Raw genomic sequence first — 55832 nt, 5'->3', positions numbered from 1 at the left:
AGATCGGACGGCCGACCGACACCGCGCCATCGGCAAAGGCGATCGAGGTCGCGGCGCGGACCGACGTGCGCTGCTCACGCGACGCGCCGAAATTGGTGTCGAACGTGCCGAAATGGCTGAAGCCCAGTTCGGCGCGGTTGGTGAAGTAATTGGCGTTGACGCTGGCGCCGCTGCCCAGGTCGCTGCGTTCGACATCGGCGGTCAGATTATAGCTGCCGACGCCCTGGCCGTTGAGGGTCTGGTACGAAAGGCGCGCGCGGTTGTCGCGCGTGTCGTAATCGGCGCGCGCCGACGAAAATTTGCCGAGCCGCGCAGTGATCGAGAACAATCCGGCGACGCGGCTGCCGCGTTCGTCCTTTTCATAGCGCGCGTCGGCGCTGAGGCTGAGGCGCTGGCTGAGGCGCAGACCGGCGGAGGCGCGATAGGTCTGGCTGTTGGTAAAGCCGAAGCGCGCGCGGGAATAGCGCGCATCGAGCCCGGCAAAGAAATCGTCGGTAAAGGCATGCGAGTAATTGCCGCCGATTTCGTAGCGATAGGGATTGGACGGGATCAACGTGCCCATCGGCCCGAAATTGCGGCTGCGCGTCTCGAGGCTCAGCGTCAGGCTGTCGGTGCGGCCGCCCGAACGCTGAATCAACCGCTGGAAACTGGTGACGGTGGCGAGGCCCGCGCCATAGCCGCGCACATGACTGACGGCGGCATTGGTGGCGATGGTGCCGAAGCTGGAGGCGATCACCGCTTCGACACCGGCAAGCTGGCCGAACTTGTCGGCCTGGGTGTTGAAGCCCAGGGTCAGGCTGTCGCTGATGCCGCGACGGTAAAAGCCGCTGAGGGCGGGGTTGTTGGTGTAGTTCGGGCCGTTGAGGCCGAGCGGCGCGAGCACGCCGGCGTAGAGTCCGAACTCGCTCAGCCCTGGGCCGAGCTGCGACTGGTCGAGAAACAGGTTGAAGCGCAGGCTTTGCGTCCGTCCGGTATCGTCGAGGATCGCGAGGCGGATATCGTTGGCCCCCTGCGTGAACGGGAAGTCGCGGAGATTGTAGGTGCCGGGCTGCAGCGCGAGGCGGCGGACGATCTGGCCGTTGACCTGAACTTCGACGGTGGCCGGGCGGTCGAGCTGAAAACTCCGGTCGCCGCGCGGGCGCACGACCTGTTGCGGCTGCAGCACCGAATAGGAGCGGAAGATCGACACGCCGGCAATGTCGGGCGCCGATTGAAAGCCGCGCGACACGGTCTGCAGATCGCCGGCGGTGAACCGCGCGACCAGCGTCTGGCTGTCGTACACCGCGCGCGTGCCCAGCCGCTGAAAATCCCTGGTCGCCGCGCCGGGTTGGTAGACCCCTTCGCCCTCCACCACGACCTGGCCGACGCGCGTGGCACCGTCGAGGAAGAACACGGGCTTGCCGAAGCCGTCGCTGAAATTGCCGGTATAGTTGTAATCCTGCGACCCGCGGATGTTGAGATAGGCGCTCCACGCCGCGGGCTTGGCAAAGCCGCCGACGCGCGCGCGGTCGATCGGGCTGATCGCCAGATTGCGCGCGGCGCGGCGGCCGGAATCGATGGTCACCAGCAGCTGCAGCCGCTGCGGATCGTATTTGAGCGCGACGCCCGATGCGGAGAAATCGGCCGGGGTCAGGGTGTCCTTGCCCGCGAACGCGCCCTGCAACGCCTTGAACGCGTCCGGATCGAGCAGCGGCTGGAGCAGATCGAGCAGGCGTTGCGCCGGAAGCTGGATACTATCGTCGACACCGAGCGTCAGCGGCACATCGCCGAGATACGCCGCACCGTCGATCGCGCCGACGGTCAGGATGATCGCGCGGCCGGTGGGGTTCAGCCGTGTCGCCGACGCCGACGGACCGACCGCGGGATCGATCCGCACGGTCTTGATCGCCGGGGTCTGCGCCGCGCCCGACGCGGCCCAGCCGATCGCCACCGCGCTACAGGCAAATGCCCTATTTTTCGGGCGTGAATTGCGCATCGACGGTGGTTGCAGTGGGCGGCAGTTCCGCCGGGATGGTCAGCCGTCGCGTCTGTCCCGCGCCGACCAGTCCGAACCCGACAGTTTGTTGAATTTCAGGGCCGGTGAAGGTGCGGCGATAGACTTCCTTGCCCGCCGCATCGCTGGCGGTGATGCGCACCCGCCCGGCGGAGAGATAGGCATGCGCGTTGCTCGGATCCGACAATGTCAGCAGCGGGATCGGCTTGCCGTTGGTGTCCTTGGCGATCGTCGCGGAATCGATCTTGAGCGCGGGCACGGCCCCCTGCGGCGTGACCGAGACGAGCACCTGGAAATTGTAGAGGATCTGGATCGCCGACTGGTTGGACGGCAGCTTGACCGGCAATTGCGCCACGGTGACGTAAAAGTGCCGCGACTTGGCCAGCGCCGGATCGCCGACATATTGGACGCGGAACGACTGGGTCTGACCGGGCGCGATCAGGGCTTGCGGCGGGAAGACCAGCAAGTCGTCGGCGTCCTTCTGATCCGCCTTCGCCTTCAGCCCGTCGGGATCGTAATCGAGCGCGGCGATGCGCATTTCGACCGGCAGCGGCGTCGCAAAGCTGTTTTCGACGGTGATGATCTGCGACATCGCCTGACCGGCGGTCTTCAGGTCGAGCACGACCGGCTGCACGGTCATCGCCGACAGCGGCGCACCGACCAGCAGCGCGGCCATTGCCGCCAGGAAACCTGTCCGCTTCACCCCTTATCTCCCCACCCGACGTACGCTAATCCGCTGCGCCGAGTTCCACGATGATCGTATCGCCATATCGCCCCGCGACCAAGGGGCGCCCGCCGCCGGGGACGTCGAGCGTGACTTCGGCCAATCCCGACGCCGCGCCGCTGGCCTGAACCGTCACCGCCTGTCCCGAAGCGGTCGGGGCCAAGGTCCCGCCGCCGGCCCAGCGCAAGCCATATTCATAGGGTAAAGTGTCGGTAAACACCGCGCCGGGAACCACCGCCGCACCTTCGCGCCGCAAAGCCCCGCCGGCCGAACGCAGGCGGACGATATGCGCCGAATTGCACGTAATCGGCAGCGTCAGGGTGATGCGCGAAGGCAACACCTTCGCACTGATCGGATCGACGAGATTGCTGATTGTCACCGTTCCGCTGCTGCCGGTCGATTCGAAGGTCGCGTTGATCCCGCGCTGACCACCCGCCGGACGGACCAGACAGGCCGGCGGCGCGATGCCGCTGACGTGGATCGTCTGGGTCGTGCGCGACGCTTCATCGATCGTCGTGGTCTGCGCCGTCAGCGGTGCCGCGATGGCGATGACCAGCCAGGCAACGCGCGTCATTGGCGCGGTTCGATCGTCACGCGGAACGTCTCGGCATAATTGCCCGACACCAGTGGTGCGTTGGCGGTGAGGTTCGACGCCCCGGGCTGAATATCCAATTGCATCAGCAACGTCCCGCCCGTCGGCAGCGGCCGGTCGATGATTTCTTCACGCGGCCGCCGCGTATTGGCGTCCGCGAACAGCGTGCGCGTCTGGTCCCCCCAGGTGAAGCGCGCGCGGTACGGCACGGCATTGGCGAAGCCCGATGGCGCGGCGGTCGATCCCGCCGAACGGAACAGGCCGTTATTCTGCGCCTCGATCCGGATGATGTGCGGCACGTTGCACATTGCCGCGAACGACAGATCGGCATTGGCGGCGCGCACCGCCAAGGTCGCCGGATCGACGAGCGTGTCGATTTCGAGATTATTACCCGCCAGCGCGCGGACATTGTTCGGTGCCTGCGGGGCCAGCCGCGGGGCGGCGGTATCGAAGGCACAGCGTTGCACCACCACGCCCTCGATCGCGACCGTGCCGACCTGCCCGAAGGCAGGCGACGCGGCCGCGACGAAGAGGAGGAGAGCGAAACGCATGGTCAGCGCGTCGATCAGACCGGCGAGATCGTGACGACGATGTTGCCGGTATAGGCACCCGCGACGAGCGGCGCGGCGGCCGTCGGCGTCGAGAACGTGTCGGCGGTCACCGTCACGTTATTGCCCGCCGCACCCGAAATCGGGCCGCCAACGGCAGCCGGGCCGGTGGCCGCACCGGTCGTCGCATTGTCGAAGGTCCCCGTTGTGGAGTCCGCCCGATTGACCGCGACGTGGGCGATGTAATTCACCGTGTTGTTGTAACCGGTCGGCGTGGCCGCGCCGTTAACGAGCGGATTGGCATCCACGGTAATCTGCGGCGCTGCCGAGTTGCAGACGACGCGGAAGGCCGGCGCGGTCGTGCCGGCCACACCGAAGCGCGTGGCGAGCGTCGCGCTGGCTTCGAGGGTACCGTCCGCCTGATCCAGTTCGCCGAGATCGCGCGTGGCGACGTAGGTCGTGGCGGTCGCGCCGCCGACGATGGTGCACTTGGCGGTCACCGTGCCGGTGATGTTGATCGTCCCCGTTACCGTTTGCGCGGTGGCGGGCATCGCCATCGCCGAGGCGGCAGCCGCCCCGATCATCAAAAACTTCTTCATAATCACTCCCTCCGTTTTAAACTCACACACAAAACTGGCCCGGTGGCGTCATGTCGCCGGGCTGATGGTCACCGTTAAAGTATCGACATAGGTCCCCGCGGTGAGGATCGATGCGCCGGCATAGGCGCCCGCCTTCAGCCGGATGGTCGAATCGCTGCCGATCGTTGCCGGACCCGGCAGGCGCAACCCCTTGCTGGCCGACGCGGGTCCGGTGAAATTGGGGCCGACCGCCGGCAGATAGGTCGGCGCGCAGGCATTGCTCGACGCGATCAGATCCTTTGCACCGCACGTCGCCGTCGCGCTCAGCGCATTGCCGTTGAGCGTAAGCTGCACGTCATAAGGCGCGAGCGCGGCATAGCCCGGCCCGGCGGCGGCACCCGTTGCCAGCCCGCCATTGCTGGACACCACACCGACGCGCGACGCGCTGGTGCAATCGAGCTTGAACGCGGCGACGCGGTCGAATCCCTGGGTTTCGAAATCGGGTTCGACATAGCTCGCCCCCGGCGCGCTGGCGGGTGCGAACCCGCAGCGCGCGGCGACCGAGGCGCGGACATCGACGGTCAGGCTGAGCCGGTCGGGCGATCCGCCATAATAAGCCGTCTGCGCGAGGCACGGTGCCGCTGTGGCCAAAGCCACCGCCGCCATCATCCATCGCGAACCCATTCGCATCGACCGCAACCCCGTGGGAGAATCGCAGAAACCGGCGATTTTCCCGAGGCTTGGCTAACACAGCCGCGCCCGTGCGCAAACTAACCTAAAGTCCGTGTTAACCGCAGACTGTGCCGTGAGGGGACACTGCCAGAACGGTCGACAGGCGGCGATGGCGCGGCTAGGTCGCTGTGAACCGATTTGTTGGGGGCGGCGCAGTGGATTTCATCTCTATCCTGTCGATCTTCGTGCTGGCGTGTTTCGTCGGCTATTACGTCGTCTGGTCGGTGACGCCCGCGCTGCACACGCCGTTAATGGCGGTGACCAATGCGATTTCGAGCGTGATCATCGTCGGGGCGCTGGTCGCCAGCGCGGCGGCGGGTAGCGCGAGTTCGAAATGGCTCGGGCTGCTCGGCGTGGTGCTGGCGAGCATCAACATCTTTGGCGGGTTCGCGGTCACGGCGCGGATGCTGGCGATGTACAAGAAGAAGGATAAGCCCGCACCCGTTACCGCCGCGGAGGGCAAGTAAGTTGGAACACGCCGTCGTTCCCGCCTGGGCGCTGCTCGCCTATCTCGTCTCGGGCATCTGTTTCATCCTGGCGCTGCGCGGGCTGTCGAGCCCGGCGACCAGCCAGCGGGGCAATCGCTTTGGCATGATCGGCATGACGATTGCCGTCGTGACGACGCTGGTGACGCATGTGCCGCGCTTGGCCGACCTGTCCGTCGATAGCGTCACGGTCGTCGAGATATTGATCGCGATTGGCATCGGCGCGGCGATCGGCATCGTGACGGCCCGCCGCATCGCGATGACCGACATGCCGCAGCTGGTGGCGGCGTTTCACTCGCTGGTCGGACTCGCCGCAGTGCTGGTCGGAGTCGCCGCCTACCTCAATCCCGGCGCGTTCGGCATTCTCGACGCATCGGGCACCGATATCGCGCTGAACAGCCGGATCGAGATGGGGCTGGGCGTCGCCATCGGTGCGATCACCTTCAGCGGATCGGTGATCGCGTTCCTCAAACTCAACGGCAATATGGGCGGCAAGCCGATCATGTTGCCCGCGCGCCACGTCATCAATCTGGCGACGCTGGCGGCGATCATCGTGCTGGTCGGGCTGTTCCACTGGTCGACGCCGGCGCTGTTCATCGCGATCCTGGTGCTCAGTTTCGCCATCGGCTTCCTGCTGATCATCCCGATCGGCGGTGCGGACATGCCGGTCGTGGTGTCGATGCTCAACAGCTATTCGGGCTGGGCAGCGGCGGCGATGGGCTTCACGCTGCACAACACCGCGATGGTCATCACCGGCGCGCTGGTGGGCAGTTCGGGTGCGATCCTCAGCTATATCATGTGCCGCGCGATGAACCGCAGCTTCATCAGCGTCATCGCCGGCGGGTTCGGCGGCGACGCGGCGGCTGGCGGGGGCGAGGCCAAGGAACAGCGCCCGTGGAAGCGCGGCTCGGCCGAAGACGCGGCGTACATGATGCAGCAGGCCGAAAGCGTCATCATCGTCCCCGGTTACGGCATGGCGGTGGCGCAGGCGCAGCACGCGCTGCGCGAGATGGGCGACCTGCTCAAAGCCAATGGCGTCAGCGTCAAATACGCCATTCACCCGGTCGCAGGGCGTATGCCCGGGCACATGAACGTGCTGCTCGCCGAGGCCAACGTGCCGTATGACGAGGTGTTCGAGCTGGAGGACATCAACGCCGAATTCCCCCAGACCGATGTCGCCTTCATCATCGGCGCCAACGACGTGGTGAATCCGGCGGCCAAGACCGACAAATCCTCGCCGATCTATGGCATGCCGGTGTTCGATGTGGGCAAGGCGAAGACGGTGTTCTTCATCAAGCGGTCGATGGGCGGCGTGGGCTATGCGGGCGTCGACAACGACGTGTTCTATGCCGACAACACCATGATGTTGCTGGCCGACGCAAAGAAGATGGTCGAGGAAATCAACAAGGGACTGGCGCACTAGGCGGGAACGTCTGGCCCCTGCGGTGCGTCTAAGCCGGGAACCGAAAGGACCGGCATGACGCTCACGGCCATCGCGATAAACTGTTCGCTCAAGAAGAGCGGCGGCAAACCCAGTTCGACCGACGCGATGATCGACCTTGTCGCGGGCGAATTGAAGTCGCGCGGGGTCGAGGTCGGCGAGACGATCCGCATTGCCGATCATGATGTGAAGCCGGGCGTGAGTTCGGATGAAGGCGATGGCGATGCGTGGCCGGACATCCGCAAGAAAATCCTTGCCGCCGACATTTTGATCTTCGGCACCCCGATCTGGATGGGTCAGCCGTCGAGCATCGCCAAGCGCGTATGCGAGCGGATGGACGCGTTCCTCAGCGAAACCGACGACAAGGGCCGCATGCCGAGCTTCGGCAAGATCGCATTGCTCGCGGTGGTCGGCAACGAGGACGGCGCGCATTGCGTATCGGCGCAGGTCTATCAATCACTTTGCGATACCGGCTGGACGATCCCGGCGTCGGCGACGTGTTACTGGGTCGGCGAGGCGATGGGCAAGACCGACTTCAATCAACTGAAAGCGGTGCCCGACAAGGTCAAGGAAACCGCAGCACAGACCGCGTCCAACGCCGCGCATCTGGCAAAATTGTTGAAGGCGGAGACTTATCCCGGCGTCTGATCGGCCAGGCGCGTCCGGAACCAGTCGGCGAGCTCTTCTTCAGCGAATTCGCCCGCCGCGAGGGCAAGGAATGCGACGACCAATTCGGCGTCGGTTGCGTGAAGCTCGTAGCCGTTCATTACCAAAAAGGTCTCGCTGACGACCGCCGCCGTGCGCTTATTGCCGTCGACGAACGGGTGATTGCGCGCGATTCCATAGGCGTAGCTCGCCGCCAACGCAGCGGCATCGGACTCACCATAGGCCGCGAGATTTTGCGGGCGCGCCATCGCACTGTCGAGGAGGCGCGCATCACGCACACCCTCGCCCCCGCCATGTTCGGCTAATTGCTCAAGATGCGCCGCCGCCGCGACTTCCGTCGCGATCCAGATCCAGTCGGTCATGGCGACTTACTTGGCGAGTTCGCGGAGAGCGCGCTTGCGGCGATCCATCACATCGCGCGCCGCCGCCATTTGTGCTTCGAAATCGGCGCGGAACGGCTTGATCTCGATCCCCTCTGGGGTGATCGACAGCGACAGCTGATCGCCAAGCTCCGCGCCGAGATGCGCAACCACGTCGCGCGTCAGCAGGACGCCCGCAGAATTGCCGATCTTGGAGAGTTTGATGATCGCGTTCATACGGGCGTTATAACACGGCTTTCAGCGTTTACAACCTACAGTGCCGCCAGAACCGCGTCACCCATCGCCGTGCAGCCCATTTTGCCGCCGAGATCACGCGTGCGCGCGCCGCTGGCGAGCGCGGCTTCGACGGCGCTCTCGATCCGCACCGCGCCCGCTTCATCGGCCAGCGAGTGGCGCAGGAGCATCGCCGCGCTGAGGATCGTCGCGAGCGGGTTCGCCGCATCCTGTCCGGCGATATCGGGTGCGGAGCCGTGAATCGGTTCGTAGAGGCCGAGGCTGTCGGCGTTGAGCGACGCGGAGGGCAGCATGCCGATCGAACCGGTGAGCATCGACGCCTGATCGGATAAAATATCGCCGAACATGTTGCCGGTCAGGATCACGTCGAACGCCTTGGGATTCTTGACCAGCTGCATCGCGGCGTTGTCGACGTACATGTGGTCGAGCGCGATGCCGGGATAGTCGCGCGACACTTCGATGACGACATCGCGCCACAACTGCATGGTTTCGAGCACGTTGGCCTTGTCGACCGAGGTGACGCGCTTGCTGCGCTTTTCCGCCGCCTGGAACGCGACATGCGCGACGCGGGCGATTTGCGCTTCGTCATAGCGCATCGTGTCATGGCCTTCGCGCAGGCCGGCGGCATTGATGGCGATGCCCTTGGGCTGGCCGAAATAAATGTCGCCGGTGAGTTCGCGGATGATCAGGATGTCGAGCCCCGCGACGATTTCGGGCTTGAGCGACGACGCATCGGCGAGGGCGGGCCAGACTATCGCGGGGCGGAGATTGGCGAACAGGTCGAGCTCGCGACGTAGCCCGAGGATTGCCTGCTCGGGGCGCAGTTCGCGCGGCAATGTGTCGAGCGAGAAATCGCCGACCGCGCCGAACAGGATCGCGGCGCTGTTGCGGGCGATGTCGAGGGTTTCGGGCGGCAACGGGTGGCCGCTGACACGATAGGCCGCGCCGCCAACCAACGCTTCGACGAATTCGAGATCGGGGCGGACGACGGTCAGGACACGCCGCGCCTGTTCGGTCACTTCGGGGCCGATGCCGTCCCCGGCGAGAAGTGCAATCCTGGTCATTCTGAAATCCCCGCAAGCAGGCGCTGCGCCGCCTTCAGATGCGGCGCGTCGATCATCTTGCCATCGATCTGCAGCGCGCCCGCTGCCGGATCGGCAGCGAAGGCGTCCACGACGCGTCGCGCCGCCTCGATCTGTTCGGGCGAGGGCGAGAAGGATGCGTTGATCACCGGCACTTGCGCCGGGTGGATCGCCATCATTCCCGAGAAGCCGTCGCGGAAGCCCGCGCGCGCGTAGATTTCGAGGCGCTGGAGATCGCGAAAGTCGGGCGAGACGGTCTCGATCGCCGGGACGCCCGCAGCATGTGCGGCGAACAGCGTCAGCGAGCGCGCGAGTTGGTACGGCGCGTGATAATCGCCGTTTTCGTCGCGGCTGGTCGTCGCACCGATCGCGGCGGGCAAGTCCTCGGCGCCCCAGGTCAGCCCGATCAAATGCTCGGCGACCTCACCGTAACTGCCGAGAGCAAAGATCGCCTTGGGCGTTTCGGTTGCGATGGGCAGGATCGGCACGCCGGGCAGTTCCGCCGCCAGCCGCCGCACGTCAGCCGCGCCTTCGGCCTTGGGCAGCAACACGCCCGCGATCGGCAGCCCGGCAATCGCTGCAATGTCGTCGGCGTGAAAGCTGCTGTCGAGCGGGTTGACGCGAACGAACATCGGCACCGTCGCACCGGGCAGCGCATCGGCGATCGCCTTGCGCGCCTCCGCCTTGCGGTCGGGCGCGACGGCGTCTTCCAGATCGAGGATCAGCGCATCGGCACCGCTCGCCGCCGCCTTGGCGAAGCGGTCCGGCCGGTCGCCCGGCACGAACAGCAGTGAACGCAACGTCATGCCCGGCGCAGCAACGCGGTGCGCAGGCACGAGCAAACTTCCTCGTCGCGCTGGTTGAGCATGCGGTGCTTGAAGGTGACGATCCCGGCGTCGGGCCGCGACTTGCTCTCTCGCAATTCGACGACTTCGGTCTCGCCGCGCAGGGTATCGCCGATAAACACCGGCTTGGGCATCACGACCTTGTCATAGCCCAGATTGGCGACGAGCGTTCCCAGCGTGGTGTCGCCGACGCTGACCCCGACCATCAATCCGAACGTGAAGATGCCGTTGACGACGACCTGACCGAATTCGGTCCCGGCGGCATAGTCGGCGTCGAGATGCAACGGCTGCGGATTGTGCGTCAGCGTGGTGATCAGCACGTTGTCCGTATCGGTCACGGTCCGGTGAAGGTCGTGGACGATGCGGTCCCCCACGTTCCACTGATCGAATGTTTTTCCGGGCATGGCGGCGCGATAGCAATGCTCGGTTCACAGCGCCACTCGCAACAAGTTGACGTTTGAGCGGTTCACCATAGGATCGCGATTATAAGAGGATGCTGGAGAGTGTTGATGCGCTACGGATTCCTGATCGCCGGTGGCTGCCTGATCGTCGCAGCGCGTACGCTGGCCGCCGATCCGCTGCCCTCTCCCGACGGCAGCCTCAAACCCGAACAACAGATCGCGGCGAAGATGCAGGACGCCACCGGCGCCGACAAGGGCACCGCGACCATCGCGGTGGCTGGCGGGATCATGCGGCTGCTGGTCGATGTGCGCGACTTGCCGCCGGGGCCGCATGGCATCCACATCCACACCGTCGGGCGCTGCGACGCGCCGGGGTTCGAGACCGCGGGCGGTCACTGGAACCCCTCCGGGCGGATGCACGGCATGAACAATCCGCAGGGCAAGCATGCCGGCGATTTCAAGAATCTGATCGTCGGCAAGGACGGCAAGGGATCGATGTCGGCGGATGTCCCGGGCGATTTTACCGCGCTGATGGACCAGGATGGCGCGGCCATCGTGATTCACGCAGGGGCCGACGACTATAAATCCGACCCCAGCGGCAATAGCGGCGCGCGGATCGCTTGCGGCGTGTTCGCGCCTCCGGCCAAATAGCCGGAGGCGTTGACCACCTTTAGCTGACCAGCCCGGCCTGCTGCGTCACCATGGTGTAGAGCATCGGGATCGACAGGATGGTGTTGATCCGGCTGAACATCATCGCCGTGGTCGCCGCCTTCGCCTTGGCATCGGCATCGACTTCGACGATCCCGAGCGCCTTTTTCTGGTTGGGCCAGATCAGGAACCAGACGTTGAACGCCATGATCAGGCCCAGCCACATGCCGGTGCCGATCATTTGATACGGGTGCTGGAACGTCAGCGCCGGGACCAGATAGCTCGAGATGCCCTGCGGCGGGTGGCTGGCAATGACCAGGCCCATCAACACGGTCAGCAGCGCCGCCCAGCGGAACCAGAACAGGGCCGCGGGGGCGATATATTTGGAGACGGCCGGCTTCAGTTCCGCAGGCACGGTCGGCATCGTCGGGATCTGGACGAAGTTGAAATAGTAAAGCAGCCCGATCCACATCACGCCGAACAGGACGTGCAGGTAACGGAACAGCCATTGCATATAGGTCGGTGCGTCGGTGCCGCCGTGGAAAGCGAAGATCACGATGACCAGCAACGCGAAGCCGACGAGCAGCGCATTCCCCAAACTGCCTAAAAACTTCGCCATGACGATCCCACGGAATTTATTGACCGTGACGCCCTAGCAGCGCATTTCCGCACTGTCATGACCGAAGCCACTCTGGACCAGATGCGCGAAACGCTCGCCGCCGCGCTGCCGCACCATGCCGCGTTCGACGGTTGGGGCGATGCGGCGCTGACGCTGGCGGCCACCGAGACGCAGATCGATCCCGCCGTGGCGCGGCTGGCCTTTCCCGGCGGCGCGATGGACATGATCGACGCGTGGTTTGCAGTCGTCGATGCGGCGATGCTCACGCGGCTGCCCGCCGAACGGCTGGCGGCGATGAAAATCCGCGAGCGGATTACGGCGCTGGTCGAGGCGCGGATCGACGTCGTCATTCCCGATCTGGAAGCGCTGCGCCGGGCCGTTGCGATTCTCGCCCAGCCGCAAAATCTGGTTCGCGCGGCAAAACTCGGCTGGCGCGCCGCGGATGTGATGTGGCGCGCGGCGGGCGATACCGCGACGGATTACAATCACTATACCAAGCGCGGGCTGCTCGCGGGGGTGTATGGCTCGACGGTCACCGTATTGCTGGCCGACGATAGTGAGGGGCATGCCGACACGCGCGCCTTCCTGCGCCGGCGGATCGACAATGTGATGCAGTTCGAAAAGGCCAAGGCGCGACTGTCGCACTCGGCGCCCGACCGGCTGAGCCTGGCGCGGTTCCTGGGACGGTTGCGTTATCCGGTGGCGTGACGATCGCGCCTCTTGCAGTCGGTTATAGCGCGTCTTACATCGCTAACACAGCAAGGAGGCTGACGTGAAAGCAATCGCGGTTATCGTCAATTTCTTCATCCCCGGTCTTGGCAGCCTGGTCATTGGCAAGCTGTTTCAAGGTTTGATGCAGCTGTTGCTGTGCGGCCTCGCGGCAATACTCAACTTCACGGTCGTCGGCATGATCGTCGGCATTCCGTTGTGGGGCATCGCCTGGCTGTGGGGCATGATCACTGCGGCGACGTATAACGAGCCCGTGCGGGTGGTTTATCAGTCGGAGCCGCGCCGCTAGCGTTGCCAGTAGCGCGACGCTGTCGATACTGATAATCGCTCGCAAGTGAACCTTGCCGAGCTGCCCTTGTCCACCGAAGCCACGATCGAATCGATCGATTGGTCGGCGCTGTCCGAACGCGATGCGCGGCGGTTGCGCGAACTCGGATTCGATGAAGGCGTAACGGTGACACCGCTCCACGGCGGCGGCTTCGTCGCGCGCGATCCGTTGGCGGTGCGCGTCGGGCGGATGACGGTCGCGATCCGCCGCGCGCATGCCGCCGCGATCGGCGTCGAAGCGGCATGAACGCCGAGACGACGATCCTCGCCGCGCCGATGGTGGCGCTAGTCGGCAATCCCAATGCGGGCAAATCGGCGCTGTTCAACGCGCTGACCGGCGCGCGGCAGAAGGTCGGCAATTATCCGGGGGTGACGGTCGAGCGCCATGCCGGGCGGCTGGCGCTGCCCGACGGACGCCCGGTCGAACTGGTCGACCTGCCCGGCACCTACAGCCTGACGCCCTCCAGCCCCGACGAACGCGTCACGCGCGACGTGGTGCTGGGGAAGCAGGAGGGCGAGCGCATTCCGTCCGCCATCGTGATCGTGGTCGATGCGTCGAATCTCGATAATCATTTGCGCTTTGCGATGGAGTTGATCGCACTCGGGCGGCCGTGCGTCGTGGCGCTCAACATGCACGACCTCGCGCTGCGCGACGGGCTGCACATCGATGTCGCTGCCTTGTCCGCCCAATTGGGCGTGCCGGTGGTGCCGACCGTTGCCGTGCGCAAACGGGGGCTCGAGGAGCTGCTCACCAGCATCGGCGAGATGGTCGATGCCACACCGGCCGCGGCGGTCGCCGTCCCGGTGAGCGACATGACGCAGCGTCAGCGCGCGGCGCGCAAGATCGCCAATGCGGTGACCACCGAACACAGCCCGCACCGGCGGATCAGTGCCAGCCTCGATCGCGTGGCGCTGCACCCGGTCGCCGGGCCGATCATCCTCGCGCTGCTGATGTTCGTGATGTTCCAGGCGGTGTTCAGCCTGGCACAGGCGCCCGCCGACTGGCTCGATGCGAGCTTTGCGTCACTGGGCCAAGGCGTCGAGGGGGCGATGGCGCCGGGGCTGTTGCGCTCGGCCCTGGTCGATGGTGTGATCGCCGGGGTCGGTGCGGTGGTGGTGTTCCTGCCGCAGATCCTGATCCTGTTCCTGTTCATCCTGTTGCTCGAAGCATCGGGCTATATGGTCCGTGCCGCGTTCCTGATGGACCGGCTGATGGCCAGTGTCGGGCTGTCGGGCCGGGCGTTCATTCCGCTACTGTCCAGCTTCGCCTGCGCGATCCCCGGCATCATGGCGACACGGACGATCGAGGACGAAAAGGACCGGCTGACGACGATCCTGATCGCGCCGTTGATGACGTGTTCGGCGCGGCTGCCGGTCTATGCGGTGATCATCGCCGCGTTCATTCCGGCGCGCACGGTGGGTCCGGGACTCGGGTTGCAGGGGTTGGTGCTGTTCGGCCTGTATGTATCCGGCATTGTCGGCGCGTTGCTCGCCGCGTTGCTGCTGCGGCGGACGGTAACCAAGGGGCCGGTGCATGGCTTCATGATGGAAATGCCCAAATATCAATGGCCCAATTGGCGCGATGTTGCGCTGGGCCTGTGGCAGCGGGCGGTGGTGTTTCTGAAGCGCGCGGGCACTATCATCGCGTCGACTACGATGATCCTGTGGATATTGCTCAGCTTCCCGCAAGTGCCCGCAGGGTCGGCCAAGAGCCAGGTCGACCATTCGATCGCCGGGCGGATCGCCGATGGCCTCGCCCCGGTCTTTGCGCCGATCGGGTTCAATCGCGATATCGTCCTGTCGCTGATCCCGGCGATGGCCGCGCGCGAAGTCGCGGTGTCGGCGCTGGCGACGGTCAATGCGATCGACAATGGAGGCGACGATGCCGGCCGCGACCGTTCGCTGGTCGGTGCGTTGAAAAAGGCGTGGACGCTGCCGACCGCATTGGCCTTCCTCGCCTGGTTCGTATTCGCGCCGCAGTGTATTTCGACGATTGCGGTGGTGAGGCGCGAGACCAATGGTTGGAAGTGGCCGGGCTTCATGTTGGCCTATCTGTTCGGCCTAGCTTACGTCGCCGCGGGAATTACGTTCTGGACGGCCAAGGCGTTCGGCCTCTAAGACCTGCCGTTAGTCCTGAGGAACCGCTGAGCTTGGCGAAGCGGTGTCTCGAAGGACGGTGCTTCGAGACGGGCCTTCGACTTCGCTCAGTCCCTCCTCAGCACGAACGGATGTGTTTGGAGTTACGATGGCAGGCAGCGTCAACAAGGTTATTTTGGTCGGCAATCTGGGCAAGGATCCCGAAAGCCGCAGCTTCGCCAATGGCGGCAAGGTCGTCAGCTTTTCGGTCGCGACGTCAGAGGGCTGGAAGGACAAGAACACCGGCGAGCGCAAGGACAAGACCGAGTGGCATAACGTCTCGATCTTTTCGGACGGCCTCGCGCGCGTTGCCGAGCAATATCTGAAAAAAGGCTCGAAGGTTTACCTCGAAGGCCAGCTCGAGACGCGCAAATGGCAGGATAAGGACGGCAACGACCGCTATTCCACCGACGTCGTGCTGCGGAATTTCAATTCGTCGATGGTGCTGCTCGACGGTCGCGAAGGCGGCGGCGGCGGTGGTGGCGGTGGTGGTTACGAGCGTACGAATCGCGACGACGCGCCGCGCGGCAATTACCAGAATCGCGGTGCCGCGACGGGTGGCCGTCCGCCGGCGTTCGATGCCGACCTCGACGATGATGTGCCGTTCTAGGGTCTGATCAGACCTTTTAGCCCTGCAAACGCACCGTTGGCGGGGCCGGCGGTCAGGTTCACATCGTCGGCATCGGCGCAGCGCGGGTAGGGGTTGGCCGCGAGCGCGACGGTCTGCGCCGCGGCTTCGCCAAGGTCGATCGCGCCGCCTTCGATCGGCAGCGTGTCGAGTTCGCTTTCGCCGAGTTCGACTTCTTCGCTCTCGGGCGTCGCCAGTCCCTCGACGAAATGCAGGTCGAACGCTTCGTCGATCGATTCGCGAACCGGGGCACCGGTCGCGACGCAGCTTTGCACAATGGTCGCATGCAGCCGGCCGGTGGCGCGCACGCCGCCGGCAACGCGTGCCAGCCGCGCCCTTCCCTTCAGCTCATCGACGGCGAGCCAATCGAACCGCCGGGCCAGCGCGTCGCGTTCGTCACGCGTTGCCGCAAAGTCTTCGTCCCGCTCGCCCGCGCCGATGGTGTCCAGCGCGATGCGGCGGCTGAATTCGAGCTCGGTCATCCGAGGCGTCCTGCCTGCAACGCATCGCGCGGGACGATCGCCAGGCCGCCTTCAAGCGCGCCGACCATCGCTTCCGCCACCGCAAGCGCCGCCGGAGCCGGGGCTTCGCCGCGATACAGATTGCGGATCAGCGCCCCGCGCCGGTCGGTCGAGCGATAGGCCCCCAGCCGTCCGCCCAGCGCGCCCATCATGCCGCCAACCCGTTTGCCGACCACGACATCGCCCACGCCCCATTGGCGCATCGTGCCGTCCATATCCTCGACGAACACTTCGGTGAGGCGCGCCGAAGCTTCGCGACCCCAGGCGGCTTCGCGTTCCAGCCGGATCATCACCAGGCTCATCACCAGGGCGACCATGTCAAACCGTCCTTCGACGGTGTCGGGCACCGCAGCGCCCTTATACCATTCGGGTCGGCGCGCCTCCGCCACGATCGCGGCATAAAGCGGCCGCCAGTCGTCACGCCCGTCCTTGCCGATCAGTCGCCGCCACAAACTCACGTCATCGCCCTTCTGCTTGCCGCCTTCGCGCCCATCCCATATGGCGCGCGTTCACGCGACAGCAATCGCACGCGTGCGAATTCGAAAGCCGATGATGCGTTCACTATGTTTGCTCTTCGTTACCGCCGCCGCGCTCTCGGGCTGTGCCTCCGTGCGGACGCACCAGGGCTATCTGACCGATCCGCAACTGGTCGCGTCGGTGCAGCCGGGCGTGGACAATCGCGCATCGGTCGAACGCGCGCTCGGCCGGCCGACGTTCATGGGCCAGTTCGACAATAACGACTGGTATTATGTCGGGCGTGAGCTGGCGCAGGTCGCGTTCGGCAATCCCAAGCCCAAGGAAGGAACGATGCTGCACGTTCGCTTCGATCCGGCGGGCAATGTCGCGACGGCGGAAAACCTCGGGCTGACACGCGTCGTGTCGATCCATCCGGTGGGCGACAAGACCCCGACGCTGGGCCGTAACCGTAACTTCTTCGAGGATCTGTTCGGCAATATCGGTCAGGTCGGATCGGTCGGCCAGGGCGGCGGCACCGCCGACAACCCGACCGGCGGCAGCGGCAGCAACTAACGCCGGTTACGGCTCGCCAAGGCCACCCAGGCGGCGAGCGACGCGACGATCACCGACAACGACACGATCAGCGCGTTTTGCAGACCCGCGCTCATCGGCCGCGCATTATCGGGCCACACCGCCCGCCGCGAGCACCGCCAGCGTCACCAACTCGCTCGCCGTCGATGACATGGTCGCGACCTGCACCGGCTGTTCCATCCCGATCAGCATCGGCCCGATCACCGAATCGCCGCCCAGTTCGCGCAACAGCTTGGCACTGAGGTTGGCCGACTGGAGCCCCGGCATGATCAGCACGTTGGCGGGGCCGGACAGGCGGGCAAACGGATAGCTGGCCAAGACCTTCGGATTGAGCGCGACATCGGGTGCCATTTCGCCTTCGAATTCGAAATCGACGCCGCGCTGTTCGAGCAGTCCCACGGCATCGCGAATGTTTTCGAGGAACGCGCCCGGCGGGTTGCCGAAGGTCGAATAGCTGAGGAACGCCACACGGGGTTCGTGTCCCATGCGTCGCGCGACCGCTGCGGTCCCTTCGGCGATATCGGCCAACTCGGACGCGCTGGGGCGTTCGTTGACCGTGGTATCGGCCATGAACACGGTGTGCGCCTGGCCGACCAGGACATGGATGCCGAACGGGGTGCGGCCGGGTTCGTGGTCGATCACCCGGCGGACGTCGCGCATGGTCTGGGCATAGGTCCGCGTGACGCCGGTGATCATCGCATCGGCCTGCCCCAGTTTGAGCAGGGCGGCGGCGAAGATGTTGCGGTCCTGATTGACCATCCGCTCGACCTCGCGGCGGAGGTACCCGCGCCGCTGGAGCCGTTCGTACAACATGTCGACCATTTGCGGGACCAGCGGCGAGTTGCGGCTGTTATGCACCTCGAACTTTTCGGGGTTGTCGACGCCCAGCGCCTTCAATCGGTCGTGCACGTCGTCGCGCCCGACCAGCACCGGCGTGCCATAGCCACCATCGTGGAACGAGATTGCAGCGCGCAGGACGACTTCCTCCTCGCCTTCCGCAAACACCACACGCTTGGGCGTCGCGCGGGCGCCCTGATAGGCCAGGCTGAGGATCGAGGTCGTCGGATTGAGCCGCGCACGCAGCGACTGGCGATACGCCTCCATGTCTTCGATCGGCTTGCCGGCCACGCCCGAATCCATCGCCGCCTGAGCCACCGCAGCAGGGACGATTTCCATCAGGCGCGGATCGAACGGCGCGGGAATGATATAATCGTTGCCGAAATACGGAGTGCGCCCGCCATAGGCCGCCGCGACTTCCTCCGGCACTGGTTGGCGCGCCAGTTCGGCAATTGCCTTCGCCGCCGCGACCTTCATCTCCTCGTTGATCGCGGTCGCGCGGACATCGAGCGCACCGCGGAAAATAAACGGGAAGCCGAGGACGTTATTGACCTGGTTCGGATAGTCCGAGCGTCCGGTGGCGATGATGCAATCGGGTCGCGCCGCCTTGGCCTCCGGAGGCGTGATTTCGGGATCGGGGTTGGCCATCGCAAAGATGATCGGGGCCTTGGCCATCTTCGCCAGATATTCGGGCTTGAGCGCACCCTTGGCACTGAGCCCCAGGAAAATGTCGGCACCATCGAGCGCCTCTTCGAGCGTGCGGGCGTCAGTCGGCGACGCGTGGGCGGACTTCCACTGGTCCATGCCCTTTTCGCGGCCCTGATAGATCACGCCCGACCGGTCGCACATGATGACATGGTCGCCGCGCACACCCATCGCCTTGATCAGCGCGGTGCAGGCGATCGCCGCCGCGCCCGCGCCATTCACGACCACTTTGACCTCGTCCATCTTGCGGCCGGTCAGGAACACGGCGTTGATCAGGCCGGCGGCGGTGATGATCGCGGTGCCGTGCTGGTCGTCATGCATCACCGGAATCGACATGCGTTCTTTCAACGCCTGTTCGATGATGAAGCATTCGGGTGCCTTGATGTCTTCGAGGTTGATCCCGCCGAAACTGGGTTCGAGCAACGCGACGCAGTTGATGAAGGCTTCGGTATCCTCGGTATCGACCTCCAGATCGATCGAATCGACGTCGGCGAAGCGTTTGAACAGCACCGCCTTGCCTTCCATCACGGGCTTCGACGCCAGCGCGCCCAGATTGCCCATGCCGAGGATGGCGGTGCCGTTGGAGATCACCGCGACCAGATTGCCCTTGGCGGTGTAATCATAAGCGGTCGCCGGATCCTCGGCGATGGCGCGCACCGGCACGGCGACGCCGGGGGAATAAGCCAGCGACAAATCGCGCTGCGTCGCCATCGGCTTGGTGGCGACGATCTCGAGCTTGCCCGGTCGTCCTTCCGAATGGAACAGCAACGCTTCACGGTCGGAAAACTGGACGTTGGCTTCGTCGCTCATGTGATTCCCCTCAATCGACGCTTTGTGTAGCGTCATTCCGCCTATCGCCACAATCGAGCGATTGTGTATCGGGCAATTGACGCATGGCCACCGCCCCGACCCCGATGATGGCGCAGTATCTGACGCTCAAGGCCGAAGCACCCGATTGCCTGTTGTTTTACCGGATGGGCGATTTCTTCGAGATGTTTTTCGAAGACGCGAAAGTCGCCGCACAACTGCTCGACATCGCGCTGACGGGGCGTGGTGAGCATGACGGTGAGCGCATCCCGATGTGCGGCGTGCCGGTGCATGCGGCGGACGCGTATCTCGCACGGTTGATCCGGGCGGGGCAGCGCGTCGCGATTGCCGAGCAGATCGAGACACCGGCGCAGGCCAAGGCGCGCGGCGGCAAGACTTTGGTGGCGCGCGCAATCGTGCGGGTGGTGACGGCGGGGACGCTGACCGAGGAAGTATTGTTCGACGGCAAGGCGGCGAACTGGCTGGTGGCATTGGCGCGGGCGGGCAACCGGGTGGGTTATGCCGCAGCCGACGTTTCGACTGGCGCGATGGAATTGGGCGAAGTTGCGGCGGGCGAGGTCGATGCGCTGATCGCGAGGATCGGGCCAAAGGAGACTGTCGCCCCGGCGGAGGCCGGGGCCGCTGTCGACGGTCGTGCTTCACCGATAGCGGTCCCGGCTTTCGCCGGGACGACGGCAATTGGGCGACCCGCCCGGGATTTTGATTCGGCCAAAGGCGAAGCGCGGCTCAAAACGCTGCACGGGGTTGCCACGCTCGACGGCTTCGGCGATTTCGGACGCTGTGAACTGGCGGCGGCGGGCGGATTGCTCGCCTATCTCGATCATGCCGGCAAAGGCACATTGCCGTTCCTGAGCGCCCCGACCCGGCGCTTGGCCAGCGATCACATGGCGATCGACGCGGCCACGCGCGAAAGTCTCGAACTGACCATCAGCACCGGCGGCGCGCGCGCGGGGTCGCTGCTCGATTGCATCGACCGCACGGTGACTTCGGGCGGTGCGCGCTGCCTCGCCGCCGACCTGTCCGCCCCGCTAACCGATCGGGCGCACATCGGGTCGCGGCTCGATCTGGTCGGCCATTATGCCGAGGACAGTTTGCGCCGCGCAGGATTGCGCGAAACATTGCGGCGGATGCCCGATATCGCCCGCGCGCTCGGGCGGTTGTCGGCGGGACGTGGCAGCCCGCGCGATCTCGGGGCGCTGCGCGATGGACTGTCAGGCGCGTGGACGCTGAGCGAGCAGCTTTCGCGTACCGAAAATCCGCCGACGCTGCTGACCAAGCTCGCGCCAGATTTGTCCGGACACGGCGCGCTGATCGACATGCTGACCCGCGCGCTGGTGCCCGAGCCGCCGATCGACGCCGCGAATGGCGGCTATATCGCCGCGGGTTACGATGCCGCGCTCGACGCGTTGCGCGAAACCGGCGGCAGCGGGCGGCGCGAAATTGCCGCGCTCGAAGCACGGATGCGCGTGGCGACCGGTGTCGGTTCGCTGCGGATCAAGCACAACAACGTCCTCGGCTATCACATCGAGGTTCCGGCGCGCGCTGCCGATCCGCTGATGCGCGCCGATTCGGGGTTCACGCATCGCCAGACGCTCGCGGGCGTCGTGCGGTTCAATTCGCCCGAACTGCACGAGGCGGCGTCGACCGTCGGGCAAGCGGGGGCTCACGCGCTGGCTGCGGAGGCGGCGCATCTCGAGGAACTGACCGCGCTGGCCGTCGCGCAGGCGTCCGCAATCTGCCGCACCGCCGAGGCGCTGGCGCGGCTCGATGTCGCCAGCGCACTGGCCGAACGCGCGGTCGAGGGCGGGTGGTGCCGGCCATCGCTGGTCGAACATCCCTGTCTGGAGATCGAGGGCGGGCGGCACCCGGTGGTCGAGGCCGCCGTTGGCAAATCGGGCGGGCGGTTCGTCGCCAATGATTGCCGCCTGAGCGAAGACGACCGGCTGTGGCTGGTCACCGGCCCGAATATGGGCGGCAAATCGACGTTCCTGCGCCAGAACGCGTTGATCGCCGTGCTGGCACAGGCAGGCTGCTACGTCCCCGCGACCAGCGCCACGCTGGGCATCGTCGACCGGCTGTTCAGCCGCGTCGGCGCGTCGGACAATCTGGCGCGGGGGCGCTCGACGTTCATGGTCGAAATGGTCGAAACCGCCGCGATCCTCGCCCAGGCCGGGCCGGACAGCCTGGTCATCCTCGACGAGGTCGGGCGCGGCACATCGACCTATGACGGCCTCGCCATCGCCTGGGCGGTGGTCGAAGCGGTGCACGAAGTGAACAGATGCCGTTGCCTGTTCGCGACGCATTATCACGAACTCACCCGCCTCGCCGAAAATCTCCCCGCCTTGTCACTCCACCACGTCCGCGCGCGCGAATATAAAGGCGATCTCGTCCTGCTCCACGAGCTGGCGGAGGGGCCAGCAGACCGGAGTTATGGCATCGCGGTCGCGCGGCTGGCGGGATTGCCTCCGCCGGTCGTTGCGCGCGCCAAGGCGGTGCTGGCAAAACTCGAGGCGGGTCGAGCCGCAACGGGCGGACTGGCGGCGGGGCTCGACGATCTGCCACTGTTCGCCAATCTGGTCGAGGAAGTGGCCGGTGATCCGCTGCGCGAGGCGTTGGATGCGGTTCATCCGGATGCGCTGAGCCCGAGGGAAGCGTTGGAGGCGCTCTACCGACTCAAGTCGTTCGATTGAGTAGTTCAGGGGAACATATCGCGGACCGGGACGAGCACATCGCCTGTTTCAGCCGCTCGCCGAACCTTTCGCCGAATTATCTCATCAAGTGGAATTATCCGCTCAAACATTTCATCAAAATCCTGTCCGCTCATGCAAACGGTACGCTTCCCGCGACCGAAAGCGTGCAGACCTACGTCCGTAAAGCCGACATAACTTACAAATAGACCTCTTGCCCAACTCGCCTTCTGTGAAAGCTTGCCCTCAAAGGTGTGCAGATCGGCGGCTGGGGTCTTATTTGCTTCCCATTTTGCCTCCAGCAGATAGGTTGCTCCATCAAGATCAAAACTTCCGTCAATCTGCTCGCCCCGGATTCGGAACCCGTCCCGTGCTCGTAAACCGTAATAATCAAATGCGCGCTTCAGGAACCGCTCAAAGGCGACACCCCGTTCCTGAGGTTGTTTTTTCCACACCGCCAGCAGGTCGTCTCGGAGTTCGCCCAAGCGCGCCCGATCACGAACCGGAGTAATAGGCTGCGACGGCTGATCACTCTGCCGGCCTTCCAATCTACCGATCAGCGTCAAGATAAGCCCGTTGGTCTGATCTCCGCCGCCTTTAAAACCTGAAATATCCCGATAATTAAGAAGGGCTCGCAAGGTTTTAGCTGCCGTCAAGTTATCAACTTTGCGCAAAAAGCAACGTAGCCTCTTCGCCTTCGAGTCACCCTCATCGCGGTAAACGTCGGCGTCGATATCAACGTCGAGTTCTTCCTCAAAAAACTGCGCCATTGTTCGGTCGGAAAAGTCGATGACGTAGCCCGTGGCCATGCCGAAAGCTTCGTCGATAACACGTATATCGAGGGTTTTAATGTCGCTCACAAGAACGCGTTAGCAACGAATGCCGCTTCACCAAAGTGGTATGAGCCAGTCGTTTCAACAGGACTAGCCATAACTGCCGATCGCTTCGAACAATTGCGTCAGCGCGTCGCGTTCGCCCCCGCTCAACTCCGGTCGCCACACTTCGAACAGCAACACCACGCGGGTCGCGGCGCTGTCGTTCCACGCCTCATGTTCGATCGAATCGTCGAAGATCATCAGCCGACCCGCTTCGACCGCGCGCGTGTCGTTGCCGACGCGCAGGCGACACGCGGGCGGGACGATCAGCGGCAGATGGACGATGCAGCGCGTGTTGATCATGCCATGATGCGCCGCGATGTGCGTGCCGTGCTCGAGCACCGAAAACAGCGCCATCGGCGACCGTCCGGCAATGCGCGGGATCGGCAGGCCGGCCAGCGCGGCCATCGTCGCCGGACAGCGATCGGCATTACCGGGCACGGGCTTGCCGTTTTCCCACAAATGAAACGCGCTCCAGTTCGGATCGCCCATCAGATCGTGGCCGCGGCTGGGGCGGTTGGGGTCGGCCTCGACATAAGGTTTGAGGCCCGTGTCGCTGGCCAGCACGGCCTCCAGTTCGGCGCGGATCGCGGGTGCCTGCGCCTCCAGCGCCGCCGCCCACGGGAAATCGGCGGGATCGAAGAATTGGGTGTGCGGCAGGCCGGGATAGAAAAAGCTGGTCGGCGACTGGAAATAGGGTTGCTTGACCCCCGCGACGATCGCCACCGCCTCTTCGAAGCGCGGGCCGGCATTGCTGCCCGCGACGGTCGCGCGAAGGTGCGCGAGCATCCTGGCATTGGCGGCATCGAGCTGCGCCCGGGCGTGGGCCAGCCGCGCGGCAATGGCGGGTGACGGGTTGGTGCCCGCCGCGCTGGTCAGCGCAAAATTATAATAGGCACTGGCGGCGCGGTCGTCGCCGGCGGCGGCATCGCCGCGCAGCATCAGCGCTTCGATATTGCGCGGTTCGGCGGCGAGCACGGCGTCGAGCGCGACGATCGTCGCCGGCATATCCTTCAAGGCGAACGTGGCATGCGCCAGCAGCAAGTCGAGGCGCGGGGTCGAGGCACCTGCCGCCGTCACCTGCTCGAACGCCGCGCGCGCCGCGGCAAAATCGCCACGCTGCAACGCGCCGAGGCCCTGTTGGGCCAAATGTTGCAATTCCCCCTGCCCCATTGATCGAGGTTAGCAGCAGTTTTCGAAAGTGCGAGTGACCTTGCGCGCGCGAAGCCCTATCTGTGGTCGATGCTGTACGACGCCCTTGCCAATCGCCGCGCGATCATCGGTCGCCGCGCCCTGGCCGACGCGCTGACCCGGGCCGGCACGCGCGCCGACGCCGTGGCGATCCTCAAGCCCGCGCTCGACGCCGGGCGCGCGGAGATCGCGCGGCGGCTGGAGGCGGCGCCGGCGGACGGACGCGGCGCGGCGCTGGCGGGGGCCTATCTGATCGATCAGCTGATCCGGCTGGCTTATGATTTCACCACCCACACGCTGTACCGCAACGACAATCCCAGCACGTCCGAACGCCTGACCATCGCGGCGGTCGGCGGTTACGGGCGCGCGGAGATGGCGCCGTTTTCGGACATCGACATCGCGTTCCTGACCCCGTGGAAACAGACCGGCTGGACCGAACAGGTCATCGAATCGATGCTGTATCTGTTGTGGGATCTGGGGCTGAAGGTCGGGCATTCGTCGCGCGGGCTCGACGAAATGGTGCGGATGGCCAAGTCCGACCTGACGATCCGCACCGCGTTGCTCGAGGCGCGCTATGTGTGGGGCGACCGGTCGCTGTACGACGAGGCGGCGCGACGGTTCGACAGCGACGTCGTCGACGGCAGTGCGCGCGTGTTCGTCGCCGAAAAACTCGCCGAACGCGATGCGCGGCACAAGCGCATGGGCGACAGCCGCTACGTCGTCGAACCCAATGTGAAAGAGGGCAAGGGCGGGCTGCGCGACCTCCACGCGCTGTTCTGGATCGGCAAATACGTCCACCGCGTCGGCAGCGTCGTCGAACTTGTCGGCAAGGGCTTGTTGACCGCGCCCGAATTGCGGCGGTTTCAAAAGGCGGAAAACTTCCTCCTCGCGGTGCGGTGCCATCTGCACCTGATCACGCGGCGGGCCGAGGACCGGCTGACGTTCGACGTCCAGTCCGAAATCGCCCGGCGGATGCGCTATCGCGACGGCGCGGGACGCCCGGCGGTCGAACGATTCATGCAGCATTATTTCCTGACCGCGAAAACCGTCGGCGACCTGACCGGCGTGTTCCTCGCGCATCTCGACGACAGCATGGCGCCCAAGGGGCGGCGGTTCGCGCTGTCGGGCTTCATGCGCCGGCCGCGCGCGCTGTCCGGGTTCGTGCTCGATCGTGGACGGCTGACCATCCCGGACGACAAATGGTTTCGCGCAGACCCGGTGCGCTTGCTCGAACTGTTTGCGGTCGCGGACCGGCAGGAACTGGAAATCCACCCGCAGGCGATGCGGATCGCCGCGCGCGATGCCAAGCTGATCGACGCCGCGGTGCGTGCCGATCCGCGCGCCAACGCCTTGTTCCTCGACGTGCTGACGTCCCCGCGCGATCCCGAGACGGTCTTGCGCTGGATGAACGAGGCGACGGTGTTCGGGCGGTTCATTCCCGATTTCGGCCGCGTCGTCGCGCAGATGCAATTCGACATGTACCACCACTATACCGTCGACGAGCACACCATCCGCGCGGTCGGATTGCTGTCGCAGATCGAAAAGGGTGCGCTGCAGGCCGACCATCCGCTCGCCAGTGTGATCCTCAAGCAAACCCCGATGCGCCGCGCACTCTACGCGTCGGTGCTGCTCCACGACATTGCCAAGGGCCGTGGCGGCGACCACAGCATCCTGGGCGCGGAAGTGGCGCAACAGCTGTGCCCCCGATTGGGGCTCAGCGCGGCGGAGACCGAAACCGTCGCGTGGCTGGTGCGCCATCACCTGCTGATGTCGGCCACCGCGTTCAAGCGCGACCTGACCGATTTCAAGACCATCACCGACTTTGCGGAGATGGTCCAAAGCCACGAACGGCTGCGCCTGCTGCTCGCGCTGACGGTGGTCGATATCCGCGCGGTCGGCCCCGGCGTGTGGAACAGCTGGAAACGTCAATTGCTCGGCGACCTGTACGAATCCGCCGAGGAGGTGCTGCGCCTCGGACACAAGCAAAGCGGGCGCAGCGAGCGCGTCGCCGCCAAGCAGGCGTCGCTCAAGGCCGAACTGGGCTGGGACGATGCGCGCTTCGCCCAATATGCGAAGAGCTTTTCGGACGGATACTGGATCGCCGAACCCGACGACATCCTGCTGTCCAATGCGCGGCACATCGCCGCCGCCGATGGCGCGCCGCTGCATGTCAGTGCGGCGATCTATCCGGCGCGCGGAGCCACCTTGGTGACGGTCACCGCGACCGATCATCCGGGGCTGTTCTATCGCCTCGCCGGGGCGATCCATCTGGCCGGCGCGTCGATCATCGATGCGCGGATTCACACGACGCGCGACGGCCTCGCGCTCGACAATTTCCTCGTGCAGGATCCGTTCGGCCAGATGTTCGACGAAAACTCACGCCTCGCCCGGCTGACCACGACCATCGGCGGCGCGCTGGAAAGTCAGGGCCGCGGCGACAAACGTCTCGCCGAACGCCCGCCGGCCCGGCCGCGCGCCGATGCCTTTCCGATCGCCGCCAACATCATCGTCGATAACAAGGCGTCGAACCGCCACACGGTGATCGAGGTCAATGCGCGCGACCGGCCCGCCTTGCTCGCCGATCTGGCGCACGCCTTGCTCGACAGCCGGGTGACGATCCGTTCGGCGCACGTCGCGACCTATGGCGAGCGCGCGGTCGATACATTCTACGTCACCGATCTGATCGGCGAAAAGATCGAAGCGCCTGCGCGGCTGAAAACGCTCGAAGCGCGCCTGCTCGACGCGGCGGCCGGCGAACCGGTCCGCGCCGCCGCTTAGGCCTGAACGAGAAACGGGGCAGGTGTCGCCACCCGCCCCGCCTCCTCTCCGAGCTTTCCGCTCAGAACTTGAACCGTGCCGTTACGCCATATGTGCGCGGTTCGGCCAGGAATTGCGAGAAAATCTGGCGGCCGCCCGGATATTGCGGATCCTGGAACGCCGCACTGGTGGCGCCTTCCTGGAACGGCGAGTTGAACGCGACCTGCGCATAGTTCTGCTTGAAGATGTTCTGGCCCCAGAATTCGAGCGCCCATTTTTCCTGGGGTCCACGAATGCCGATACGGGCGTTGAACACGGCATAGCCGTCCTGTTCCTTTTGCGGGAACAGGTCGGAGCCGGTGTTGTAATCGCTGGTCATGCGGCCATCGATGTAGAACAAGCCCGACAGACCAGTGCTGCCGATGTCCGGCGTCCAGGCGAACGACGCGGTGGCGACAGCCTTTGGCGCGTTCGACAAATTGTCGCCCGGCAATTTACGCAGCGACTGGTTGAGCGGAGCGCCGGACTGGTTGCCGACCAGATTGTCGCGATATTTGGTATCGGCATAAGTGAAGCCAAGGCCGACCGTCACATCCCGCGACGGACGGATCGAGGCTTCGAGCTCGACGCCCTGTGAGCGCACACCGTAGCTGGTGCTGCTCGCCGCACATGCGCCGGTCGTCGCCGCCGCCGCATTGTAATTGGCGGCGCCGGTGAACTTCGACTGATCGTTGTCGCCAAGGCCCAGGTCGGTCGTGCAGCCATTGATGTTCTGCACGATGAACACAGTGCCGTCGAAGGTGTTCAGCTGGAAGTTCTTGAACTCCTGACGGAAGATCGCGACATTCAGGTTGAAGTGACGCGACGAATATTTCGCGCCGATTTCATACGCGTTGACCGTTTCAGGGTCGAAGCGGAGATTTCCGACCAGCGCCTGAGCGCCGGCTGCCGAATTGCCTGCGCCCGACGCCGCGAACGGCAGGACCGGCGATTTGAGCGCCGAACGGTCGAGGTTGAACCCGCCCGCCTTATAGCCGCGCGAATACGAACCATAGGTGAGCAGCGATGGCGTCGGCTTCCACGACAGAACCGCCGTACCGGTAACCTTGTGCTCGCTCTTCGCGTCGGTGATGCGCACGCCATTGAGTTCGGCCGTCGAATTGCCCTGACACGACAGGCCGATGATGCCACCGGCCGTCGCCGCCAGCGGGGTCGTCAGGAATGGTGCCAACGCCGCCTGGTTGGCGGTGCAGACCGTGTTGTCGTTGCCGAAGGTCGCGTTGAACTTCTTGCGTTCGTGCGTGTAGCGCGCACCGGCCGTGAACGACAGCGTATCGGTGATGTGGAAGATGTTGTGCGTGAAGAACGCGTAATTTTCGCTCCGCTGGTTGTAGACATCGACCGTCGAACCCTTGTCGTTCAGCGTGTCGAGACGATCGAACGCGGCCAGCAGCGCGGTGCCCGTCGCGGCGTCGATGCCGTTGGCGGCAAGCGCACCGGCCGGCAATGCGGCGCGTCCAGCGGCCGAGATGCAGCCCTGTCCGGTCGGCGAATAGAAAGCCGCCAGACCGCCGCCCGAAATCGCCCGGCAGGTCGCAAAGCGGCCATATTGATTGCCGAAGCGCAGATTGTCGCGAACCTGCAGTTTTTCATTGGCGTAGAAACCGCCGACCAGCCAGTCGAGCTTGTTGTCGAAAGCCGAGCCTTGCAGGCGCAATTCCTGGGTAAAGGTCTTGAACGCGCGCGACGCATTGTTGCCGGGCGCACGGTACAGGATATCGACGCTCGAATAATCGATATCGCCGCCCTGGCTCGCCTTGTAATCGCGATAGGCGGTGATCGAGGTCAGCGTGGCCCCGCCGAGATTGTAATTGATCTCGCCCGAAATGCCCTTGTCGTTGGTGATGCCCTTGAAGCTGCGGCCCGGCGAAACCGAGATGTTGCGGCTATAGGGATTGCTGAACGCCGACAGGGGCTGGCCGAGGGCGTTCAACACGTTGATGATGTTGTTACCGGCACCACCCGCAGCGACGCCGGCGTTCACCGATGCCACCGGCTCGTTTAAATTGCCGATGAACCCGTTGGTATCGCGGCTGACATAGACTGCCGCGCAGCATTTTTCATTGCGGTGCGTATAATCGCCGATGATGCGGACCTTGAGGTCGTCGCTCGGCTGGAACAGCAATTGGCCGCGGATGAAGTAACGGTTGCGGTCGTTGACGTCGGTGTTGTTGGTCGCGTCGTGATAGAAGCCGTTGCGGTTGACATAGACCCCGTCGACGCGCGCCGCGAGCGTCTCGCCCAGCGGCACATTGATGTTCCCGGCAAGACGAATGTTGTCGTAATTGCCATAGGTTGCTTCGCCGCCGACATGCAGCCCGTCGAAGCTCGGTGCCTTGGTGATGATGTGGATCAGACCCGCCGACGCGTTGCGGCCGAACAGCGTGCCCTGCGGCCCGCGCAGCACTTCGATGCGGTCGACTTCGCCGAGCTCGTTGAGGCCGATGCCCGAACGCGAGCGGTAGACGCCGTCGATGAACACCGCGACCGAGCTTTCGAGGCCGGGATTGTCACCGACCGTGCCGATGCCGCGGATACGCGCCGAGCCATTGGCTTCCGAACCGGTCGAGCTGACCAGCAGCGACGGCGCGACCTGGTTCAACTGGCGGATGTCGTTCGCGCCCGAATTCTGCAGCGTCGCGGCACTGACCGCGGAAATCGCGATCGGCACATTCGATACCGTGTCGGCACGACGGGTCGCGGTGACGATGATGTCGCCCGCGTTTTCGACGACATCGCCGTTCGCGGCGCTGCTCGACGTCGCTTCGGTGGTCGATGGCGGTGCGTTGTTCTGCGCCAGAGCCGGCATCGCGATCCCCGCGACGGCGACCGACATCAACAGCTGAAAAGTTCGCATCCTGTTTCTCCCCTGAACGTCCAGCGCCAGCCTTTTGGCCAGCTGCGTTGGAGGGGGCGATAGGTCGGTGGGGGTAATATCGCCACACTTGCCGCAGCGCAGCACGGGATAAGTTGCAAGCGCTGCGGCATTATTACCACATATATCGAACGGCTATTTGGGCGCGATGACCATCAGCATCTGGCGCCCTTCAAAGCGCGGATGCTGCTCGACTTTGGCGATTTCCGCTACGTCACCCTGCACGCGGATCAACAGGTTCATGCCCAGCTGGGTGTGGCTCAATTCGCGGCCGCGAAAGCGCAAAGTCACCTTGACCTTGTCGCCTTCGCCGATGAACTCGTTTATTTTTTTCATCTTCGTATCGTAATCGTGATCGTCGATATTGGGACGCATCTTGATCTCCTTGATCTCCTGCGTCCGCGACGATTTGCGCGCGAGATTGGCTTTTTTCTGCGCTTCGTATTTGAACTTGCCGATGTCGAGGAACTTGGCGACCGGCGGATCGGCGTTCGGCGACACCTCGACCAGATCGAGTCCGACCTCACGCGCCTGTTCCATCGCCTCGCGGGTGAACATCACCCCCAGATTCTCGCCTTCGCCGTCGATCACCCGCACCTTTGGCGACTGGATGAACTCGTTATAGCGCGGCCCGTTCAGGGCCATTGGCGGTTGGCCCAGCGGGCGGCGCATCATTACTGGCGGTGGGATAGAAAAGACTCCTGCATTGGTTTCAGTGCCGATTTAGTATTTTTGGCGCGTAAACGAAAGACGTGCGCCGCAATTAGCCGCAAGCCTGTGACGATTCCGTCACGATCAGCGCTTCAAGTCGGGCGGCGTCGCTTCGTCGCGCAGCCACGCGATCGCATCCTCGATCGACATGGTGCGCTGGCCTTCGACGCCCAATGATCGGATCGCGACGGTGCCTTCCTCGGCTTCGCGCTTGCCGACGACCAGCAGATGCGGGACCTTGGCCAGCGAGTGTTCGCGCACCTTGTAGTTGATCTTCTCGTTGCGCAGATCGCCTTCGGCACGCAGCCCCGCCGTCGCCAGTTTGGCGAGCACGTTGTTGGCGTAATCGTCCGCATCGGACACGATCGTTGCGACCACCGCCTGCACCGGTGACAGCCACAGCGGGAAGCGTCCGGCATGGTGCTCGATCAGGATACCGATGAAGCGCTCGAACGTGCCGAGGATCGCACGATGCAGCATCACCGGGCGATGGCGCGCGCCATCCTCGCCGACATAGCTGGCGTCGAGGCGTTCGGGCAGCACCGTGTCGGTTTGGATCGTCCCGACCTGCCAGGTCCGCCCGATCGCATCGGTCAGATGGAATTCGAGTTTCGGGGCATAGAACGCGCCCTCACCCGGCAATTCCTCCCAGCCATATTCGGCGGTCGCGCGGCCCGTCGCGGCCACAGCATCGCGCAGTTGCTGTTCGGACCAGTCCCACATCTCGTCCGAACCGAACCTTTTGTCGGGACGCAGTGCGAGCTTGATGGCGTAAGTGTCGAAGCCGAGATCGCGATACACGCTGTCGAGCAGGTCGCAGAACTCGGCGACTTCCACCGTCAGCTGATCGGGCCGCGCGAAGATATGCGCGTCGTCCTGCGTGAACTGGCGCACGCGCATGATCCCGTGCAGCGCGCCGTGTGGCTCGTTGCGGTGACAACAGCCGAACTCAGCCATGCGCAGCGGCAGATCGCGATACGATTTGATGCCCTGCTTGAAGATCAGCACGTGCGCCGGACAGTTCATCGGCTTCAGCGCCATCAGGTCGGACGTCCCCGACAGGATCGGCGCATCGTCCTCGGCCGACGGGATCTCGTCGGGCACCACGAACATGTTCTCGCGATATTTGCCCCAATGGCCCGAGCGTTCCCATTGACGCGCGTCCATCAGCTGCGGCGTCTTCACCTCGTCATAGCCGGCGGCGTCCAGCCGTCGGCGCATATAGGCCTCCAACTGGCGCCATAGAATGAAGCCCTTGGGATGCCAGAACACCGATCCGTGCGCTTCGGCCTGCAAGTGAAACAGGTCCATGTCCTGTCCGATGCGGCGATGGTCGCGCTTGGCGGCCTCCTCCAGCCGGACGAGGTGCGCGTCCAACTGCTTCTTGTTGAGCCATCCAGTGCCGTAGATACGCGACAGCTGCGGGTTGTTCTGGTCGCCGCGCCAATAGGCTCCCGACACGCGCATCAGCTTGAAGGCATTGGGATCGAGCTTGCCGGTCGATTGCAGATGCGGCCCGCGGCACATGTCCATCCACTGGCCCGAGCGGTATACCGTCAGTTCCTCATGGCCCGGAAGGCCCGCAGCCCATTCGGCCTTGAAACTTTCGCCCTCGGCCTGCCATTTGGCGATCAGCGCGTCGCGGTCCCACACTTCGCGGACCAGTTTCTCGTCGCGGCCGATGACCTTGCGCATTTCGGCTTCGATCGCCGGCAGATCCTCGTCGGTGAACGGGCGGTCTTTCGGCGCGAAGTCGTAGTAGAAACCGTCATCGGTCGACGGGCCAAAGGTGATCTGCGTCCCCGGAAACAGGTTCTGCACCGCTTCCGCCAGCACATGCGCATAATCGTGCCGCGCGAGTTCGAGCGCATCCGCCTCGTCCCGCGACGTGACCAAGGCAAGACTGGCATCATGCTCCAGAGGCCGGTCCAAATCGCGTAATTCGCCGTCGACCCGCGCCGCCAGCGCGGCCTTGGCCAGCCCCGGCCCGATCGCCGCCGCAATCTCCCCGGGCGTCGTCCCGCGGGCAACCTGGCGCACGGAACCGTCGGGCAGGGCGATATTCAGCAGATCGGACATGCGCCGCGAGGTGAGGACTGGAGGCGGCGAAGTCAATCGACCGCCCGCGAGTCCCGTTTTGGGACCATCCTTGTTGATGCCGTCTTCTTGGGCGCAGTCGAGCGTGTTACCGCGAATCAAAGTCGCAGCATTGCGGTTCGGGGGAATTCGAAATGAAGAAGATCGTTGCATGCGCCGCCCTGTTGGCGGCTGTCGTCGGGGCGTCAAATTCGTCGGCAGCGTCGCTGGTCGTCAATGGCGGATTTGAAAACCTGACGAACGGCCCGAACCTCGGCAGCCTCTACACCCAGGCCGTCGGTTGGACGACGTCGAGCCCCGGCGGCACCTATGGCGGCCAGGGCTATGGCATCTTCTTTGGTCCCGGCGATGGCACAGGTTCGCCGACCGCGCAGGACAATAACGGACCGGGTTCGCCCCCGGCGTCGATCTGGGCGCCAAAGTACGGGGAGGCCAATGGCTTCACCGGGACCAGCCCGACCGGCGGTAATTTCTGGGCGCCCGACGCCGACACCGCTTATGCTCCGGCGATCTCGCAGCAGCTTTCGGGCCTGACGATCGGCAAGAAATATGCGGTCACCTTCGACTGGGCCGGCGCGCAGCTGATCCTGCCGGGTTACGGGCTGTTCAACGGCGCAACGACCGAGACCTTCTTCGTCAGCCTGGGTGGCCAGACTCAGCAGACCAATGTCATCGCGCTGCCGTCGCACGGCTTCTCGGGCTGGATGCACACGACGATGCTGTTCACGGCGGACAGCGTTAATCCCGTCCTGTCGTTCCTTTCGGCGGGTGGCCCCGGGGGCCTGCCGCCGCTGGCACTGCTCGACGGCGTCTCAGCGACTGCTGCCGTGCCGGAACCGGCGACCTGGGGCCTGATGCTGCTCGGCTTCGGCGCGATGGGCTTTGCCGCCCGTCGCCGTCGTTCGAACGTCGTTACCGCTTGACCCGATAACGGCGGCGCGGCGCGCCGCCGTCATTGGCTCTTATGGTCGAGATCGACCGACGGCTTGCCCGCCGACGACTGGGCATGGCGGTAGGCGTCGTCGGCATCCTGTTTGTGGAAATCGGCCGCGGACTCGTTCATTTTCTCGGCCACGCCCGTAAAAATGTCCTGAGTGTGCGCGGCGATATAGGCCATGTTCGCCGCCTGTATGACCCCCTTGTCGACCGGTCGCTGGTCGATCGCCGCCGCCACCTGTTCGCCGATCGTGGCGGTGCCGAGCAGTTTCAGCTCCGACCGCATCCGCTCGACCATCGGCGTGCTGTCGCCATCGCCCTTTTCGAAACTGACCCACACGCGCGTCCGTCCCTCGCCTGCCGGTCGCAGCGCGACCGCGACCTTGCCGACATTCTGCCCGTCCATGCGATAGGAATATTTGACCGCTTCGTCGCTGTAGCGCTCCACATCGGGCGCGATGTTCGACCCGACGTTCATGCCCGAGCTGTCGACATGCACCGCCTGTGCGCGAAGATAGGCGGCGTGGATCGGCACGTTATAAATCAGCCCGCCGGACAGGTCGCCATGCACGTACATGCCCCCCAGCACCGTCCCCGCGCACGCGCAACCGATCACCATCTTCATGTCGAGCACCCCTGTTCGTTTCGGGATGCGTAACCGCGCAGTCGTTAAGGATCAGGAAAAGCGCACGACCGCATTGTCCGCGTCATGGCCGATATCGGCACGACCGAGATACGGAATGTGCGACCGCGCGCACCAATAGCGCGCGATCGCCTCGACCTCTTCCCCGAAATCGGGATCGTTGTCGGGAACCGGATCGCACCGCCCGAGCATCAATCCTGCGGCGCGGCGGATCGCAGGTTGCGACGTCACATGGAACAGCATCCGGTCGATGCGATAGGCATGCTCGTCGACCTCCTCGATCATCAGGGCACGCCCGGAAAAATCGGGCTCGATCGCGGTGCCGAGGAGTGACGACAGCACCGTCAGGTTGAAGGCATATTGCGGCCGGTCGGCCACTGGCGGCGCGAGCAGGGCATCGACGGCACGCGACACTGCCGCCTCGCCGCCGATCCGCCGGATGTCGGCGGGCATCGGGCCATGCAACACGCGGCCAAACCCGGCCTTGTGCAATCCGGCGAGCAGAAACCCCGCATCGCTATATCCCAGATATGTTTTTTCGCGCGCCACATCGCCCAGCCGCGCGATGGCGGTTTCGGCGATGCGCCCCGCGCCATAGCCGCCGCGCGCGAACCACACCGCATCGATCGCCGGATCGTTGGCGACTTCTACCAAGGCGTTCTCGCGCATTTGGTCGGGTCCGGCAAAATGCCCGGAGGACAAGAAACATTGCGGATGGAACACGATCTCCGCGCGATCCCTCACCAGTGCGCGCACGCGGTCGGGCACCTCATCGGGCAAGCGGTTCGACGGCGCGACGACGGCAATCTTCAACTCAACCCCCACACCGTTCGTGTCGAGCGAAGTCGAGACATTCGTTCGAGCGCAGTCGAGAACGCACGACCGATAGAGCCTCGGCTGCGCTCGGCATAGTCCCTCGACTTCGCTCGGGAGGAACGGTTAGGGCGAGGGCGTGAGCGATAAATATTTCTTCGTCGGGCTGGGCGGATCGGGCATGTTGCCGCTCGCGGAAATCGTGAAGGCGGGCGGCGCGCAGGTCGCGGGTTCCGACCGCGCGCACGATCAGGGCCGCACGCCCGAAAAATTCGATGCGCTGAAGACCGCGGGCTTTGCGCTTCACCCTCAAGACGGATCGGCCATCCGCCCCGGGCAGATCGTCGTCGCCAGCGCGGCGATCGAGGACACCGTCGCCGATATCGCCCGCGCCAGGGAACTCGGGCTGACCCGCCTGACGCGCGCCCAATTGCTGGCGCGCTTGCTCAACGACGCGCCGGTGTCGGTCGCCATCGGCGGGACCAGCGGTAAATCGACCGTGACCGGCATGACCGGCTGGATCCTGGCCGAAGCGGGCCTCGACCCGACCATCGTCAACGGCGCGCCGATGCGAAACTTCGGCAGCGCCAGCCGCACCGGCCGTGGCGGCGGCGTGTTCGTCAGCGAAGTCGATGAAAGCGACGGCTCGATCAGCCTGTATCGCCCGACCGTCGGCGTGGTCACCAACATCGCGCTCGACCACAAGCCGCTCCCCGAATTGCGCGGGCTGTTCTCGGGCTTCGTCAGCGCGTGCCAGCGGCCCGTGGTCAATGGCGACGACGTCGAAAGCGCGAGCCTTCACGGCTTGCGCTTCGGCTTCGGCGATGATGCCGATGTGCGCGGCAGCGCGGTCGACGAAGCCCCCGGCGGCATCGCTTTCGACGTCAGCCATCGCGGTAATGCAGCGCGCGTCACGCTCGCGGTGCCGGGCAGGCACAATGCCGCCAACGCACTCGCGGCCATCGCCGCCGCTATCGCGCTCGACATCCCGCTGACCCAGGCGGCCGCCGCGCTCGCCACCTATCGTGGCATCGCGCGGCGGCTCGAAATCGTCGGTAAAGCGGACGGCATCACGGTGATCGACGATTTCGGCCACAACCCCGACAAGATCGCCGCCACGCTCGCCACCCTCGGTGCCTTCCCCGGTCGATTGCTCGTATTCTTCCAGCCGCACGGTTATGGTCCACTCAAGCTGATGGCGCGCGAACTGGCCGAAAGTTTCGCCAGGAACCTGCGCCCCGAGGACCGCCTGATCGTCAGCGATCCCGCCTATTTCGGCGGCACCACCGACAAAAGTATCGGCAGCGACGCGCTCACCGCCCTCGTACCCAATGCCGAACATATCGCATCGCGCGACGATTGCGGCGCGCGGCTGATCGCCCTCGCCCAACCCGGTGACCGCATCGTCGTGATGGGCGCGCGCGACGACAGTCTGACCGGCTTTGCGCGGGGATTGCTCGACACGCTCGCCGCCCGTAACTCTTGAAGAAAGGGAGCGGCATGGCGAAGCGACTGACACTCTACATCATGATCGGCCTCGTCGCCGGCATCGTGATCGGCGCGATCATGCACGCCACCATGTCGCCCGACGCGGTCACCGAAGCCAATAAATGGTTCAAGATGATCACCGACATCTTCCTGCGGCTGATCAAGATGATCGTCGCGCCGCTGGTGTTCGCCACGTTGGTCGCCGGCATCGTCCATATGGGCGACACCGCGTCATTGGGCCGCGTCGGCGCCAAGACCATCGGCTGGTTCCTCGGTGCGACTTTGGTCTCGCTGACGCTCGGCATGGGGCTGGTCAACTTCCTTCAGCCAGGGGTCAATTCGGGGCTCGACCTGTCGCGCGCGGTGGGCAGTTCGGGAATCGACGCCAAACATGTCGATATCTTCACGACGATCACCGAAATGGTCCCCAAGTCGATCTTCGAAGCGATGGCCAATACGACCATGCTCCAGATCGTCATTTTTTCGGTCTTCTTCGGGGTCGCGCTGACCGCGGTCGGCGACAAGGGCAAGCCGATCGTCAAAGGTATCGATGCGCTGGTCGAAGTGATGCTGGTCGTCACCAATTACGTCATGCGCGTGTCGCCGCTGGCGGTGTTCGCGGCGATGACCAAGGCGGTCGCCGCGAACGGCCTCGGTGTGCTCGTCACCTTCGGCAAGTTCATCGGCAGCTTCTACCTCGGCCTCGCACTTCTCTGGGTACTCCTGTTCCTCGCCGCCTTCGCGATCATCGGACGTCGCGCGCCGAGCCTGTTTCGCTATATCCGCGATCCGATCCTGCTCGCGTTCTCGACCGCCTCGTCCGAAGCCGCCTATCCACGGACGCTCGAAGCGCTCGACAAGTTCGGCGTGCCCAACCGCATTTCCAGCTTCGTCCTGCCGCTGGGTTACTCGTTCAATCTCGACGGCTCGATGATGTACATGACCTTCGCGTCGATCTTCATTGCGCAGCTGTACGGCATCGAACTGACGATGGGTCAGCAGATCACGATGCTGTTGACGCTGATGCTGACGTCGAAGGGCATGGCCGCCGTCCCGCGCGCCTCGCTCGTCGTGATCGCCGGCACGATGGCGCAATTCGGCCTGCCCGAAGGCGGCCTCGTCCTGATCCTCGCGGTCGACCAGTTCCTCGACATGGGCCGCACCGGCACCAACGTCGTCGGTAATGCCGTCGCCACCGCGGTGGTCGCGAAATGGGAGGGTCAGCTCGATCCGCCGCAATCGCCCGACATCACCAATCCGCCCGCCCCCTCAGCCACGCTCGGCACCGCGCACCCCACTCCGCGCGAAGGCCAGCCTGGCCACGCCATTTAAGGAGCCCGCCATGATCGACGCCACATTCCTCAAACATCCGCGCTCCGTCGGCGAAGGTTATTGGGAACATTTCCGCGTCGCCGGCTCGTTCGGCACCGCGATGGTCGGCGGCGGGATCAAGGCGATGATCCACGCAATCCTGCCCAACGCCTATGAAACCGCCGGTAGCGACACGATCAAGCGCCTCCACACCATCATGGTCGAAAAGCGCGGTGCCACGCGCGACGCGACGATGCAGATGCTCGAGTGCGAGTGGATCATCTGACCGGTTGCGCCCCGCGCATGCCCCGCTAGGCTAAGCGTTGGGGATTGGGGGCAGAATTAATGCAGGACGACCGGGCTTTCGAGTTCAATGCGACGTGGCGCGAGTTTGCGCCGATCGCATTCACCAATTTATTGCTGATCATCGTGACGCTGGGCGGTTACCGCTTCTGGGCAAAGACGCGCGAGCGGCGTTTCCTGTGGAGCCGGACCCGGTTCATCGACGAGCGGCTGGAATGGACCGGCACGGGGTTTGAGCTGATGATCGGCTTTGCACTCGCGTTCGTGTTGTTCATTTTGCCGACGTTCCTGCTGAGTCTTGCATTTCAGGGCGCAATCCTGCGCGGACATCCAGGCCTGGTCGGCCTGGTGATGCTGTTTCTCTACCCATGGCTCTACTTCCTTGTCGGCGTCGCGCGCTTTCGGGCGCTGCGGTATCGCCTCAGCCGCACGCTGTGGCGCGGCATCCGCGGCGGCAGCGACGATAATGGCGTGGCCTATGGCCTCGAATATCTGTGGCGCTCGCTTGTCGGGATATTGGCCATCGGCTTTATGGTGCCGTGGTCGATGACGACGCTGTGGAACAAGCGCTGGGACGCGATGAGTTTTGGCAGCGAATCATTCGGGGCGCACGCCGATTGGCGGCCAGTGATCGGACGCTATTTACTGTTCTACGCCATGCCTTTCATTTTGGTGATACTTGGCTTCGTTATTGCCATCATTGGTGCATCAACAGGCGCAGCTTCAGGCGGAAGCATGGGTCTCTCGTTGCCGCACATGCTGATCTTCGCTCTCATCTTGCTCTTTTATCCCGTGCTCGGACTGATCGCCGCTGCGTTTTACGCAGCTTATGCCCGGGAAACGGTCGGCCACACGCATTGGGCAGGGCTCGATTTCGCGTTCGACGCGCGGACAAAGGACTGGATCAAATTCGCGCTGGGCAGCTTCTTTCTGGTACTGTTCACCCTCGGCATCGGTGCGCTGTTCCTCGGCTATCGCAACTGGCGGTTCATGACCAATCACATGCAGGCTCATGGCGAGATCGACCTCGACCGGCTGGGCCAATCGACCACGCGCGCGCCCCGCCAGGGCGAAGGCTTGCTCGACGCGTTCGACGTGGGCGCGTTCTGAACATTGGCCGCCGCGTGGCTCTATGACGGACGCTCGCCCGTGCGCCGCGATGTCGACGTCGCGGCGGCGGGCGATGCGCTGGTCGTCGATGGCGAACGCGTCGCGGCAGACGACCTGTCCGGCATCGACCATGATCACGCACGCGTGTTCGGGCGCGACGGGCACCCGGGCTGGCGGCTGGGCTTCGACAGCCCGCCGCCCGCGGACATTGCCGCAATCCTTCCGGCCCGCCAGAAATTCGGTCGGTGGATCGACCGGCACGGGTTGTGGCGCGCGGCCGTCGTCGCGACCGTCGTTTCCGCAGTGCTGGTGGTCGGTGTGCTCAGCGCGCCGCGCTGGATCGCGCCACTGATCCCCATGTCGGTCGAGCGGCGGCTGGGCGATACGCTGATCGGCGACATCGACAGCCACAGCTGCAGCGGCAAAGGCGGACAGGCTGCGCTCGATGCGCTGGCCGCGCGGATCGAACCCGGTCGCGCCGACCTGCGCGTTCGGGCCGTGCCGGTGCCGATGGTCAACGCCATCACGCTGCCCGGGGGGACGATCCTGATCTTCGATGGCCTTCTCAAGCAAGCCGCCGGTCCCGACGAACTGGCCGGCGTGCTGGGTCACGAAATCGGCCATGTCCGGCACCGCGACACGTTGAAGGGGCTGTTGCGTGAGGCCGGCCTGACCATTTTGACCGGGGGCGCGAACGGTGCGTTGGCCAACAATGCCGGGATGGTCGTCGCGCTGCGCTATTCGCGCGATGCGGAAGGCGATGCCGATGACTATGCCATCGATGCGCTGCGTCGCGCGCATGTCTCGCCCGTGCAGACCGCCGGCTTTTTCCAGCGACTGGCCAAACAGGGCGACGCTTCCGGCGCGCTCGCCTGGTTGTCCAGCCATCCGGTCTCCGCCGACCGCCGCGCGCGCTTTTTGAATTCGCGCGGCACCGGTCCGGTCACTCCCGCGCTCGATGCCACGCAATGGCGCGCCCTCAGCACGATGTGCGCCGGCGATCGCCAAGCCGAGTGGTGGCGGCCATTTTGAACGGATTGGCCGCGCACCGCCGCCCGGGCAGCGGCCCGACGCTGGTGTTCCTTCCCGGTTATGCCAGCGACATGGCGGGGACCAAGGCGGTGGCGGTCGATGACTGGGCGGGGCGCAAGGGCCGCGCGATGGTGCGGTTCGACTATCGCGGCTGCGGGCTGAGCGAGGGCAAGTTCGAGGATTTCACGCTGGAGGATTGGCGCGACGACGCGTTGCGCGTGATCGACGCGACCACGGGTCCGGTCGTCCTGGTCGGGTCGTCGATGGGCGGCTGGCTGATGCTGCTCGCGGCGCTGGCGCGTCCCGAGAAAGTGGTCGGGCTGGTCGGCATCGCTGCCGCGCCCGATTTTACCGATTGGGATTTCATCGGTGAACGCCGCGCGGCTTTGGTCTGTGACGGGCGGATTGCCGAGCCGTCGCCGTACGGTGGAACCACGATCTACACGCACAAGATGTGGGAATCGGGACAGCGCAATTTGCTGCTCGGTGCCCCCATCGCACTCGATTGCCCGGTACGGCTGATTCACGGCCAGGCCGACCCCGACGTGCCGTGGCAGATCGCGCTCGATCTGGCCGCCCAGCTGCGTTCAGACGATGTGCAGGTGATTTTGGTCAAGGACGGCGACCACCGCCTGTCGCGGCCGCAGGATATCGCACTGCTGGTCGCGACGGTGAAAAAGCTGCTGGAGCGCCTGTGATTCTCGTCTTGTTTGCCGCTGCCGCCGCGGCGGTCGCCCCGCCCTCCGCCGACCAGACCCGCTATGACAATTGCGTCGCGTTGATCCGCAACAGCGCGCCCAATGCGGTCGTCGCGGCCCAAGGCTGGCGGATCGAAGGCGGCGGCATCTTGGCGCGCCAATGCGAAGGCATGGCCTTTGCGGCGCAAGCCAAATGGCTCGAGGCCGCAACCGCGTTCGAAAACGGCGCCACGCTGGCGGCGAGCCAGGCCAATCCCCGCGCCGCCGATCTGTGGCAGCAAGCGGGCAATGCCGCGCTCGCCGCGAACGATGCCGGTCGCGCGGTCAAGGCGCTCGATGCCGCGCTGGCGACTGGCGTGCTCGGCGGCGAGGATGCGGGTGAGGCGCATCTCGATCGCGGACGCGCGCAAGCCGCTTTGGGCCATGCGACCGAAGCGCGCAGCGACCTCGATGCGGCCAAAACCCTCGTCCCCGCCGATCCGCTCGTCTGGCTGCTCTCGGCCACGTTGGCCCGTCGCGCGAACGACCTGCCGCGCGCGCTCGACGACATTCAACAGGCGATGAAACTCGCCAGCGACGATGCCTCGGTCGCGCTCGAAGGCGGCAACATCGCCATGGCGTCGGGCAAGACGGATGCCGCGCGCACGGCATGGGAGGCGGCGGTCAAGCTCCAGCCGGGCAGCAGTGCTGCCAAGGCGGCAGCGGAGAATTTGGCGCAACTGGGAAAGTAGCGCGGGCAAAGCCCGCGCTGTCGGCGCGCAATGCGGCCGGCCAGGCTTCGCTGAGTCGCTCAATAAGTCGCGCTTGCTTCGCGCCGCTTACCTTATCGGGCGCCAGCTCAGCCGTTCACGATCATCCCGCCATTCGGGTGCAGCACCTGCCCCGACATGTAGCTCGAATCCCCGCACGCCAGGAACAAATAGCTCGGCGCGACCTCGTTGGGCTGGCCCGGTCGTCCCATCGGCGTGTCTGCACCAAACGTCGCCAGCTTCTCCGGTGTCGAGCCGCCGAACGGATTGAGCGGCGTCCAGATCGGGCCCGGCGCGACGCCGTTCACGCGAATCTTCTTCGGCGCCAACTGCGCGGACAGTGACCGCGTGAACGCGACGATCGCGCCCTTGGTCGACGAATAATCGAGCAACTCCTTCTCGCCCGCATAGGCCGTGATGCTGGTCGTATTGATGATCGCCGCGCCTTCCTTGAGGTGCGGCAGCGCGGCCTGCGTCAGATAGAACATCGAATGAATGTTCGATTGGAACGTCCGCAGCAATTGTTCGGGCGTGATGTCGCCCAGGTCGGTGTCGGGATGCTGTTCGCCCGCGACGCTGACCAGCACATCGAGCTTGCCGAACGCGTCGATCGTCTGCGCAACGACCGATTTGGCGAAATCCACATCGCCCAGATCACCGGCGATAGTGATCGCCTTGCGACCCTCGTTCTCAACGAATGCCTTGGTCTCGGCGGCGTCCGCGTCCTCCTCGCCGCCCAGATAGACGATGGCGATATCGGCACCTTCGCGGGCGAACAGCGCCGCCACCGCGCGACCGATCCCCGAATCGCCGCCGGTCACGATCGCGACCTTGTCCTTCAGTCGCTCCGACCCCTTGTAGCGCGGCTCCCACTGCGGCGGCGGGTCGAGTTCGGCTTCGCTGCCCGGCATGCGCGGTTCTTCGTCGATGGGCGGGATGAAATATGGTTTTGACATGGCGTGCAAACGGACTCGCTGCGCGCGCGGTTCCGCGTTAGTTTCGCCGCCATGAAATATCTCCACACCATGATCCGCGTGTCCGACCCCGAAGCCACCGTCCGCTTTTTCGGGCTGCTGGGACTTCGCGAGCTGCGCCGCTTCGACAATGAGGCGGGGCGGTTTACGCTCATCTTCCTCGCCGCGCCGGGCGATGACGACGCGCAAGTCGAACTGACGCACAATTGGGATGAATCAGGTTATGGCGAGGGGCGCAATTTCGGCCATCTCGCTTATGCCGTCGACGACATTTATGCGTCGTGTCAGCGGCTGTCCGATGGCGGCGTGACGATCAACCGCCCGCCCCGCGACGGGCGCATGGCGTTCGTCCGCAGCCCCGACAACATCTCGGTCGAATTGCTGCAAAAGGGCGCGGCGCTCGCGCCCGCCGAACCTTGGGCGTCGATGGCCAATGTCGGGCATTGGTAACAAATCGCTTCCAAAATAGGATTTGGGCTGCGCCAATGCATCGTCGAGCTGGCGACACGGCTTGTGGAATGGATTGGCGGAAAAACATGCGTTTTTGGGCTAAAGTTAGACTAAAGTTTCGCAGGCGGCCGACGCTATGACCCTCGAAATCGTTCGCATCCCCGCGCTCAGCGACAATTACATCTGGCTGGTCCACGATGCCGCTTCGGGTGAGACGACGGTGATCGATCCGGCGCAGGCCGAACCGGTCCTCGCCGAAGCCGACCAGCGCGGCTGGAAGATCACCCAGATCTGGAACACCCACTGGCACCCCGATCACACCGGCGGAAATGCCGAAATCAAGGCGGCCACCGGCGCGCATATCACCGGCCCCGGCGCCGAATCCGCACGTATACCGACGCTCGATGCGCAGGTGGCCGAAGGCGACACGGTCCGTCTTGGCGGGGTCGAGGCCCGGGTGCTCGACGTCCCCGCGCACACCGCCGGGCACATCGCTTATTATTTGCCCACGGAGCAGGTCGCGTTCGTCGGCGACACCTTGTTCGCCATGGGCTGTGGCCGCCTGTTCGAAGGCACCGCCGAACAGATGTTCGCCAACATGCGCAAGCTGGAGGCGCTGCCGGGCGAAACGCGCGTCTATTGCGCGCACGAATATACCCAGTCGAACGGGCGTTACGCGCTCGCCGCCGAGCCGCACAATCAGGCGATCCGCGCGCGCATGACGCAAGTCGATGCGGCGCGGGCGCGCGGTGAAGCGACCGTGCCGACGACGATTGCCGAGGAACGCGACACCAATCCGTTCATGCGCGCGTCATCGCCCGAAGAGCTTGCTGAACGAAGAGCCGCCAAAGACGTTTTCAAGGGATAGGAGAAACGCGATGTACCGCTTGCTACTTGCCCCGTTATTGTTGCTCACCGTCGCCGCCACCGATCGCGACGCCGATCAGGTCGAAAAGGCGCTGGCCGGCAAGGTCGCGGGCGCGCCCAAAAATTGCCTGACCCGGTTCGAAGCGGATAATATGAGCGTCCATGACGGGGTCCTGCTGTTCCGCGTCTCGTCGAAACTGGTCTACCGCAACGATATGAACCAATGTTCCAACCTGCGCGAAGACGACATTATCCAGACCAATCTCTTCGGCTCGAGCCAGTTGTGCCGCGGCGATATCGCCCGGTTGATCAGCCGCACCGGCGGGTTCGAGCACGGCGCGTGCAGCTTTGGCGACTTCGTGCCGTATCGCACGCCCGCGAATTAGCTTTTGTACAGCGCGTCGAGCTTCGCGCCGTAGACTTCGCGGATCTTGTGCCGCCGGATTTTGAGGCTGGGCGTCAGCATTTCATTGTCGATCGAAAAGGCGTCGCAGGCGAGGGCGACACGGCGGACCTTCTCGATCACCGACAATTGCGTGTTCACGCGATCGACCGCCGCCTGGACCGCGCGGTGCAACGCCGGGTCGTCGCACAGGCCGCGCATGTCGGGCCGGTAGCCATTGGCGACCGCCCAGCTGATCGCCCATTCGGGATCGGGCACGATCAACCCGACCAGATGTGGCCGCTTGTCGCCCGACACCATCGCCTGGATGATTTCGGGCTGCAGCGTCAGCATCCCCTCGATCTTTTGCGGCGAGACATTGTCGCCCTTGTCGTTGACGATCAGGTCCTTCTTGCGGTCGGTGATCACCAGCCGCCCGCGCGCATCAATGTGCCCGACGTCACCGGTGTGCAGCCATGGCGCTTCGTCGGGTGCGGCATCCGCCGCGGGTTGCAGCACGCGCGCGGTCTCGGCGTCGTTGCGCCAGTAACCGTGCATCACCAGCTCACCGCGCACCAGGATTTCACCGTCCTCGGCAATCCGCACTTCGGTCTCCGCCAGCGGCGGTCCGACCGTGTCCATCTTGATCCCGGCCTTGGGGCGGTTGCACGAAATCACCGGCCCCGCCTCGGTCTGGCCATAGCCTTGCAGCAGCGTCAGCCCCAGCGCGTGGAAGAACACCCCGATCTCGGGATTGAGCGGGGCGCCACCCGAAACCAGCGCCTTCATCCGCCCGCCGAACCGCTGTTGAATCTTGGGCCGCAAGGTCTTGCCGATGAAGAAATCGACCGGCTTGTCCCAGAAGCGCGACGTGCCGTTCAATTCCTTCGCGCCCAGCGACAGCGCGCGCTGGAGCAAGGCGGGCGCGATGCCGCCCTGTTTCTCGATCGTCTTGATCATCCGCGCGCGCAGCACTTCGAACAGGCGCGGCACCACGACCATCAGCGTCGGGCGCACCTCCTCGATGTTCGACGCGAGCTTTTCCAGCCCTTCGGAATAATAGATTTCGGCACCGATCCCGATCGGGAAGAACTGCCCGCCCGAATGTTCGTAGGCATGGCTCAGCGGCAGGAACGACAGAAACACCTCGTCGTCCCACCCGAAATCCTCGGCGATGACGGTGCAACAGCCGTTGACGTTGTGCAGGATCGCGCCGTGATGCTGGCGCACCCCGCGCGGCGCGCCACCGGTGCCCGAGGTGTAGATGATGCACGCCAGATCATCGCGCTGGAAATTCGCCCCCGCCCGCGTCGCCGCCACATCGGGCGCATAGCTCGCGATGAGCTTGGCCCAGTCGAGAAATGCGACATCGCCCGCCTGCCCGACGCGCAGATCCTCGATGCCAATGACGGCGCGACAGCATTCGGAACGCAACACGGCGGGCAGCAACGGCTTGGCCAGTTTGGCGGTCGATACGATCACCGCCTTGGCCCCCGAATTGTCGAGGATATGCTGATGATCGCGCTCGGTATTGGTGACGTAGGCCGGCACCGTCACGCCGCCCGCCGCCATGATCGCGAGATCGGCGATCAGCCATTCGGGACGGTTTTCGCTGACCAGCATCACCCGGTCGCCGCGCGTGATGCCGTTGGCGGTCAGCGCCGAACTCAGGCTCGAAATTTGCTCGGCAACCGCGCGCCAGCTTTGCGACGACCAGCCAGTCGCGGACTTGCGCCACAGGAACGGTGCGTCGCCCTTTTCCTCCGCGCGTGTGAAGAACATGGCGACGAGATTGTCGAAGCGTTCGAGCCTGCGCATATCTCTCCCTTGCACCGCACGGATTGCCCGCATCGGCTATTCGATTAGCGAGCCAAATCCTATGCGCGGATCGATCGCCGCGCGCCACCCCGTGGGCGTACGTTCGACCGCGGTCAGTTTCGACGTCAGATCGCTCGGCAGCGTCGTCTGACCCAATGCGGCGATCCGTCCGGCCATCGCAGCCACCGGGGTATTCTCTTCGACCAGCAACGCCTTGCCGCTGAAATACAGGTTGGGCTGCGCCATCGCGGCTTCGGCCGGCAGACCCCAATCGAGCCACGCGACCAACGTCTTGATGACATGCGACGGGATGCGCTTGCCGCCCGCCGACCCCAGAGCCAGCACCGGCTTGCCGCCCTTGAACACGATCACCGGCGCCATCGACGACACCGGTCGCTTGCCGCCCGCGACCGCATTGGCCATCGGCGCGCCGCTCGCGTCGGTCGGCGCAAAGCTGAAATCGGTCAGTTCGTTGTTGAGCACGAACCCGCCCGACACCAGCTGGCTGCCGAAGCCGCTTTCGACGGTGGAGGTCATCGACGCGACATTGCCGGCATCGTCGACCGCGACGAAATGGGTCGTTCCGGTTTTCTCGCCGCTGATCGCAGCCGCGCGCACCGGCGCCCCGGGTGGCGTTCCGGCGGTGTAAGCGGGAAGCGATGCATCCTCGCGGATCAACGCGCTGCGGCTACGGACATAAGCGGGGTCGAGTAGGCCCGCGACGGGCACACTGACGAAATCGGCGTCGCCCGCCCATTTCTCGCGGTCGGCATAGGCCAGTTGCATCGCCTCGCCGATCAGATGCCATGCGACCGGCGAATCCTTGCCCAACTTGGCCATGTCGAACCGTTCGAGCAGCCCGAGCGTCTGGAGCACCGTAAACCCGCCGCCCGATGGCGGGCCCATCGTGCACAGCCGATAGACGCGATAGTTCATGCACACCGGCGCGCGCTCGCGGGCGCGGTATGCCGCCAGATCGGCGACGGTCATGTCGGACGGATTGTGCGGCGCGGTGCGGACCGTGGTCACGATCGCGCGCGCCACCGGCCCGGTGTAGAATGCCGCCGCCCCCTTGGCCTGCAATGTCCGGAACGTCGCGACCAAGGCTGGATTGTCGACATAACTGCCCATCGGCTTGGGCTTGCCGCCTTCCCAGAACAACGCCGTCGCGCCGGGGAAATCCTTCATGAACGGCGCGGTCGGCGACAGGATGCCCGCCATTCGCCGGCTGACCTGGTAATGCCCCGCCAGCCCGATCGCCGGATCGAACAGCCGCGCCCAGGCGAGCTTGCCCCAGCGCTTGTGCGTTTCCGCGAGGAGCGACACGTTGCCCGGAATGCCCACCGACTTGCCGCCGGGAAACGCCTGGACGAACGGCATCGGCCGGCCATCGGCGCTCAGGAATCGCGCGACGGTCGCGGCCTTCGGCGCCGCCTCGCGCCCGTCGATGGTCGATGTCGTGCCGGTCTTCGCATCGTAATAGACCAGCAGCCCGCCGCCGCCGATGCCCGAACTCTGCGGCTCAACCACGGTCAGCGCCAACATCATCGCCATCGCCGCGTCGGCGGCGCTGCCACCTTTGTCGAGCATCGCCTGCCCGGCAGCCGTCGCGCGGGGATCGGCGGAAACGGCGACACCCCTGGCATACAGCGGGGCAGTGGCGAGCAGGGCAACGCCCGCGAGCAGCAGCTTCTTCATGAGGGTCGGCCTATAGCCGCCCGACCGCCTCGGCAATGGACGCATAGCCCCCTTCGCGCAGCCGCGCGGCGAGGCCGGCATTGATCCGCCGCGCCAGTGCCGGCCCCTCATACACCAGCGCCGTGTACAGTTGCACCGCGCTGGCCCCCGCGCGGATCCGCCGCCAGGCATCGTCGGCGCTGGCGATCCCGCCCGCGCCGATCAGCGGGATCGCGCCGCCCGCCGCATCGCGGAACAGCCGCAACGCATCGAGCGCCAGCGCCTTGAGCGGTTCGCCCGACAGCCCGCCCGCCTCACCCGCATGGATCGAGTTGAGGTGCGGGCGTTCGACCGTCGTATTGCTGACGATCAGTGCGTCGATCCTGGCGTCCACACTGGCCTTGACGATGGCGTCGGCCTGTCGCGCGTCGAGATCGGGCGCGACCTTCAAGAACACCGGACGCGTACCCCGCACCGCCGCGACCGCCAGCAACAGTTCGGTCAGCGGCTCGCCCTGCAGCCCGCGCAGTCCCGGCGTATTCGGCGACGAGATGTTGATCGTGAGGTAATCGGCAACATCGCGGAACGCCTCCACCCCCGACACATAGTCGGCGATCCGGTCGGCCGAATCCTTGTTCGCCCCGACATTGATGCCGACCACCCCGCCGGCGTTCCTTGTGGAAGGGCGCTTGCGAAGATTGGCCAGCGCGCCTTCGATCCCGACGCTGTTGAACCCGAAGCGATTGATGACCGCGCGATCGGGGGCCAGCCGGAACAGCCGCGGCTTCGGATTGCCGGCCTGTAGCAAAGGCGTGACCGTCCCCACTTCGACGAACCCGAAGCCCAGCGACAGCATCGCATCGGGCACCTCGCCATGCTTGTCGAAGCCTGCCGCCAGCCCGACCGGACTGGGCAGATCGAGCCCGCCGACGCGCGTCGCCAGCAACGGATCGTGGCTTTTCGACTTCGCCGGCATCGCCTTGAGCGCGGCGATCGTCAGCCCGTGCGCGACCTCCGCATCGAGCGTGAACAGCAACGGTCGGGCCAGCGCGTAGAGCATGAGCGCCGCTAGCAAAGCTGTCGCCGTGGTCAAACCGGGCAATAAATGCGCCCCAAATCCGCCGCGTGTCGATTCCATACAATACCTGCGAGCGATTCGCGCGCATTTGCCGCCCTGCGACCCGAAGGGCTTTGCAGGCGACAGCCGCAGGGTTCTTTACCTTAACGGCCCGGCAGAGACTCTCTGCCGGGCCGCTTTTCTTTGCGAGCCACTTGCAGTAACTGGTCGTGGGGAAAAACCAGGGTCGCGAGGTTTCATCGACGCTATGAGCGCGATTACACTCGATTATCGTCTGCCGGACGAAGCGTTTCGCGACCGATTCTCGCTGTTCTACGAATTCATCGCCGACGTCCCGACCTTCGAGGACGATGAGCGCGCCGACTTCGCGCAGGTCCGCTTCCTCATCAAGGGCGAGGGGATCTACACCTTTGCCGACGGCCACACCGGACCCACGCACAGCAGCGTCAAGGGACCGATTCATTTGTTCGGCGTCGGCGTGCTTCCCGCCGGTTGGGCGCAACTGGTCGATATCGACGCGTCATTGCTCGTGAACCGCGTGATCGACGCGGTCGAAATGTTCGGCGACGCCGCGACCGAAGCCTATGCCGCGATTTGCGCCGCCGAAAGCCTCGATCACCGCGTGCGCATCGGCCACCGGCTGGCCGAGGGACTGGCCAAGCGCGATGCTGCCGCCTCCACCGAATTCACCAAATTGGTCGATGGCTGGCTCGGATCCTGCCCATCGCCCGATATCGAGGATCTGGTCCGCGCCTCGGGCGTCACGCGGCGCCAGGTCGAACGCAATTGCAAACGCTATTACGGCGCGCCGCCAAAGGTTCTCGCGCGCAAATACCGCGCGCTGCGTGCGGCGATCGCTTTGGCGAAGGGCGAATCGAGTGCCGACGCACTCCTCGCCGAAGGATTTTACGACCAGTCGCATTTGATCCGCGAGGTGAAGGCGTTCACCGGTGTCACGCCGAAAAAGTTCACCGAAGACCTGCCGACGCTGGCGCAACTGGTGATGAAACGCACCGAGATTGAGGGGCTCAATCCCCTCATCACACAGACCTAAGCGGCATAGCCCACCCGAATCGGTGACTTTCCCGCCGCATCACCCTATATCCCCGATATGTCCCGCAACGCCGCCGTCGCCCAGAATGAAGAAGCATGGGCTGCCGCCGACCGCGTCGCCGATTATGAGCATGGCTGGTCGGCGGACATCGAGACCGACTTCGCGCCCAAAGGGCTGTCCGAAGACACCGTCCGCTTCATCTCGGCGAAAAAGAACGAGCCCGAATGGATGCTTGAATGGCGGTTGAAGGCCTATCGCCACTGGCTGACGATGACCCCGCCCGACTGGGCCAAATTGAACGTCCCGCCGATCGATTATCAGGACGCTTATTATTACGCCGCGCCCAAGGCGAAGCCCAAGCTGGGCAGCCTCGACGAGGTCGATCCGGAAATCCTCCGCGTCTACGAAAAGCTCGGCATCCCGATCGAGGAGCAGAAAGTACTCGCGGGCGTCGAGGGCGCGCGCAAGGTCGCGGTCGATGCGGTGTTCGACAGTGTCTCGGTGGCGACGACCTTCCGCGCCGAACTCGAACGCGCCGGCGTCATCTTCCGCAGCATTTCGGAAGCCATCAAGGAATATCCCGACCACGTCCGCAAATGGCTCGGCAAGATCGTGCCGATGCGCGACAATTACTTCGCGACGCTCAACTGCGCGGTCTTCAGCGACGGCACCTTCGTTTACATCCCCGAAGGCGTGCGCTGCCCAATGGAGCTGTCGACCTATTTCCGCATCAACGCGGAAAATACCGGCCAGTTCGAACGCACGCTGATCATCGCCGAAAAGGGTTCTTACGTCAGCTACCTCGAAGGCTGCACCGCGCCGATGCGCGACGAAAATCAGCTGCACGCTGCCGTGGTCGAACTGGTTGCGATGGACGATGCCGAGATCAAATATTCGACCGTCCAGAACTGGTATCCGGGCAATGCCGAAGGCCTCGGCGGCATCTATAATTTCGTCACCAAGCGGGCATTGTGCCAGGGCAAGCGCAGCAAGGTCAGCTGGACGCAGGTCGAAACCGGCAGTGCGATCACCTGGAAATATCCCAGCTGCGTGCTCAACGGCGAAGGCTCGGTCGGCGAATTCTATTCGGTCGCGGTGACCAACAACCGCCAGCAGGCCGATACCGGCACCAAAATGATCCACAACGCGCCCAACACGCGCTCGACGATCGTTTCCAAGGGCATCAGCGCGGGCCGCAGCGACAACACCTATCGCGGCCTCGTCCGCATCGCCCCGCAGGCCGAAGGCGCACGTAATTTCACCCAGTGCGACAGCCTGCTCCTCGGCCCCGATTGCGGCGCGCACACCGTCCCCTACATCGAAGTCCGCAACCCCAGCGCGCAGCTCGAACACGAAGCGACGACCAGCAAGATCAGCGACGACCAACTGTTCTACGCCCAGCAGCGCGGCCTGCCGACCGAGGAAGCCGTGGCGCTGATCGTCAACGGTTTTGCGAAAGAAGTGCTGCAGCAACTGCCGATGGAGTTTGCCGTCGAAGCGCAGAAGCTGTTGGGGATCAGCCTTGAAGGGAGCGTGGGGTGAGGTGCGTTACCTATTCGGTGGCGCTGAGCGTCATGACCCTTGTGGCGTCGTCGCCTGTTGAGGCCCAGTACACTCGAGAGGCTGCACAGGCTTATCGAACGTGTGTGATTGCTAAGGCAAAGCAGCTTGAACCATCACGCGCGGCGCCGACCGACCTTATTGCGGCAGCTTTCACTAGCTGCTCTTCGGCAAGAGAACGGTATTTGAATTACGTCGAGGCAGAAGGAGTGCTTCGACACGACTCAAAATTCGCCCCGCTAGCTATGAACGTTAGTGATGAGCGGATCGCCGCTGACGCCAAGCTAGCTATTTTAGAAATTCGCGCGGCGAAAAGGCGATAAATGCTCCAAATCAATAACCTCTACGCCACGGTCGCCGACAAGGCGATCCTCAACGGCCTGACGCTCGGCATCAATGCGGGCGAAATCCATGCGATCATGGGGCCCAATGGCGCGGGCAAATCGACGCTGGCCTACACGCTCGGCGGACGGCCGGGTTATGCGGTGACGTCTGGCGAAGTTCACTTCAAAACTGACCGTCATGCCGGACTTGATCCGGCATCCATTGGCACTCCGTCTGTGGCAGAAGGCGAATGGACCCCGGATCAAGTCCGGGGTGACGAAGACGGCTGGGTCGATTTGTTAGCCCTGGAACCGCACGAACGCGCCGCCGCAGGCCTGTTCCTCGGCTTCCAATACCCCGTCGAAATCCCCGGAGTGTCGAACGTCCAGTTCCTCCGCGAAAGTTTGAACGCCCAACGCAAAGCCCGCGGCGAAGCCCCGCTGTCCGGTGCCGAATTCCTCAAACTCGCCCGCGCCCAGGCGGCGGCGCTGTCGATGGACGCCGAGATGCTCAAACGCCCCGTAAACGTCGGCTTTTCGGGCGGCGAGAAGAAGCGCAACGAGATGGTCCAGATGGGCATCATCGACCCCAAACTGGCGATCCTCGACGAAACCGATTCAGGCCTCGATATCGATGCGCTGCGTGTCGTCGGCGACGGCATCAACCGCATCATGCGCAAACCCGACAAGGCGGTGCTGCTGATCACGCATTATCAGCGCCTGCTCGATTATGTGCAGCCCGATTTCGTCCACGTCCTCGACAAGGGCCGGATCACCCGCACCGGCGGCCCCGAACTCGCGCACGAACTCGAACGCGAAGGCTATCGGGAGATCGCCGCATGATCCGTTACGCGCCCCTGCTGGTCCTCGCCCTCGCTGCGTGCCAGCAAAAGACCGAACAGCCCGCGAAGACCGAAACCGCCGCCGCAGTTCCCACGCCGGCCAAACCTGCCGCACCCAAGGTGCTGATCGCCCAAAAATATCAGGGCGAATGGTCGCTCGATATCGACAGTTGCGGCGACCAGACCGACCAGCGCCTGATCGTATCCGCCGACCGTATCAACTTCTACGGTGCCGACGCCCCGCTGACCAAGCTCGAGGAACAGCCCGACGGCTCGGTCGAGGCGATGGCGCATGTGGCCGACAACACCGGCGGCTATGACGTCGCCAACCGCTATGTCGTGTCGCCCGACGGACAGCATATGATGCTCACCGGCGCGCCCGGCCAGCCGCCGATCAAGCTGACCCGCTGCCCCGCGCCGACCGCTTGATGCCCGCGCAGCCGACCCCGCGCGACGAGGCTTATCGTTACAGCGACCATGCCGCGCTCGCCGAATTATGGCCGGTCGCGCCTGCCGAACAGATCGAAGTGACCGCCGCCGTGCCGTTCGCGCGCTCGCTGATCGTCGACGGCGCAACCGCGGTGCACAGCTTCGAAATCCTGCTTCATGAAAATGCCCGCGCACATGTGAACCTTGTGAATCGCGCCACGCGTTATGGCCGGATTGCCATCGACGTGACGCTCCACGAAGGCGCGCATTTCGAACTCGGCGCGGTGCAGGTCGGCGGCGGCGATACGACGCTCGAAATCGTCACCACGATCCGCCACGCGCACCCCAATGCCAGCAGCCGCCAGACGGTGCGCAGCGTCCTCGCCGGCCACGCGACCGGCAGCTATCTGGGCAAGGTCGCGGTGTCGCGCGGCGCCGACGGCACCGACGGCCAGCAATCGGTGCGCGCCATGCTGCTCGATCGCACCGCGACAGCGAACGCCAAGCCCGAACTCGAAATCTATGCCGACGACGTGAAATGCGCGCACGGCTGCGCGATCGGCGAATTGGACGCCAATGCGCTGTTCTATTTGAACGCGCGCGGCATCCCGCCTGCCGAGGCCAAGCGGCTGTTGCTGCAAGCCTTTGTCGCCGAAGCCTTGGGCGAAGACCAAACCCTGATCGACGCCGCCCAAGCTGCGCTCGCCGCCGTCACATAATTTATGCCGTGCGCTTGCTTCAGACCTCAGGCAGCTACGCTGACATGACCGCTGCCGCATCCATCGCCCCGGCGCAGGCCGGGGCCGCTAACGATAAAGCGCGACCGCTCGGTGCGGCCCCGGCCTCGGCCGGGGCGACGCATCGCGCCGACTTTCCCGGCATCGAACCCGGCTGGCATTATCTCGACACCGCTGCGACCGCGCAAAAGCCGCAAGCGGTGATCGACGCGATGACCCGCGATTATGGCAAACGCTATGCCACCGTACATCGCGGGGTTTACGCCCGCTCGGCGGACATGACGACGGCATACGAAGCCGCGCGGGCGAAGATCGCCGCGTTTATCGGCGCGACCGACGCCAACGAACTCGTCTTCACGCGCGGCGCGACCGAATCGATCAACCTCGTCGCGCACCAATATCCCGGCGTTAAAGGTGGTGGGCGCCGGGTCCTCGTCAGCCAGCTCGAACATCATTCCAACATCGTGCCGTGGCAGCTTGCGGGGTGGCAGGTCGATGTCTGCCCGCTGACCGCGAACGGCTGCATCGATCTGGACGCGGCGGAAGCGATGCTCACGCCCGATCATTCGATGGTCGCCTTCGCGCATATTTCGAACGTGCTCGGCAGCGTCCTCGATTGCCGCCGCGCCGCGGCCCTCGCGCACGCGGTCGGCGCAAAACTGCTGCTCGACGGGTGTCAGGCGGTGCCGCGCACCCGCGTCGGTGTCGCGGCACTCGATTGCGACTTTTACGCTTTCTCAGGCCATAAACTCTACGGCCCGACCGGCATCGGCGCGCTATGGGGGCGCGCCGAATTGCTCGAGTCGATGCCCCCGCTGCACGGCGGTGGCGCGATGATCGACCAGGTGTCGTTCGCCGGCACGACCTATGCCCCGCCGCCCGCGCGGTTCGAGGCGGGAACGCCGCACATCACCGGTGCTCTCGGCCTCGCCGCCGCCATCGATTACGTCGAAACGATCGGCATCGACTCCATCGAGGCGCACGAACGCGACCTGACCAAACAGGCGCGCGACGCGCTGCGTTCGATCAACTCGGTGCGCCTGTACGGCCCCGAAGATGCGCTGGGCATCGTCGCATTCAACGTCGAGGGGGTGCACGGACACGATGTCGGCACTATCTTGGACGAAGGCGGGGTCGCGATCCGCGCCGGGCATCTGTGCGCCCAGCCGTTGATGGAGTGGCTGCAAGCGGACTCGGTGTGCCGCGCCAGCTTTGGCGTGTATAGCGGCCCGGACGATATCGCGGCTTTGGTCGCGGGGCTGGAACGCGTGAGGAAGTTGTTCGGATGAAGTTCGAGGAAGTCACGTCGGTCGAACCGCCCGTCCGAGCACGGGTCGATAACGACGCGCGCCTGGACGAGGGCACGCAACGCCGCGTCGATTATCTCGATGGTTTCCTCAAGGCGAAAGCGCCCGAACTGTCGGGCGACGAGCCGGGCGGCGACTTGTACGAGGCCGTGCTCGCGGCGCTGCAGGATATTTTCGACCCCGAAATCCCGGTGAATATCTACGATCTCGGCCTGATTTATGGGGTCGAAATCGATTCGGGCCACGTCATCGTCAACATGACGCTGACCACG

The 55832-nt window shown here is 64.8% G+C and carries 56 protein-coding genes (2 of these 56 running past the window's edge); 30 read left to right on the top strand and 26 right to left on the bottom strand.

The window, feature by feature from the left end:
* The 6 genes in view from ACM9ME_RS03495 to ACM9ME_RS03470 are tightly spaced (at most 48 nt apart) and all read right to left on the bottom strand, a layout consistent with a single transcriptional unit that may run on beyond the window.
* A protein-coding gene (locus ACM9ME_RS03495; RefSeq protein WP_415642043.1) for a fimbria/pilus outer membrane usher protein crosses the window boundary here: on the bottom strand, nucleotides 1-1975 show its 5' portion. Its footprint begins 527 nt before the window's first position; the window shows 1975 of its 2502 coding nt (coding positions 1-1975); the start codon lies at nucleotides 1973-1975; its stop codon lies beyond the left edge, outside the window.
* Entirely contained in the window at nucleotides 1950-2696 is a 747-nt protein-coding gene (locus ACM9ME_RS03490; protein WP_415642042.1) for a fimbrial biogenesis chaperone, read from the bottom strand. Before ACM9ME_RS03490 ends, ACM9ME_RS03495 begins: the two co-directional genes overlap by 26 nt.
* 25 nt (nucleotides 2697-2721) lie before the next feature.
* The gene (locus tag ACM9ME_RS03485; protein WP_415642041.1) at nucleotides 2722-3291 is read right to left on the bottom strand and encodes a hypothetical protein; all 570 of its coding nucleotides are present in this window, start codon (nucleotides 3289-3291) and stop codon (nucleotides 2722-2724) included.
* Nucleotides 3288-3860: a hypothetical protein gene (locus ACM9ME_RS03480; protein ID WP_415642040.1), complete on the bottom strand. Its 573-nt coding sequence runs from the start codon at nucleotides 3858-3860 to the stop codon at nucleotides 3288-3290. Before ACM9ME_RS03480 ends, ACM9ME_RS03485 begins: the two co-directional genes overlap by 4 nt.
* 14 nt (nucleotides 3861-3874) lie before the next feature.
* Complete coding sequence (locus ACM9ME_RS03475; RefSeq protein ID WP_415642039.1) at nucleotides 3875-4456, bottom strand: hypothetical protein; 582 nt, start codon at nucleotides 4454-4456, stop codon at nucleotides 3875-3877.
* A 48-nt stretch (nucleotides 4457-4504) separates the two neighbouring features.
* Nucleotides 4505-5092 carry a hypothetical protein gene (locus ACM9ME_RS03470; RefSeq protein ID WP_415642038.1) on the bottom strand — a complete coding sequence of 196 codons (588 nt, stop codon included), beginning with the start codon at nucleotides 5090-5092 and terminating at the stop codon, nucleotides 4505-4507.
* A gap of 230 nt (nucleotides 5093-5322) precedes the next feature.
* On the opposite strand from ACM9ME_RS03470, the gene ACM9ME_RS03465 reads away from it, so the two are divergent.
* The 3 genes from ACM9ME_RS03465 to ACM9ME_RS03455 are packed head-to-tail and all read left to right on the top strand — an operon-like array spanning nucleotide 5323 to nucleotide 7741.
* Nucleotides 5323-5634: an NAD(P) transhydrogenase subunit alpha part 2 gene (locus ACM9ME_RS03465; protein ID WP_415642037.1), complete on the top strand. Its 312-nt coding sequence runs from the start codon at nucleotides 5323-5325 to the stop codon at nucleotides 5632-5634.
* Between the two features lies 1 nt (nucleotide 5635).
* On the top strand, nucleotides 5636-7075 hold the full coding sequence (locus tag ACM9ME_RS03460; RefSeq protein WP_415642036.1) for an NAD(P)(+) transhydrogenase (Re/Si-specific) subunit beta: 1440 nt from the start codon (nucleotides 5636-5638) through the stop codon (nucleotides 7073-7075).
* A 54-nt stretch (nucleotides 7076-7129) separates the two neighbouring features.
* Nucleotides 7130-7741, top strand: coding sequence for a flavodoxin family protein (locus tag ACM9ME_RS03455; protein ID WP_415642035.1), 612 nt, complete (start codon nucleotides 7130-7132; stop codon nucleotides 7739-7741).
* Here ACM9ME_RS03455 and ACM9ME_RS03450 read toward each other — a convergent pair.
* From ACM9ME_RS03450 to ACM9ME_RS03430, 5 genes are read right to left on the bottom strand one after another with little or no spacing between them, the layout of a single operon-like run.
* On the bottom strand, nucleotides 7726-8121 hold the full coding sequence (locus ACM9ME_RS03450) for a type II toxin-antitoxin system death-on-curing family toxin (protein ID WP_415642034.1): 396 nt from the start codon (nucleotides 8119-8121) through the stop codon (nucleotides 7726-7728). The two genes, ACM9ME_RS03455 and ACM9ME_RS03450, sit on opposite strands and share 16 nt — an antisense overlap.
* Nucleotides 8122-8127: 6 nt before the next feature.
* Nucleotides 8128-8355, bottom strand: a complete 228-nt coding sequence (locus ACM9ME_RS03445) for an AbrB/MazE/SpoVT family DNA-binding domain-containing protein (RefSeq protein WP_415642033.1) — start codon at nucleotides 8353-8355, stop codon at nucleotides 8128-8130.
* Between the two features lie 35 nt (nucleotides 8356-8390).
* Nucleotides 8391-9437 carry a 3-isopropylmalate dehydrogenase gene (leuB, locus tag ACM9ME_RS03440; protein ID WP_415642032.1) on the bottom strand — a complete coding sequence of 349 codons (1047 nt, stop codon included), beginning with the start codon at nucleotides 9435-9437 and terminating at the stop codon, nucleotides 8391-8393.
* Nucleotides 9434-10261: an HpcH/HpaI aldolase/citrate lyase family protein gene (locus ACM9ME_RS03435; RefSeq protein WP_415642031.1), complete on the bottom strand. Its 828-nt coding sequence runs from the start codon at nucleotides 10259-10261 to the stop codon at nucleotides 9434-9436. The genes leuB and ACM9ME_RS03435 overlap by 4 nt, the downstream gene beginning before the upstream one ends.
* A complete protein-coding gene (locus ACM9ME_RS03430) occupies nucleotides 10258-10704 on the bottom strand; it encodes a MaoC family dehydratase (protein ID WP_415642030.1) in 447 nt (148 codons plus the stop codon). Before ACM9ME_RS03430 ends, ACM9ME_RS03435 begins: the two co-directional genes overlap by 4 nt.
* A gap of 105 nt (nucleotides 10705-10809) precedes the next feature.
* Between ACM9ME_RS03430 and ACM9ME_RS03425 the strand changes: the two genes are divergently transcribed.
* Nucleotides 10810-11352, top strand: a complete 543-nt coding sequence (locus ACM9ME_RS03425; RefSeq protein WP_415642029.1) for a superoxide dismutase family protein — start codon at nucleotides 10810-10812, stop codon at nucleotides 11350-11352.
* A gap of 19 nt (nucleotides 11353-11371) precedes the next feature.
* On the opposite strand, the gene ACM9ME_RS03420 is transcribed toward ACM9ME_RS03425, so the two are convergent.
* The gene (locus ACM9ME_RS03420; RefSeq protein ID WP_415642028.1) at nucleotides 11372-11968 is read right to left on the bottom strand and encodes a urate hydroxylase PuuD; all 597 of its coding nucleotides are present in this window, start codon (nucleotides 11966-11968) and stop codon (nucleotides 11372-11374) included.
* A gap of 57 nt (nucleotides 11969-12025) precedes the next feature.
* Here ACM9ME_RS03420 and ACM9ME_RS03415 point away from each other — a divergent pair, with 57 nt between their 5' ends.
* The 5 genes from ACM9ME_RS03415 to ssb all read left to right on the top strand — a co-directional run bounded on the left by ACM9ME_RS03415 (nucleotide 12026) and on the right by ssb (nucleotide 15770).
* Nucleotides 12026-12676 carry a COQ9 family protein gene (locus tag ACM9ME_RS03415; protein WP_415642027.1) on the top strand — a complete coding sequence of 217 codons (651 nt, stop codon included), beginning with the start codon at nucleotides 12026-12028 and terminating at the stop codon, nucleotides 12674-12676.
* A 64-nt stretch (nucleotides 12677-12740) separates the two neighbouring features.
* Complete coding sequence (locus ACM9ME_RS03410) at nucleotides 12741-12986, top strand: hypothetical protein (RefSeq protein ID WP_415642026.1); 246 nt, start codon at nucleotides 12741-12743, stop codon at nucleotides 12984-12986.
* 45 nt (nucleotides 12987-13031) lie between these two features.
* Nucleotides 13032-13271 carry a FeoA family protein gene (locus ACM9ME_RS03405; RefSeq protein WP_415642025.1) on the top strand — a complete coding sequence of 80 codons (240 nt, stop codon included), beginning with the start codon at nucleotides 13032-13034 and terminating at the stop codon, nucleotides 13269-13271.
* Nucleotides 13268-15142: a ferrous iron transporter B gene (feoB, locus tag ACM9ME_RS03400; protein ID WP_415642024.1), complete on the top strand. Its 1875-nt coding sequence runs from the start codon at nucleotides 13268-13270 to the stop codon at nucleotides 15140-15142. The genes ACM9ME_RS03405 and feoB overlap by 4 nt, the downstream gene beginning before the upstream one ends.
* Before the next feature lie 127 nt (nucleotides 15143-15269).
* Entirely contained in the window at nucleotides 15270-15770 is a 501-nt protein-coding gene (ssb, locus tag ACM9ME_RS03395) for a single-stranded DNA-binding protein (protein WP_415642023.1), read from the top strand.
* Here the strand turns inward: ssb and ACM9ME_RS03390 are convergent.
* Together ACM9ME_RS03390 and ACM9ME_RS03385 are read right to left on the bottom strand one after the other, a co-directional pair.
* Entirely contained in the window at nucleotides 15767-16270 is a 504-nt protein-coding gene (locus ACM9ME_RS03390; RefSeq protein ID WP_415642022.1) for a YceD family protein, read from the bottom strand. The genes ssb and ACM9ME_RS03390 overlap by 4 nt on opposite strands.
* On the bottom strand, nucleotides 16267-16767 hold the full coding sequence (locus ACM9ME_RS03385; RefSeq protein ID WP_415642021.1) for a ubiquinol-cytochrome C chaperone family protein: 501 nt from the start codon (nucleotides 16765-16767) through the stop codon (nucleotides 16267-16269). Before ACM9ME_RS03385 ends, ACM9ME_RS03390 begins: the two co-directional genes overlap by 4 nt.
* Before the next feature lie 94 nt (nucleotides 16768-16861).
* Between ACM9ME_RS03385 and ACM9ME_RS03380 the strand changes: the two genes are divergently transcribed.
* Nucleotides 16862-17338, top strand: coding sequence for an outer membrane protein assembly factor BamE (locus ACM9ME_RS03380; RefSeq protein WP_415642020.1), 477 nt, complete (start codon nucleotides 16862-16864; stop codon nucleotides 17336-17338).
* 105 nt (nucleotides 17339-17443) lie between these two features.
* Here the strand turns inward: ACM9ME_RS03380 and ACM9ME_RS03375 are convergent, their stop codons facing one another.
* A complete protein-coding gene (locus tag ACM9ME_RS03375) occupies nucleotides 17444-19708 on the bottom strand; it encodes an NADP-dependent malic enzyme (protein WP_415642019.1) in 2265 nt (754 codons plus the stop codon).
* 104 nt (nucleotides 19709-19812) lie between these two features.
* Here ACM9ME_RS03375 and mutS point away from each other — a divergent pair, with 104 nt between their 5' ends.
* Entirely contained in the window at nucleotides 19813-22416 is a 2604-nt protein-coding gene (gene mutS / locus ACM9ME_RS03370; RefSeq protein ID WP_415642097.1) for a DNA mismatch repair protein MutS, read from the top strand.
* 5 nt (nucleotides 22417-22421) lie between these two features.
* On the opposite strand, the gene ACM9ME_RS03365 is transcribed toward mutS, so the two are convergent.
* Both ACM9ME_RS03365 and ACM9ME_RS03360 read right to left on the bottom strand, forming a co-directional pair.
* Nucleotides 22422-23273 carry a restriction endonuclease gene (locus ACM9ME_RS03365; RefSeq protein WP_415642018.1) on the bottom strand — a complete coding sequence of 284 codons (852 nt, stop codon included), beginning with the start codon at nucleotides 23271-23273 and terminating at the stop codon, nucleotides 22422-22424.
* A gap of 63 nt (nucleotides 23274-23336) precedes the next feature.
* Nucleotides 23337-24446, bottom strand: a complete 1110-nt coding sequence (locus tag ACM9ME_RS03360; protein ID WP_415642017.1) for an aspartyl/asparaginyl beta-hydroxylase domain-containing protein — start codon at nucleotides 24444-24446, stop codon at nucleotides 23337-23339.
* 84 nt (nucleotides 24447-24530) lie between these two features.
* Between ACM9ME_RS03360 and ACM9ME_RS03355 the strand changes: the two genes are divergently transcribed.
* Complete coding sequence (locus tag ACM9ME_RS03355) at nucleotides 24531-27257, top strand: [protein-PII] uridylyltransferase (RefSeq protein ID WP_415642016.1); 2727 nt, start codon at nucleotides 24531-24533, stop codon at nucleotides 27255-27257.
* A 61-nt stretch (nucleotides 27258-27318) separates the two neighbouring features.
* On the opposite strand, the gene ACM9ME_RS03350 is transcribed toward ACM9ME_RS03355, so the two are convergent.
* The 3 genes from ACM9ME_RS03350 to thrS form a co-directional block, all read right to left on the bottom strand.
* Nucleotides 27319-30153 (bottom strand): TonB-dependent receptor, encoded by a 2835-nt coding sequence (locus ACM9ME_RS03350; RefSeq protein WP_415642015.1) that lies wholly within the window; start codon nucleotides 30151-30153, stop codon nucleotides 27319-27321.
* Between the two features lie 153 nt (nucleotides 30154-30306).
* Nucleotides 30307-30846 (bottom strand): translation initiation factor IF-3, encoded by a 540-nt coding sequence (gene infC / locus ACM9ME_RS03345; RefSeq protein WP_415642014.1) that lies wholly within the window; start codon nucleotides 30844-30846, stop codon nucleotides 30307-30309.
* Between the two features lie 120 nt (nucleotides 30847-30966).
* Nucleotides 30967-32961, bottom strand: a complete 1995-nt coding sequence (gene thrS, locus ACM9ME_RS03340) for a threonine--tRNA ligase (protein WP_415642013.1) — start codon at nucleotides 32959-32961, stop codon at nucleotides 30967-30969.
* 152 nt (nucleotides 32962-33113) lie between these two features.
* Between thrS and ACM9ME_RS03335 the strand changes: the two genes are divergently transcribed.
* Nucleotides 33114-33902: a PEPxxWA-CTERM sorting domain-containing protein gene (locus ACM9ME_RS03335; protein ID WP_415642012.1), complete on the top strand. Its 789-nt coding sequence runs from the start codon at nucleotides 33114-33116 to the stop codon at nucleotides 33900-33902.
* Between the two features lie 29 nt (nucleotides 33903-33931).
* On the opposite strand, the gene ACM9ME_RS03330 is transcribed toward ACM9ME_RS03335, so the two are convergent.
* Nucleotides 33932-34540 carry a hypothetical protein gene (locus ACM9ME_RS03330; RefSeq protein WP_415642011.1) on the bottom strand — a complete coding sequence of 203 codons (609 nt, stop codon included), beginning with the start codon at nucleotides 34538-34540 and terminating at the stop codon, nucleotides 33932-33934.
* Between the two features lie 51 nt (nucleotides 34541-34591).
* Nucleotides 34592-35371, bottom strand: a complete 780-nt coding sequence (locus ACM9ME_RS03325) for an LD-carboxypeptidase (protein WP_415642010.1) — start codon at nucleotides 35369-35371, stop codon at nucleotides 34592-34594.
* A 139-nt stretch (nucleotides 35372-35510) separates the two neighbouring features.
* On the opposite strand from ACM9ME_RS03325, the gene ACM9ME_RS03320 reads away from it, so the two are divergent.
* The 7 genes from ACM9ME_RS03320 to ACM9ME_RS03290 are packed head-to-tail and all read left to right on the top strand — an operon-like array spanning nucleotide 35511 to nucleotide 42044.
* Nucleotides 35511-36857 carry a glutamate ligase domain-containing protein gene (locus ACM9ME_RS03320; RefSeq protein ID WP_415642009.1) on the top strand — a complete coding sequence of 449 codons (1347 nt, stop codon included), beginning with the start codon at nucleotides 35511-35513 and terminating at the stop codon, nucleotides 36855-36857.
* Nucleotides 36858-36871: 14 nt separating this feature from the next.
* Entirely contained in the window at nucleotides 36872-38191 is a 1320-nt protein-coding gene (locus ACM9ME_RS03315; RefSeq protein ID WP_415642008.1) for a dicarboxylate/amino acid:cation symporter, read from the top strand.
* 10 nt (nucleotides 38192-38201) lie between these two features.
* Nucleotides 38202-38456: a DUF6356 family protein gene (locus ACM9ME_RS03310; RefSeq protein WP_415642007.1), complete on the top strand. Its 255-nt coding sequence runs from the start codon at nucleotides 38202-38204 to the stop codon at nucleotides 38454-38456.
* 44 nt (nucleotides 38457-38500) lie between these two features.
* Nucleotides 38501-39583, top strand: a complete 1083-nt coding sequence (locus ACM9ME_RS03305; protein ID WP_415642006.1) for a YjgN family protein — start codon at nucleotides 38501-38503, stop codon at nucleotides 39581-39583.
* A gap of 3 nt (nucleotides 39584-39586) precedes the next feature.
* Entirely contained in the window at nucleotides 39587-40615 is a 1029-nt protein-coding gene (locus ACM9ME_RS03300; RefSeq protein ID WP_415642005.1) for a M48 family metallopeptidase, read from the top strand.
* Nucleotides 40600-41313: an alpha/beta fold hydrolase gene (locus tag ACM9ME_RS03295; protein ID WP_415642004.1), complete on the top strand. Its 714-nt coding sequence runs from the start codon at nucleotides 40600-40602 to the stop codon at nucleotides 41311-41313. The genes ACM9ME_RS03300 and ACM9ME_RS03295 overlap by 16 nt, the downstream gene beginning before the upstream one ends.
* Nucleotides 41310-42044 carry a tetratricopeptide repeat protein gene (locus ACM9ME_RS03290; protein ID WP_415642003.1) on the top strand — a complete coding sequence of 245 codons (735 nt, stop codon included), beginning with the start codon at nucleotides 41310-41312 and terminating at the stop codon, nucleotides 42042-42044. Before ACM9ME_RS03295 ends, ACM9ME_RS03290 begins: the two co-directional genes overlap by 4 nt.
* Nucleotides 42045-42151: 107 nt before the next feature.
* Here the strand turns inward: ACM9ME_RS03290 and ACM9ME_RS03285 are convergent, their stop codons facing one another.
* Nucleotides 42152-42973: an SDR family oxidoreductase gene (locus tag ACM9ME_RS03285; RefSeq protein ID WP_415642002.1), complete on the bottom strand. Its 822-nt coding sequence runs from the start codon at nucleotides 42971-42973 to the stop codon at nucleotides 42152-42154.
* 96 nt (nucleotides 42974-43069) lie between these two features.
* Here ACM9ME_RS03285 and ACM9ME_RS03280 point away from each other — a divergent pair, with 96 nt between their 5' ends.
* The 3 genes from ACM9ME_RS03280 (at nucleotide 43070) to ACM9ME_RS03270 (ending at nucleotide 44739) form a co-directional block, all read left to right on the top strand.
* The gene (locus tag ACM9ME_RS03280) at nucleotides 43070-43486 is read left to right on the top strand and encodes a VOC family protein (RefSeq protein WP_415642001.1); all 417 of its coding nucleotides are present in this window, start codon (nucleotides 43070-43072) and stop codon (nucleotides 43484-43486) included.
* 136 nt (nucleotides 43487-43622) lie between these two features.
* Nucleotides 43623-44354, top strand: coding sequence for a hydroxyacylglutathione hydrolase (gloB, locus tag ACM9ME_RS03275; protein WP_415642000.1), 732 nt, complete (start codon nucleotides 43623-43625; stop codon nucleotides 44352-44354).
* Between the two features lie 10 nt (nucleotides 44355-44364).
* A complete protein-coding gene (locus ACM9ME_RS03270; RefSeq protein ID WP_415641999.1) occupies nucleotides 44365-44739 on the top strand; it encodes a hypothetical protein in 375 nt (124 codons plus the stop codon).
* Here ACM9ME_RS03270 and ACM9ME_RS03265 read toward each other — a convergent pair.
* Genes ACM9ME_RS03265 through ACM9ME_RS03255 form a run of 3 tightly spaced genes read right to left on the bottom strand, consistent with a single transcriptional unit; the run spans nucleotide 44736 to nucleotide 49290 of the window.
* Nucleotides 44736-46553: an AMP-dependent synthetase/ligase gene (locus ACM9ME_RS03265; protein ID WP_415641998.1), complete on the bottom strand. Its 1818-nt coding sequence runs from the start codon at nucleotides 46551-46553 to the stop codon at nucleotides 44736-44738. The genes ACM9ME_RS03270 and ACM9ME_RS03265 overlap by 4 nt on opposite strands.
* A 36-nt stretch (nucleotides 46554-46589) precedes the next feature.
* Entirely contained in the window at nucleotides 46590-48251 is a 1662-nt protein-coding gene (ggt, locus tag ACM9ME_RS03260) for a gamma-glutamyltransferase (RefSeq protein WP_415641997.1), read from the bottom strand.
* A 10-nt stretch (nucleotides 48252-48261) separates the two neighbouring features.
* Nucleotides 48262-49290, bottom strand: a complete 1029-nt coding sequence (locus ACM9ME_RS03255; RefSeq protein ID WP_415642096.1) for a quinone-dependent dihydroorotate dehydrogenase — start codon at nucleotides 49288-49290, stop codon at nucleotides 48262-48264.
* A 265-nt stretch (nucleotides 49291-49555) separates the two neighbouring features.
* Between ACM9ME_RS03255 and ACM9ME_RS03250 the strand changes: the two genes are divergently transcribed.
* The 7 genes from ACM9ME_RS03250 to ACM9ME_RS03220 form a co-directional block, all read left to right on the top strand.
* Nucleotides 49556-50362, top strand: coding sequence for an AraC family transcriptional regulator (locus tag ACM9ME_RS03250; protein WP_415641996.1), 807 nt, complete (start codon nucleotides 49556-49558; stop codon nucleotides 50360-50362).
* Between the two features lie 57 nt (nucleotides 50363-50419).
* Nucleotides 50420-51904 (top strand): Fe-S cluster assembly protein SufB, encoded by a 1485-nt coding sequence (gene sufB, locus ACM9ME_RS03245; protein ID WP_415641995.1) that lies wholly within the window; start codon nucleotides 50420-50422, stop codon nucleotides 51902-51904.
* Nucleotides 51905-52245: 341 nt separating this feature from the next.
* Nucleotides 52246-53088: a Fe-S cluster assembly ATPase SufC gene (sufC, locus tag ACM9ME_RS03240; protein ID WP_415641994.1), complete on the top strand. Its 843-nt coding sequence runs from the start codon at nucleotides 52246-52248 to the stop codon at nucleotides 53086-53088.
* A complete protein-coding gene (locus ACM9ME_RS03235; RefSeq protein WP_415641993.1) occupies nucleotides 53085-53516 on the top strand; it encodes a hypothetical protein in 432 nt (143 codons plus the stop codon). Before sufC ends, ACM9ME_RS03235 begins: the two co-directional genes overlap by 4 nt.
* Nucleotides 53516-54235: a SufD family Fe-S cluster assembly protein gene (locus ACM9ME_RS03230; protein WP_415641992.1), complete on the top strand. Its 720-nt coding sequence runs from the start codon at nucleotides 53516-53518 to the stop codon at nucleotides 54233-54235. Before ACM9ME_RS03235 ends, ACM9ME_RS03230 begins: the two co-directional genes overlap by 1 nt.
* Before the next feature lie 44 nt (nucleotides 54236-54279).
* Nucleotides 54280-55542 (top strand): aminotransferase class V-fold PLP-dependent enzyme, encoded by a 1263-nt coding sequence (locus ACM9ME_RS03225; protein ID WP_415641991.1) that lies wholly within the window; start codon nucleotides 54280-54282, stop codon nucleotides 55540-55542.
* On the top strand, nucleotides 55539-55832 hold the 5' portion of the coding sequence (locus ACM9ME_RS03220) for an SUF system Fe-S cluster assembly protein (protein WP_415641990.1). It continues 159 nt past the right edge of the window; the window shows 294 of its 453 coding nt (coding positions 1-294); the start codon lies at nucleotides 55539-55541; the stop codon falls past the right edge of the window. Before ACM9ME_RS03225 ends, ACM9ME_RS03220 begins: the two co-directional genes overlap by 4 nt.

This window comes from Sphingomonas antarctica, from assembly GCF_965137005.1.
GTDB lineage: Bacteria > Pseudomonadota > Alphaproteobacteria > Sphingomonadales > Sphingomonadaceae > Sphingomonas_O > Sphingomonas_O antarctica.
This window is presented reverse-complemented; position numbering and strand designations above follow the sequence as displayed.

Bases quoted from the DNA above. Each gene is read 5' to 3' on its own strand.
- ACM9ME_RS03485 (WP_415642041.1), bottom strand. From the start codon at position 3,291: ATGACGCGCGTTGCCTGGCTGGTCATCGCCATCGCGGCACCGCTGACG.
- ACM9ME_RS03480 (WP_415642040.1), bottom strand. From the start codon at position 3,860: ATGCGTTTCGCTCTCCTCCTCTTCGTCGCGGCCGCGTCGCCTGCCTTC.
- ACM9ME_RS03475 (WP_415642039.1), bottom strand. From the start codon at position 4,456: ATGAAGAAGTTTTTGATGATCGGGGCGGCTGCCGCCTCGGCGATGGCG.
- ACM9ME_RS03455 (WP_415642035.1), top strand. From the start codon at position 7,130: ATGACGCTCACGGCCATCGCGATAAACTGTTCGCTCAAGAAGAGCGGC.
- ACM9ME_RS03450 (WP_415642034.1), bottom strand. From the start codon at position 8,121: ATGACCGACTGGATCTGGATCGCGACGGAAGTCGCGGCGGCGGCGCAT.
- ACM9ME_RS03445 (WP_415642033.1), bottom strand. From the start codon at position 8,355: ATGAACGCGATCATCAAACTCTCCAAGATCGGCAATTCTGCGGGCGTC.
- leuB (WP_415642032.1), bottom strand. From the start codon at position 9,437: ATGACCAGGATTGCACTTCTCGCCGGGGACGGCATCGGCCCCGAAGTG.
- ACM9ME_RS03435 (WP_415642031.1), bottom strand. From the start codon at position 10,261: ATGACGTTGCGTTCACTGCTGTTCGTGCCGGGCGACCGGCCGGACCGC.
- ACM9ME_RS03430 (WP_415642030.1), bottom strand. From the start codon at position 10,704: ATGCCCGGAAAAACATTCGATCAGTGGAACGTGGGGGACCGCATCGTC.
- ACM9ME_RS03425 (WP_415642029.1), top strand. From the start codon at position 10,810: ATGCGCTACGGATTCCTGATCGCCGGTGGCTGCCTGATCGTCGCAGCG.
- ACM9ME_RS03420 (WP_415642028.1), bottom strand. From the start codon at position 11,968: ATGGCGAAGTTTTTAGGCAGTTTGGGGAATGCGCTGCTCGTCGGCTTC.
- ACM9ME_RS03415 (WP_415642027.1), top strand. From the start codon at position 12,026: ATGACCGAAGCCACTCTGGACCAGATGCGCGAAACGCTCGCCGCCGCG.
- feoB (WP_415642024.1), top strand. From the start codon at position 13,268: ATGAACGCCGAGACGACGATCCTCGCCGCGCCGATGGTGGCGCTAGTC.
- ssb (WP_415642023.1), top strand. From the start codon at position 15,270: ATGGCAGGCAGCGTCAACAAGGTTATTTTGGTCGGCAATCTGGGCAAG.
- ACM9ME_RS03390 (WP_415642022.1), bottom strand. From the start codon at position 16,270: ATGACCGAGCTCGAATTCAGCCGCCGCATCGCGCTGGACACCATCGGC.
- ACM9ME_RS03380 (WP_415642020.1), top strand. From the start codon at position 16,862: ATGCGTTCACTATGTTTGCTCTTCGTTACCGCCGCCGCGCTCTCGGGC.
- ACM9ME_RS03375 (WP_415642019.1), bottom strand. From the start codon at position 19,708: ATGAGCGACGAAGCCAACGTCCAGTTTTCCGACCGTGAAGCGTTGCTG.
- mutS (WP_415642097.1), top strand. From the start codon at position 19,813: ATGATGGCGCAGTATCTGACGCTCAAGGCCGAAGCACCCGATTGCCTG.
- ACM9ME_RS03355 (WP_415642016.1), top strand. From the start codon at position 24,531: ATGCTGTACGACGCCCTTGCCAATCGCCGCGCGATCATCGGTCGCCGC.
- ACM9ME_RS03350 (WP_415642015.1), bottom strand. From the start codon at position 30,153: ATGCGAACTTTTCAGCTGTTGATGTCGGTCGCCGTCGCGGGGATCGCG.
- infC (WP_415642014.1), bottom strand. From the start codon at position 30,846: ATGATGCGCCGCCCGCTGGGCCAACCGCCAATGGCCCTGAACGGGCCG.
- thrS (WP_415642013.1), bottom strand. From the start codon at position 32,961: ATGTCCGATCTGCTGAATATCGCCCTGCCCGACGGTTCCGTGCGCCAG.
- ACM9ME_RS03335 (WP_415642012.1), top strand. From the start codon at position 33,114: ATGAAGAAGATCGTTGCATGCGCCGCCCTGTTGGCGGCTGTCGTCGGG.
- ACM9ME_RS03330 (WP_415642011.1), bottom strand. From the start codon at position 34,540: ATGAAGATGGTGATCGGTTGCGCGTGCGCGGGGACGGTGCTGGGGGGC.
- ACM9ME_RS03315 (WP_415642008.1), top strand. From the start codon at position 36,872: ATGGCGAAGCGACTGACACTCTACATCATGATCGGCCTCGTCGCCGGC.
- ACM9ME_RS03310 (WP_415642007.1), top strand. From the start codon at position 38,202: ATGATCGACGCCACATTCCTCAAACATCCGCGCTCCGTCGGCGAAGGT.
- ACM9ME_RS03285 (WP_415642002.1), bottom strand. From the start codon at position 42,973: ATGCCGGGCAGCGAAGCCGAACTCGACCCGCCGCCGCAGTGGGAGCCG.
- ACM9ME_RS03280 (WP_415642001.1), top strand. From the start codon at position 43,070: ATGAAATATCTCCACACCATGATCCGCGTGTCCGACCCCGAAGCCACC.
- gloB (WP_415642000.1), top strand. From the start codon at position 43,623: ATGACCCTCGAAATCGTTCGCATCCCCGCGCTCAGCGACAATTACATC.
- ACM9ME_RS03270 (WP_415641999.1), top strand. From the start codon at position 44,365: ATGTACCGCTTGCTACTTGCCCCGTTATTGTTGCTCACCGTCGCCGCC.
- ACM9ME_RS03265 (WP_415641998.1), bottom strand. From the start codon at position 46,553: ATGCGCAGGCTCGAACGCTTCGACAATCTCGTCGCCATGTTCTTCACA.
- ggt (WP_415641997.1), bottom strand. From the start codon at position 48,251: ATGAAGAAGCTGCTGCTCGCGGGCGTTGCCCTGCTCGCCACTGCCCCG.
- ACM9ME_RS03255 (WP_415642096.1), bottom strand. From the start codon at position 49,290: ATGCTCTACGCGCTGGCCCGACCGTTGCTGTTCACGCTCGATGCGGAG.
- ACM9ME_RS03250 (WP_415641996.1), top strand. From the start codon at position 49,556: ATGAGCGCGATTACACTCGATTATCGTCTGCCGGACGAAGCGTTTCGC.
- sufB (WP_415641995.1), top strand. From the start codon at position 50,420: ATGTCCCGCAACGCCGCCGTCGCCCAGAATGAAGAAGCATGGGCTGCC.
- sufC (WP_415641994.1), top strand. From the start codon at position 52,246: ATGCTCCAAATCAATAACCTCTACGCCACGGTCGCCGACAAGGCGATC.
- ACM9ME_RS03235 (WP_415641993.1), top strand. From the start codon at position 53,085: ATGATCCGTTACGCGCCCCTGCTGGTCCTCGCCCTCGCTGCGTGCCAG.
- ACM9ME_RS03230 (WP_415641992.1), top strand. From the start codon at position 53,516: ATGCCCGCGCAGCCGACCCCGCGCGACGAGGCTTATCGTTACAGCGAC.
- ACM9ME_RS03225 (WP_415641991.1), top strand. From the start codon at position 54,280: ATGACCGCTGCCGCATCCATCGCCCCGGCGCAGGCCGGGGCCGCTAAC.